This is a genomic window from Photobacterium minamisatsumaniensis, assembly GCF_050336695.1.
Classification (GTDB): domain Bacteria; phylum Pseudomonadota; class Gammaproteobacteria; order Enterobacterales; family Vibrionaceae; genus Photobacterium; species Photobacterium minamisatsumaniensis.
The window spans coordinates 115,344-173,014 of the sequence record NZ_JAKJSI010000016.1 but is presented as its reverse complement, the minus strand read 5'-3'; the positions used below and the strand labels follow the sequence as shown (position 1 = coordinate 173,014).

Annotated in this window: 49 protein-coding genes and 2 tRNA genes (3 of these 51 running past the window's edge); 27 read left to right on the top strand and 24 right to left on the bottom strand. The window is 41.9% G+C overall.

All coding sequences use genetic code 11. The annotated features are described in order from the left end of the window. A protein-coding gene (locus L4D78_RS08705; RefSeq protein WP_428466542.1) for an oligosaccharide flippase family protein crosses the window boundary here: on the top strand, positions 1-2 show a 2-nt sliver of it. Its footprint begins 1,465 nt before the window's first position; a 2-nt sliver of its 1,467-nt coding sequence is all that appears in the window; the start codon falls outside the window, past its left edge; its stop codon straddles the left edge of the window (only 2 of its three bases are visible, at positions 1-2). Here L4D78_RS08705 and L4D78_RS08700 read toward each other — a convergent pair. Further along, positions 1-916 carry the 5' portion of a polysaccharide pyruvyl transferase family protein gene (locus L4D78_RS08700; RefSeq protein WP_428466541.1) on the bottom strand. It extends 2 nt beyond the left edge of the window, so the window shows 916 of its 918 coding nt (coding positions 1-916); the start codon lies at positions 914-916; only part of the stop codon is in view: it crosses the left edge, with 1 base visible at position 1. The two genes, L4D78_RS08705 and L4D78_RS08700, sit on opposite strands and share 4 nt — an antisense overlap. Positions 917-1,010: 94 nt before the next feature. Here L4D78_RS08700 and L4D78_RS08695 point away from each other — a divergent pair, with 94 nt between their 5' ends. From L4D78_RS08695 to L4D78_RS08680, 4 genes are all read left to right on the top strand, one after another. Next, positions 1,011-2,114 (top strand): glycosyltransferase, encoded by a 1,104-nt coding sequence (locus L4D78_RS08695; RefSeq protein ID WP_428466540.1) that lies wholly within the window; start codon positions 1,011-1,013, stop codon positions 2,112-2,114. A gap of 101 nt (positions 2,115-2,215) precedes the next feature. Next, positions 2,216-3,553 (top strand): putative O-glycosylation ligase, exosortase A system-associated, encoded by a 1,338-nt coding sequence (locus tag L4D78_RS08690; RefSeq protein WP_428466539.1) that lies wholly within the window; start codon positions 2,216-2,218, stop codon positions 3,551-3,553. A gap of 15 nt (positions 3,554-3,568) precedes the next feature. Continuing rightward, entirely contained in the window at positions 3,569-4,993 is a 1,425-nt protein-coding gene (locus L4D78_RS08685; RefSeq protein WP_428466538.1) for a mannose-1-phosphate guanylyltransferase/mannose-6-phosphate isomerase, read from the top strand. Continuing rightward, on the top strand, positions 4,986-6,365 hold the full coding sequence (locus tag L4D78_RS08680) for a phosphohexomutase domain-containing protein (RefSeq protein ID WP_428466537.1): 1,380 nt from the start codon (positions 4,986-4,988) through the stop codon (positions 6,363-6,365). Before L4D78_RS08685 ends, L4D78_RS08680 begins: the two co-directional genes overlap by 8 nt. Before the next feature lie 57 nt (positions 6,366-6,422). Here L4D78_RS08680 and L4D78_RS08675 read toward each other — a convergent pair whose 3' ends face one another. Genes L4D78_RS08675 through L4D78_RS08640 form a run of 8 tightly spaced genes read right to left on the bottom strand, consistent with a single transcriptional unit; the run spans position 6,423 to position 16,737 of the window. After that, positions 6,423-7,637 (bottom strand): glycosyltransferase family 4 protein, encoded by a 1,215-nt coding sequence (locus L4D78_RS08675; protein ID WP_428466536.1) that lies wholly within the window; start codon positions 7,635-7,637, stop codon positions 6,423-6,425. After that, complete coding sequence (locus tag L4D78_RS08670) at positions 7,634-8,866, bottom strand: glycosyltransferase (RefSeq protein ID WP_428466535.1); 1,233 nt, start codon at positions 8,864-8,866, stop codon at positions 7,634-7,636. The genes L4D78_RS08675 and L4D78_RS08670 overlap by 4 nt, the downstream gene beginning before the upstream one ends. Positions 8,867-8,868: 2 nt before the next feature. Then, positions 8,869-10,749, bottom strand: a complete 1,881-nt coding sequence (locus L4D78_RS08665) for an XrtA/PEP-CTERM system amidotransferase (RefSeq protein WP_428466534.1) — start codon at positions 10,747-10,749, stop codon at positions 8,869-8,871. A 22-nt stretch (positions 10,750-10,771) separates the two neighbouring features. Further along, positions 10,772-12,199, bottom strand: coding sequence for an exosortase A (gene xrtA / locus L4D78_RS08660; protein WP_428466533.1), 1,428 nt, complete (start codon positions 12,197-12,199; stop codon positions 10,772-10,774). After that, a complete protein-coding gene (locus L4D78_RS08655; RefSeq protein ID WP_428466532.1) occupies positions 12,186-13,406 on the bottom strand; it encodes a TIGR03087 family PEP-CTERM/XrtA system glycosyltransferase in 1,221 nt (406 codons plus the stop codon). The genes xrtA and L4D78_RS08655 overlap by 14 nt, the downstream gene beginning before the upstream one ends. 4 nt (positions 13,407-13,410) lie before the next feature. Continuing rightward, positions 13,411-14,451, bottom strand: a complete 1,041-nt coding sequence (locus L4D78_RS08650; RefSeq protein ID WP_428466531.1) for a FemAB family XrtA/PEP-CTERM system-associated protein — start codon at positions 14,449-14,451, stop codon at positions 13,411-13,413. Then, entirely contained in the window at positions 14,387-15,334 is a 948-nt protein-coding gene (locus L4D78_RS08645) for an XrtA system polysaccharide deacetylase (RefSeq protein ID WP_428466530.1), read from the bottom strand. Before L4D78_RS08645 ends, L4D78_RS08650 begins: the two co-directional genes overlap by 65 nt. Before the next feature lie 2 nt (positions 15,335-15,336). Then, positions 15,337-16,737 (bottom strand): TIGR03013 family XrtA/PEP-CTERM system glycosyltransferase, encoded by a 1,401-nt coding sequence (locus tag L4D78_RS08640; RefSeq protein ID WP_428466529.1) that lies wholly within the window; start codon positions 16,735-16,737, stop codon positions 15,337-15,339. 333 nt (positions 16,738-17,070) lie between these two features. On the opposite strand from L4D78_RS08640, the gene L4D78_RS08635 reads away from it, so the two are divergent. The 5 genes from L4D78_RS08635 to L4D78_RS08615 are packed head-to-tail and all read left to right on the top strand — an operon-like array spanning position 17,071 to position 22,754. Next, a complete protein-coding gene (locus tag L4D78_RS08635) occupies positions 17,071-17,718 on the top strand; it encodes an XrtA/PEP-CTERM system exopolysaccharide export protein (RefSeq protein WP_428466528.1) in 648 nt (215 codons plus the stop codon). A gap of 12 nt (positions 17,719-17,730) precedes the next feature. Continuing rightward, on the top strand, positions 17,731-19,269 hold the full coding sequence (locus L4D78_RS08630; RefSeq protein ID WP_428466527.1) for an XrtA system polysaccharide chain length determinant: 1,539 nt from the start codon (positions 17,731-17,733) through the stop codon (positions 19,267-19,269). 1 nt (position 19,270) lies between these two features. Then, on the top strand, positions 19,271-20,179 hold the full coding sequence (locus tag L4D78_RS08625) for an XrtA-associated tyrosine autokinase (protein ID WP_428466526.1): 909 nt from the start codon (positions 19,271-19,273) through the stop codon (positions 20,177-20,179). Continuing rightward, positions 20,148-21,605 carry a TIGR03016 family PEP-CTERM system-associated outer membrane protein gene (locus L4D78_RS08620; RefSeq protein ID WP_428466525.1) on the top strand — a complete coding sequence of 486 codons (1,458 nt, stop codon included), beginning with the start codon at positions 20,148-20,150 and terminating at the stop codon, positions 21,603-21,605. Before L4D78_RS08625 ends, L4D78_RS08620 begins: the two co-directional genes overlap by 32 nt. A 3-nt stretch (positions 21,606-21,608) precedes the next feature. Then, entirely contained in the window at positions 21,609-22,754 is a 1,146-nt protein-coding gene (locus L4D78_RS08615) for an XrtA/PEP-CTERM system-associated ATPase (protein ID WP_428466524.1), read from the top strand. Between the two features lie 111 nt (positions 22,755-22,865). On the opposite strand, the gene prsR is transcribed toward L4D78_RS08615, so the two are convergent. From prsR to bioA, 5 genes are all read right to left on the bottom strand, one after another. After that, entirely contained in the window at positions 22,866-24,224 is a 1,359-nt protein-coding gene (gene prsR, locus L4D78_RS08610) for a PEP-CTERM-box response regulator transcription factor (protein ID WP_428466523.1), read from the bottom strand. 23 nt (positions 24,225-24,247) lie between these two features. After that, positions 24,248-26,317, bottom strand: coding sequence for an XrtA/PEP-CTERM system histidine kinase PrsK (gene prsK, locus L4D78_RS08605; RefSeq protein ID WP_428466522.1), 2,070 nt, complete (start codon positions 26,315-26,317; stop codon positions 24,248-24,250). Positions 26,318-26,415: 98 nt separating this feature from the next. Continuing rightward, entirely contained in the window at positions 26,416-26,577 is a 162-nt protein-coding gene (locus L4D78_RS08600) for a hypothetical protein (protein WP_428466521.1), read from the bottom strand. Between the two features lie 234 nt (positions 26,578-26,811). Next, positions 26,812-27,378, bottom strand: coding sequence for an LON peptidase substrate-binding domain-containing protein (locus L4D78_RS08595; protein WP_428466520.1), 567 nt, complete (start codon positions 27,376-27,378; stop codon positions 26,812-26,814). Positions 27,379-27,506: 128 nt separating this feature from the next. After that, positions 27,507-28,766, bottom strand: a complete 1,260-nt coding sequence (bioA, locus tag L4D78_RS08590) for an adenosylmethionine--8-amino-7-oxononanoate transaminase (RefSeq protein WP_428466547.1) — start codon at positions 28,764-28,766, stop codon at positions 27,507-27,509. A gap of 140 nt (positions 28,767-28,906) precedes the next feature. On the opposite strand from bioA, the gene bioB reads away from it, so the two are divergent. The 4 genes from bioB to bioD are packed head-to-tail and all read left to right on the top strand — an operon-like array spanning position 28,907 to position 32,611. After that, a complete protein-coding gene (gene bioB / locus L4D78_RS08585; protein WP_428466519.1) occupies positions 28,907-29,959 on the top strand; it encodes a biotin synthase BioB in 1,053 nt (350 codons plus the stop codon). Continuing rightward, positions 29,946-31,124, top strand: a complete 1,179-nt coding sequence (gene bioF / locus L4D78_RS08580) for an 8-amino-7-oxononanoate synthase (protein WP_428466518.1) — start codon at positions 29,946-29,948, stop codon at positions 31,122-31,124. Before bioB ends, bioF begins: the two co-directional genes overlap by 14 nt. Continuing rightward, entirely contained in the window at positions 31,114-31,938 is an 825-nt protein-coding gene (gene bioC / locus L4D78_RS08575; protein WP_428466517.1) for a malonyl-ACP O-methyltransferase BioC, read from the top strand. The genes bioF and bioC overlap by 11 nt, the downstream gene beginning before the upstream one ends. After that, positions 31,931-32,611 (top strand): dethiobiotin synthase, encoded by a 681-nt coding sequence (gene bioD / locus L4D78_RS08570; protein WP_428466516.1) that lies wholly within the window; start codon positions 31,931-31,933, stop codon positions 32,609-32,611. The genes bioC and bioD overlap by 8 nt, the downstream gene beginning before the upstream one ends. 77 nt (positions 32,612-32,688) lie before the next feature. Here the strand turns inward: bioD and L4D78_RS08565 are convergent, their stop codons facing one another. Then, positions 32,689-32,898, bottom strand: coding sequence for a hypothetical protein (locus L4D78_RS08565; RefSeq protein ID WP_428466515.1), 210 nt, complete (start codon positions 32,896-32,898; stop codon positions 32,689-32,691). Positions 32,899-33,211: 313 nt separating this feature from the next. On the opposite strand from L4D78_RS08565, the gene htpX reads away from it, so the two are divergent. Next, positions 33,212-34,090: a protease HtpX gene (htpX, locus tag L4D78_RS08560; protein ID WP_428466514.1), complete on the top strand. Its 879-nt coding sequence runs from the start codon at positions 33,212-33,214 to the stop codon at positions 34,088-34,090. Positions 34,091-34,219: 129 nt separating this feature from the next. On the opposite strand, the gene L4D78_RS08555 is transcribed toward htpX, so the two are convergent. The 4 genes from L4D78_RS08555 to L4D78_RS08540 all read right to left on the bottom strand — a co-directional run bounded on the left by L4D78_RS08555 (position 34,220) and on the right by L4D78_RS08540 (position 38,354). Further along, positions 34,220-35,425 carry an MFS transporter gene (locus L4D78_RS08555; RefSeq protein ID WP_428466513.1) on the bottom strand — a complete coding sequence of 402 codons (1,206 nt, stop codon included), beginning with the start codon at positions 35,423-35,425 and terminating at the stop codon, positions 34,220-34,222. A 3-nt stretch (positions 35,426-35,428) separates the two neighbouring features. Then, on the bottom strand, positions 35,429-35,599 hold the full coding sequence (locus tag L4D78_RS08550; RefSeq protein WP_428457678.1) for a hypothetical protein: 171 nt from the start codon (positions 35,597-35,599) through the stop codon (positions 35,429-35,431). Positions 35,600-35,741: 142 nt separating this feature from the next. Continuing rightward, positions 35,742-36,854 carry a PQQ-dependent sugar dehydrogenase gene (locus tag L4D78_RS08545; RefSeq protein WP_428466512.1) on the bottom strand — a complete coding sequence of 371 codons (1,113 nt, stop codon included), beginning with the start codon at positions 36,852-36,854 and terminating at the stop codon, positions 35,742-35,744. Positions 36,855-36,890: 36 nt separating this feature from the next. Then, positions 36,891-38,354 (bottom strand): aminotransferase-like domain-containing protein, encoded by a 1,464-nt coding sequence (locus L4D78_RS08540; RefSeq protein WP_428466511.1) that lies wholly within the window; start codon positions 38,352-38,354, stop codon positions 36,891-36,893. 98 nt (positions 38,355-38,452) lie between these two features. On the opposite strand from L4D78_RS08540, the gene L4D78_RS08535 reads away from it, so the two are divergent. The 6 genes from L4D78_RS08535 (at position 38,453) to L4D78_RS08510 (ending at position 47,294) form a co-directional block, all read left to right on the top strand. Continuing rightward, positions 38,453-39,352, top strand: a complete 900-nt coding sequence (locus L4D78_RS08535) for a DMT family transporter (protein WP_428466510.1) — start codon at positions 38,453-38,455, stop codon at positions 39,350-39,352. 91 nt (positions 39,353-39,443) lie between these two features. Then, positions 39,444-40,820, top strand: a complete 1,377-nt coding sequence (locus tag L4D78_RS08530) for a TolC family protein (protein WP_428466509.1) — start codon at positions 39,444-39,446, stop codon at positions 40,818-40,820. A gap of 8 nt (positions 40,821-40,828) precedes the next feature. Beyond that, positions 40,829-42,076 (top strand): efflux RND transporter periplasmic adaptor subunit, encoded by a 1,248-nt coding sequence (locus tag L4D78_RS08525; RefSeq protein ID WP_428466546.1) that lies wholly within the window; start codon positions 40,829-40,831, stop codon positions 42,074-42,076. A 1-nt stretch (position 42,077) separates the two neighbouring features. Further along, entirely contained in the window at positions 42,078-45,245 is a 3,168-nt protein-coding gene (locus tag L4D78_RS08520; protein ID WP_428466508.1) for an efflux RND transporter permease subunit, read from the top strand. Positions 45,246-45,315: 70 nt separating this feature from the next. Continuing rightward, complete coding sequence (locus tag L4D78_RS08515; RefSeq protein WP_428466507.1) at positions 45,316-46,026, top strand: response regulator transcription factor; 711 nt, start codon at positions 45,316-45,318, stop codon at positions 46,024-46,026. After that, positions 46,023-47,294, top strand: coding sequence for a sensor histidine kinase (locus L4D78_RS08510; protein WP_428466506.1), 1,272 nt, complete (start codon positions 46,023-46,025; stop codon positions 47,292-47,294). The genes L4D78_RS08515 and L4D78_RS08510 overlap by 4 nt, the downstream gene beginning before the upstream one ends. 138 nt (positions 47,295-47,432) lie before the next feature. Here the strand turns inward: L4D78_RS08510 and L4D78_RS08505 are convergent, their stop codons facing one another. Continuing rightward, on the bottom strand, positions 47,433-48,326 hold the full coding sequence (locus L4D78_RS08505; RefSeq protein ID WP_428466505.1) for a LysR family transcriptional regulator: 894 nt from the start codon (positions 48,324-48,326) through the stop codon (positions 47,433-47,435). 126 nt (positions 48,327-48,452) lie between these two features. Between L4D78_RS08505 and L4D78_RS08500 the strand changes: the two genes are divergently transcribed. Continuing rightward, complete coding sequence (locus L4D78_RS08500; protein ID WP_428466504.1) at positions 48,453-48,908, top strand: DoxX family protein; 456 nt, start codon at positions 48,453-48,455, stop codon at positions 48,906-48,908. A gap of 210 nt (positions 48,909-49,118) precedes the next feature. Here the strand turns inward: L4D78_RS08500 and L4D78_RS08495 are convergent, their stop codons facing one another. The 3 genes from L4D78_RS08495 to L4D78_RS08485 are packed head-to-tail and all read right to left on the bottom strand — an operon-like array spanning position 49,119 to position 52,207. Further along, positions 49,119-49,958: an energy-coupling factor transporter transmembrane component T family protein gene (locus L4D78_RS08495; protein ID WP_428466503.1), complete on the bottom strand. Its 840-nt coding sequence runs from the start codon at positions 49,956-49,958 to the stop codon at positions 49,119-49,121. Then, complete coding sequence (locus L4D78_RS08490; RefSeq protein WP_428466502.1) at positions 49,958-51,652, bottom strand: ABC transporter ATP-binding protein; 1,695 nt, start codon at positions 51,650-51,652, stop codon at positions 49,958-49,960. Before L4D78_RS08490 ends, L4D78_RS08495 begins: the two co-directional genes overlap by 1 nt. A 3-nt stretch (positions 51,653-51,655) precedes the next feature. Then, positions 51,656-52,207, bottom strand: a complete 552-nt coding sequence (locus L4D78_RS08485; RefSeq protein ID WP_428466501.1) for an ECF-type riboflavin transporter substrate-binding protein — start codon at positions 52,205-52,207, stop codon at positions 51,656-51,658. A gap of 792 nt (positions 52,208-52,999) precedes the next feature. Between L4D78_RS08485 and uvrY the strand changes: the two genes are divergently transcribed. Genes uvrY through pgsA form a run of 3 tightly spaced genes read left to right on the top strand, consistent with a single transcriptional unit; the run spans position 53,000 to position 56,076 of the window. Next, a complete protein-coding gene (uvrY, locus tag L4D78_RS08480) occupies positions 53,000-53,644 on the top strand; it encodes a UvrY/SirA/GacA family response regulator transcription factor (protein WP_428457667.1) in 645 nt (214 codons plus the stop codon). Beyond that, a complete protein-coding gene (uvrC, locus tag L4D78_RS08475) occupies positions 53,644-55,479 on the top strand; it encodes an excinuclease ABC subunit UvrC (RefSeq protein ID WP_428466500.1) in 1,836 nt (611 codons plus the stop codon). The genes uvrY and uvrC overlap by 1 nt, the downstream gene beginning before the upstream one ends. Positions 55,480-55,518: 39 nt before the next feature. Next, on the top strand, positions 55,519-56,076 hold the full coding sequence (pgsA, locus tag L4D78_RS08470; protein WP_428457665.1) for a CDP-diacylglycerol--glycerol-3-phosphate 3-phosphatidyltransferase: 558 nt from the start codon (positions 55,519-55,521) through the stop codon (positions 56,074-56,076). A gap of 36 nt (positions 56,077-56,112) precedes the next feature. Here the strand turns inward: pgsA and L4D78_RS08465 are convergent, their stop codons facing one another. Then, positions 56,113-57,261: a family 16 glycosylhydrolase gene (locus L4D78_RS08465; RefSeq protein ID WP_428466499.1), complete on the bottom strand. Its 1,149-nt coding sequence runs from the start codon at positions 57,259-57,261 to the stop codon at positions 56,113-56,115. 258 nt (positions 57,262-57,519) lie between these two features. Between L4D78_RS08465 and L4D78_RS08460 the strand changes: the two genes are divergently transcribed. Further along, positions 57,520-57,593, top strand: a tRNA-Cys gene (locus tag L4D78_RS08460). Positions 57,594-57,614: 21 nt separating this feature from the next. Beyond that, a tRNA-Gly gene (locus L4D78_RS08455) sits at positions 57,615-57,671 on the top strand; it runs 19 nt beyond the window's last position.

Sequence of the window (57,671 nt, the reverse complement as noted above, 5' to 3'; positions counted from 1 at the left end):
AATTATACCAAGTTATGTTGCTGAATTTATCTTTCAATGTATATTCATATACGGCTTTACACTTGAAATAATTACAACCGTGAAAATGTACTTCTTTATTAAGTAATGCAGCTCCAATACATACATGTAAACGGTTTGTATGAATAACATCGAAGTTATCAATGAATTTAAGGAATATCTTACTATTGTATTGGGTGATTCTTTTTTCACTAGAGCTTATTGTTAACTCTTCTGATATGTCTATATTATCATTTGGTATTTCAATGTTTGTTTTTTCGCCATCTTTTCTGTATGCAAATAATGTTTTTGATTTGTTATTGCTTTTTAATAGCTGTTTGATTTTGCTATTTATAAGCCACATCTTAAATATTCCATCTTTTGTAGGAACTTGTGATTTAGATATATTGAGCTTGTTAGCCAAATAACTTGCCGAAATGTTTATTTTATCAATCAAAGTAAAATCTTTACTGTTAATAGAAGTGATGTCTAAATTTATAGCCATATCATCACAAAGGAATACATTGGCATTAACAGCTACTTGTTTTACATATTCATAGGATTTTCTTTCTCTACATATAATATCAACATTACTTCCAAACGTTGTAAGCAACTCATCGATATCTTTTATAGTGTGAGGTAATATAGTTATATGCTTAGCTTCTTTATTTAATTTTTTTAAAATCCTAGCAGAATCATTTTTCATATGACCTAGGTTACCGCCGCCTCCATAAATAACTACTTTGTCATTATAGTTAAATTTTTCCCTATCTTTTATATGGTATTGTAAACCAATAGAGTCAAATACTTGGAATGTTCCAGAGGCGATTAGACAATCTCCTGCATTTCCATAGTTTATAATATAATTAAATGGCACTCCTTTAAACTTTTCTAAATAACTATTGATGTCAATTTCCATATAAACCTCAAAAAATGTTGGTTGAACGACAAATAAGTTCTATATTCATTATAGGGTGTTTTTTTAGAACTACATAAAAATAAGGTGTTTTCATATGGATATGAAAAAGAACATATGCCATATCGTTAATGGTTTTCATGTTGGTGGGCTTGAGAAGGTAATTGTTAATTCAATCAACTCGTTAGGTGACAACTATTGTCACACAATTATTTCTTTAACCACGTCGGGTAGTATTGTTAAGCAGTTAAATGGTACTGTTGAGGTTATCAATTTAGACTGCAAAAAACTTTCTTCTATAAAAAAGCACACTTTAATGTATAAGGTTCTAAAAAACTTATCCCCAGATGTACTTCATACTTATAATCTTGGCACAGTTGAATTTCAAATCGTTGGATGGATCTTAGGTATAAATACTAGGCTTCATGCCGAACATGGTAGAGATATCAATGATCCAACTGGTAGTAATTATAAATATAAATTTATTCGTAAATTTTGTAGTCTATTTACTCATAAAGTTGTCGCGGTTTCTCATGACCTTTATGATTGGCTATCATCTGATGTTGGCATTTCCCCTTCAAAAGTAATAAAAATCGTTAATGGTATAGATGTAACTAACTTTTCCAGTAACGAGAAAAATACAGACCTAATTGAGACCAATGAATTTGTTATTGGTCATGTCGCCAGGCTCGATAAAATCAAAAATCAAAAAATGTTAATAAATGGCTTTTTTATTGCTTGTAGCATGGATGATGATTTTATGGCTAATAGTAAGTTGATCATTGTTGGTGATGGGTCGGAAAAGAATAATTTATTGGAAATTTCTCGAAGTAACAAAGCCCTATCTGAAAAGGTTTCGTTTGTTGGTGAAATAGAAAATGTAAAAAAAGTATATATGGATTTTGATGTATTTTCACTAACGTCACTTGCAGAGGGTATTCCCATGACGTTACTTGAATCTATGTCTATGGGGATTCCGCATGTTGTTACACAAGTAGGAGGTATTAATGAGGTAACTATTTCTGGTGTTACCGGATTAAATATACCTAGTGAAGATGAAGATAATTTAGCTGCTGCTTTTATCTCTTTATTCAGGGATAAAAACAAATGCTATAGCATGGGAGAGGCGGCACGTAATCGTATTTGTGAGTCATTCAGTCAGGAAATAATGATTGAAGAATATAAAAAACTATACAATTGAAGGTGACTCATGGAAGCTGGTTTATTGATAGTTGCACTTTCACTTTTTGTATATATTTGTTATCGGTCATTGAACGAAGACAAGACGAAAGGCGATAAAAAATGAGAGATGGCATATTTATGCTAGCATTTCTTTGTCTGGTCTTTATTGGAATACAAAGGCCATTTATAGCGGTTACTCTATGGCTTTGGTCTGGTTTGATTGTTCCAAAGCACTGGGTTTATGGCTTTGCTTCAAGTTTTAGTTTTAATTCAGCATGTGCAATGTTGACTTTTGTTTCGTATATTGTATTTAAAGTTAAGCCGAGAGTTTATTTTAGCGGTTTGGCTACACTCTCTATATTATTTTTTTTAATGACAACGTTAACAACTGCAATGAGCATTACTATTCCAAGCTTAGTATGGGCGGAGTGGGAGAAGTTTTTTAAAGCTTTTTTATTATGCTTAATGATCGTTTTAATAATTAGGAAAGATCTTCATTTTGTCATGATTTTGTGGGGTATTCTTTTATCTACAGGCTTATTGGCTGGTACAGAAGCGTTGAAATTTCTTGCAAGTGGTGGTGGGCATAATATTACAGGGCCATCAAATCATATCCTTAACGATAACAACCATTTTGCTCTTGTTACTTGCATGTTGATTCCGGTTATTATCTTCCTGTTTCAGCAGGAGAAAGAGAAGTGGCTTAGGTTCGTCCTTTTAGGGGCTGGGTTAGTTTGTATCATCGCTATCCTAGGGACAAATTCACGTGGTGGACTCATTGGCCTTATTAGTATTTCTGGTTTCTTTTGGTTGAAAAGCAAAAGAAAAATATTAATGTTATTTGTTTTTTTTATTCTTGCCCTCGGAGCCGGCTCAATACTTTCAGATAGCTGGTTCAATAGAATGAATACTATCCAGAATGCGGAAGAAGATAGCTCATTTATGACACGCGTTAAAGCCTGGAAAATGTACACGTTAATGGCGATGGAAAGGCCGTTACTGGGTGGGGGCTTTAAAGCATTGGAAAACCCTGTTATTTGGGGTGAGATTGCAAGTGATTTTGACAAGCTGGATTTTATTGAAACACCACAACCTACCATAGGAAAAGGGTGGGCTGCTCACAGCATATATTTTCAGGTTATTGGTGATCATGGTTTTTTAACGTTTTCTATTTTTTTAATGGTCCTCTTAAAGAGTTTTTTGACTTTAAATTCACTAATAAAAAAAGTTAAAGATAATAAAGCTCTACTTTGGCACTCTCAGTTGGCCCAATCCCTAAAAATATCATTGATTGCTTTTTGTTTGTCTGGTGCATCTCTTTCCCTTCCTTATGTGGAAATATTCTGGGCATATATTTCATTGATTATTGCACTGCAATTTTCTGTTATTGAATATGAAAGACGAATGAATGAAGAGGAGAGTGCAGACATTGCCTCTCATCGAGCGATATCTACTTAGAATGGAGTGGTATATATGTCTAGTGATTATATTATCCCAGTTATTATGGCCGGTGGTTCAGGATCCCGACTATGGCCTTTGTCTAGAACTCACTACCCTAAGCAATTTTTACCCTTAGCCAGTGAATCTTCTTTATTACAAGAAACGTTATTTAGGTGTGAGGCGCTTAATTGCTTACCTTCAATTGTCATTTCAAATGAGAATCATCGTTTCATTATTGCAGAGCAGCTAAGGCAAGCAGACTGTCAACATCAAGGGATAATCCTTGAACCTGAAGGGCGAAATACCGCACCGGCGATTGCTTTAGCAGCGTTGCAAGCCCTGCAGCAAGGTACAGATCCTTTGTTGCTTGTTTTAGCCGCAGATCATGTGATTAAGCAGCCTGAAATGTTCCACGACTCAGTTCTAAAAGCCGTTCCAATGGCACTTCAAGGGAAGTTGGTGACATTTGGCATTGTTCCGGATCACCCTGAAACAGGTTATGGCTATATCCGTCAAGGTGATGCGTTGAATGCCGATCACTCGATAGCATTGGTTGATGCCTTTATTGAAAAACCGGAACGCCAAGCTGCTGAGGAATACGTCGATGCTGGTTACTTATGGAATAGTGGTATGTTCCTATTTCGTGCATCTTCATTTCTTAATGAATTAGAGCTTTTTTACCCTGAAATATTAAAAGCCTGTCAAAAAGCATTTGACGGTAGGCACAATGATCTGGATTTCATTCGTCTGAATAATGACGCTTTCTTAACGAGTCCTTCTGAATCGATTGATTATGCGGTGATGGAAAAAACAGAGAAAGCGGCTGTGGTTGCTATGGATGCTGGATGGAGTGATGTTGGCTCATGGGATGCGCTCTGGGATGTTACTGACAAAGACGGACATGGTAATGCTACTCGTGGGGATGTAATTACAGAAAGCAGTCGTAATTGTTATGTTTATTCCCAACATCGTTTGGTTTCAATGGTTGGGACAGAAAACCTCATTGTTGTCGAAACGAAAGATGCGGTGCTCGTTGCGCAGAAGGACAGTGTTCAAGACATTAAAAAAGTGGTCGCTTATCTGCACGACAATGATCGTAAAGAGCATTTGCAACACCGAGAAATTTATCGCCCTTGGGGTTCTCACGACGCGATTACAGAGGGTGATCGTTATCATGTCAAAAAAGTAAAAGTGAAGCCCGGTGAAAAAACAGCTGTTCAAGTTCACTTTAACCGAGCTGAACATTGGATTGTTGTTGTGGGCACTGCACGTGTTCGTAATGGCGATCGTACTTACCTTGTGAGTGAAAACGAGTCTACTTATATTCCAATTGGTGCTGAACACGCGTTTGAGAACCCCGGTAAGTCGATGCTTGAATTGATCGAAGTGAGAACTGGTCGTTACTTGGGTGAAGATGACATTGTTAGAATCGACTCGCAAGGAGAAGGCTATGAGTAAGGACCCTATTGATAATTGGTCGTGCTTTAAAGCTTATGATATCCGTGGTCGGGTCGGTGCTGAGTTTAACGAAGAGAAAGCGTATGCGATTGGTTGTGCTTATGCTGATTATATTAAGCCCAAAAGAGTCGCGGTTGGGGCTGATATGCGTTTATCATCAAACTCAATTAAAGAAGCTGTGTGCCAAGGTTTGCAAGACCAAGGGGTTGATGTGATCGACCTTGGGATGACAGGGACCGAAGAGGTGTATTTTGCTGTCCAGCACTGGCAGCTTGATGGTGGTATTGAGATAACGGCCAGTCATAATCCTGCTGACTATAATGGGATGAAATTAGTTGGTTATCATGCCCAGCCTATAGGTATAGACAGCGGTTTAAGTGAGATTAAATTATTAGCCCAAAAAGGCGTATTTACTGCTGCTAAAAACAGAGGTGAGCGTAAATCGCAATCTTGTTTAAAGGCATATACTGACTATTTAATGTCATTTGTAAATGTTAAAAACTTAACGCCTTTACGCATTGTGACTAACGTGGGGAATGGTGCTGCTGGTCATGTAATTGATGAAATAGAAAAACAATTTATTCGGCAACAAGTACCTATCGAATTTATTAAAATATTGCATGAAGCCGATGGCAGTTTTCCATTTGGTGTCCCAAACCCAATGTTGGTTGAAAAGCGGGAAATGACAGAACAAGCGGTAATTACCCATCAAGCTGATATGGGGATTGCCTGGGATGGCGATTTTGATCGATGTTTCTTCTTTGACGAGAAAGGACAGTTTATCGAGGGGTATTACATTGTAGGTTTGCTCGCAGAGGCTTTTGCTTTACGTCAGCCTGGTGCGAAAGTCATTCATGACCCGCGTTTGTATTGGAACACGAAAGATATATTGCATGCGGTAGGCGGACACCCTGTGCAATCAAAAGCCGGTCATACCTTCATTAAGCAAAAAATGCGCGAGCAAGGAGCCGTCTATGGTGGAGAGATGAGCGCGCATCATTATTTTAAAGAATTTGCTTATTGTGACAGTGGAATGATCCCTTGGTTGTTGGTAACCGAATTATTAAGTTCGAAGGCATTAACATTATCAGAGTCCGTAAGTCGCCGTATATCTGCATTCCCTTCATCGGGTGAGATCAATAAGCAAATTGATGATCCGCATCGTGCATTGCAACGCATTAAAACCCACTATGGTCATAATGCTATTTTGTTAGATGAAACCGATGGAATTACTGCTGAGTTTCAAGATTGGCGCTTTAATTTGCGAACATCAAATACCGAGCCTTTGGTTAGACTTAATGTTGAGGCGCGTAACAACAGAGAATTAATGGAAAATAAAACGGCTGAAATTTTAAGTATATTGATGCGTTAGAATATTTTTGTCTGGAAGCCCATGATAAATCATGGGCTTTTATTATGTGTTTTACCTTTAAAGTGAGCGTTTAGCCTGAGGTGTTGCACTACTCGAGTTTTCGGTGTTATTTTCGATAATGGTTGTTTTATTTTTTGTTAATTCTTGTTCAAACTGTTGAATGATTTTTTCAGCATTTTGATGCCAAGTTAATTGTTGGTGATCTATGGTTTTTGCAGCATGATTTTTTAGCGACTTGGTGAGTGATGGATCATCAACAAGTCGTCGTAAATGTATTGGCATTTCTTGGATATCATCGTGTTTAAAGAGGAGGGCGTTGTGACCATCAACCAGTAACTCTTTAATATTAGTGGCATCAGGCGCCACAATAGCTTTGCCTGTTGCTAAATACTCAATCAATTTTAATGGTGAGCACCAAGGCGTTACGGCGGGCTGAATCGCTATATCTATTTGAGCAAGCCAGTGTGGCATATCTTCACGGCTGACTAACCCTGTAAGGTGTATTTGCTCACTCATGTTAAGTTGTTTTGCTTTCTCTTTTAGGCTCTCTAGCACGGGACCATCACCAACAATGAGTAGAACCGTCTCTCGGTTATTACTCTGTGCAATCATTTCCAGTACTTTATCTAGTTGATGCCATTCACGGCAAAACCCAACAAAACCGACAACCGTTTTGTCTTTAAATTTAGTTAAGCGAGGGTGAGAGTTTGTTGTGTTAAATAAAGTTTTGTCGATACCGTTAGGAACGACTGTGACTTTGTTTCTATTGACACCAGTATCATAGATATAGTCAGCCATGACATGACTAACAGGCAGTAAGTGGTCGGCATTACGCCATGTGTAGTATTCGGACCATTTAGCCAACATTGGAAAGTGGATGCCAGTATAGTCTTTTCTTTCTTTGTATAGTGGTGAGTTAACTTCTAACAGCAGTGGAAGCTTAAACAGCTGTTTAGCCCAAATTCCGGAAGGAAGTAAAATATTATAACGTTCATAAATAACATCGGGCTTGTGCTTTCGAATTGCTTGGGCAAGCTTGATAAGATCATAGAAACAGTAGCCAAATTCTAATATTTCAGCAATGGCACCAGGCAGTGCTCGGCGAAGTTTCGAGACCCAGCCTCCATCATCACCAAAGTTTGTTGATTGGCTCACCGTTGGTGAAACAATAATCACCTCATGTCCCAATGCTCTAAGCGAATCTACAATGGCATCAATATGAACAAATTGACCATCGCGTGATGCAACTCGATGGTGATAAAGGATTTTCATGAGGTTTCTTCCTTGTGAGTTGCTGTATGTTTGTGTGCATAGGCTGATGGTGAGAGGATCGTGTTGAAGAGCGTATACAATTGGGTTGAGGTCTCATCCCATGAAAACTGCTCTGCGTATTGGCGAGTCTTTGTTCTGTTCGGTGGTGAGCATAAAATTTGTTCCATCGCGGCTGATATAGCTTGGCTATGGCGGTTAATTAAAATTCCCGCTTCAGGTGATTTCACTACTTCGGGTGTTCCCCATATTTTCGTTGCAATTACAGGTGTACCGCATGCCATCGATTCAAGTAGTACATTAGCCCAGCCCTCTCTATTTGAGGCGAGTATCGAGGCATCACTTGCACCGAAATAGTCAGCGAGAACAGACTGGTCTACTCCCCCAAGAAAGCGGACTTGAGTACTCAGGCCATTAGCTTGCACTTGGCTTTCAAGTGCTTTTTTGTCTGGTCCAGTACCAGCGATAAGTAGAGTCGCGTCAGGGTGGCTTTTCATGGCATCAATGATCAGGTGATGCCCTTTACGTTCGGTTAATAACCCGACTGAGATAAAAATAGGCTTATCGACAGGAAGCTGCATTTTCTTACGCAAGTCGAACTGTGCATGCTTCGGCGTGAATGGAAATAAGGTTAAATCAACACCGTTTCTTGATGCAGTGACTTTTGCAGGGTCGGCACCGTTTAAAATCATCTCTTGCCGGAGAGCTTCACATACCGCTAGGTTATGGTTACTTTTATGGAATACGTCTTGGATTTTTTTTAGTGGTTTATGAAATTGAGGGATCAAATTAATATCAGTTCCTCGTGCTGTAACGGTAAAGGGTTTTTTCCATTTGTTTGCGATTGCTGCAATAGCAACGCCATCGGGATAAAAATAATGTCCATCAATTAAATCGAAATTGAAACCATGCCGAACTAAAAGAGAAAGTTGTCGGTCAATGCAGGCCTGTAAGGTAATCGGTGTCATATTCATCCCCACTTTTGGAATGACGATATAACGAGGGTGATAGATGGATATACCATGTCGTTGTTCAAAATAAGGCACAGATGCAAATTTAGCGTATTGACCAAAGCGTTGATGTTTAAAGGGAAACCAAGGTACAGGCGCTATCACTGTGACTTTTACATCGGGATATTTCTCTCGTAAATGACGTAAGCGGGTTTCAACAAAAATACCGTGTTTTGGGTCGCTGGCATTTGGGTACAACGTTGAGATAGTCAGTAGTTTCATGTTTACTGCCTCATCATGAATTGAGAGAACATCAGAATGCACCACAGAGAAGCACCGTGATCACGGTAGCCCTGCTGATGGTCATCGATCATTTTGGTTAGATGGTCGACATTGAAAAAGCCGCTGTCTTTCATATTTTCAGACAAGACATGTTCTCGAAGGTGTGAGTTTAGGCTAGTCCGAAACCATTCGGAGATCGGAATACTGAATCCCATTTTGGGGCGATAGAGAATATTGTCATCGACATAAGGGGATAGTGCTTTTTTAAACGCATATTTGCCGTCTACGCCTTTAATGTTGTGCTTACTATTAATGTTATATGCCCACTCAATAAACTTGTGGTCTAATAGCGGTGAACGGACTTCTAGCGAGTGTGCCATACTTGCTCGGTCAACTTTTGTCAGGATATCTCCAGGTAACCATGTTTTAATATCGAGATATTGGATCTGTTTAAGTGGATCATTAGACGGGAAGTGACTGGCGTGACCCTTTAGTATTTCTATGCCCCTGTAGCCATTAAGCTCTGATAGGTAGCGATCACTAAATAGCTGGCGGCGCTCATTTTCTCTAAGTTTTGATATTGAGTTTGCGTAGCCTTCAACAGTATCTAGGGCTAATGATTGAAACGTCGTTTTTGCTCTAAACGGTTTAGGCGCCCAGTCGGCTTTTGGGTATAAATGCCCTAATGCACCAAACAATGGCTTACGTATTGGATCTGGAATGGCATTCCTCAATTGTTGCTCAGCCAAATGCATACGATGCCGGCGGTAGCCACCAAAAATTTCATCGCCACCATCTCCTGATAGTGCGACTTTGACATGCTGACGGGCTAACTGACAAACTTTTAATGTGGGTAACGCTGAGCTATCAGCATAGGGCTCATCGTACACATCGGTTAATTGGTCGATTAGCTGAAAATCGTCGGGATTCACAATGTGGTGGCGGTGGTTGGTTTGATAACGTTGGGCAACTTGTTGGGCATATTCACTTTCGTCAAACGCTTTTTCGTCAAAACCAATAGCACAAGTGTTGACGGGGGACTGTTGCAATTGCGCCATAAGGGCAACGATTGCACTGGAGTCTACCCCTCCAGATAAAAAGGCACCCAGCGGTACCTCGGAAACTAAACGTATCTTGACGGCTTCAGTGAGCTTGGCAATCAATTCTTCTTGGGTTTGCTCCCAACTCATTTCTTCATTAGGGGCTGACAAATCCCAGTATTTTATGGGTGAAATATCACTACCGGGGCTGAGTGTCAGGCAATGGCCAGGGTTTAGTTTTAGGATTTCTTTATAGGCGCTGTAAGGTTCTGGAATGTAGCCATACATGAAAAACTCTTCAGCCATCTCCGGTCGTAGCGTTTTGTTCACATCTGGATGGCCTAGTAATACTTTCAGCTCAGAGCCAAATAAGAACTGCCCTTGTGCGGTCACCGTGTAGAAAAGAGGCTTTTTACCGAGCCTGTCACGGCCTAGAAATAACTTTCTTTTATTGCTATCCCATAATGCAAAAGCAAACATACCTTGGAAGCGGGTAATACAATCTTCTCCCCAAGACTCCCAAGCATGAACAATCACTTCAGTATCACTGAGCGTATTGAATTGATGGCCCAGTGCGATTAATTCATCGGCTAATTCCTGAAAATTATAAATCTCACCGTTAAATACAACAGAGATAGTTTTATCTTCATTAAAGATGGGCTGGTGGCCGCCTGATAGGTCAATAATCGATAATCGACGATGCGCTAACCCAACAAATTCATCAAAATAATAGCCTTCATCGTCAGGACCGCGGTGGCTTTGCAGGCGATTAATTTTCTCTAGCGTTGCTTTGTCTATTGGGTAAGGTTGTCTTAAATTGAAAATTCCTGAAATACCACACATAATTCATCCTCCTTGAATAGCGTTATTCTGGTTTCTGACGAAAAGAGGCTTGCCAACGCTGAGCATATTGTATTGCGCGTTGCTCACCTTTACTGGCGATAGCGTAAATATCTGCATACCCCTCTTCGCCACGGAGTAACTGACTCGCTTTGGTTAGCTTAATTGAAAGAGGATCACTCGAGCAGTAATGGCTAACACAGTACCAATACACCACTTTCATTGAGCTACCACCTTGGCTTATTAATGAGAGTGTTGTTGCATTGGCATTATTAGAGATGGTGACGTTTTCTTGCTGTTGGATTGACCAAATATCTTTGTCGAATAATGTATTTCTACTGCTTATAAGCTCACCGGTTGGTTGCCAAAGTGCATAGCGAGCGGTGTAAAAATAAGTATCTCCCGCATTATTTACGGCTAGTGTTGCGGCAGAGGCATCTGGGAAATTAATGCCCCAAGTTGAGTTATCTATTGCTTTTGCATCAGCCAGTAATTGTGGGGGAGTGGTAACCGTTTTATTGTTATGAGTAATGCTTTGCCCCCAAAGCGCAAACGAAAAGAAAATAAGAGTAATCGTACCTGCTGCTTTCGTGGATGATTGCTTCGTGAGTTGCGATGCTAATGGAAAATGTTGATGCACTTGTTCGTTTGGTTTATCAGCAAACAAACTGGCAGTAAAGAAAATACATAAGATAACAATGCTGAAGAAAAACCAGCCATACACTAGATGATCAGCACCTGTTGCGTATTTCATATCCGAGAGATAACCAATCAGAATAATACCGTAAGCCCTGATACCATTGGCGATAATTGGGAATATGAACGAGAAACCCACAAAGGCGACTCGTTTCCAGATTTTGGTGAATTGTAAATAGGCAAACAGTGTTCCTAAGGCGAGGCTGGAAATCAGAAAGCGGATGCCAGAGCATGCTTCTGCAACAAAGAACTGCCCATTAGGAATGGTGAGGTAAAGGCCGTCTCGATAGACTGGAATATTACTCAGTTGTAAAAAAACAATCGAGAGATCAGCGGTTATGATCTGTAGCCTTGGGATCAGCTCTTCACCGAAGGGAATACAAAAAACCAAAAAAGCGATAGGGAACCAAGCGACTTTAGCTTTAGCATTGCCAAGCATAGCCCAAAGTAAAAGTTGTAAACTGAAAATAGCAGCGGCATGCTCAAAAACATTTGCCTTTGCGGCTAAGCCTAATAGCCACAAGATGGCAGGGAAAAACAGAAGAATGATTGGTAACCAAGCAACACCGCTAGGTGCAGCATTGAATTCTTTTTTATGCTGCCACAGTACCCATAAGCTGATTGGGATAATTAGGAAACAGTGTTCGTAGGTTTTGGATGTTCCCCATACATTTACCATATCGGCGATGGAGCTATAAAACATCAATAGCCACGCAATAAAAGGGAGTAGGAATAAATAAGGCTTACTGATTGGCATGTACTTCTCCTAAATAATTTAAAAGAGGAGAGAGTTTTGCATCCCAACTATAAGTATCTTTAATCCAAACCCTAGAATCTATGGCGATAGACGGTTGTTTAGACAGTTTCTCAATCGCCCAGTTAATAGATGTGGAAGCATCATCAGAAACATATAGCTGAGAGGTCGGATAATTATCAATCCCTTCAATGCCAAGTGATGACACCAAAATAGGCTTCGCCATGGCCATTGCTTCGAGCACTTTATTTTGTACCCCGCGTGCAATTTGCATTGGAGCAACAGCGGCTTTCGCATGAACTAAGTAAGGGCGAACATCTTCAACTCGCCCTGTTACGGTGATCCCGTCGATATCAGCTAAGGCATTGACTTCAGGTGTAGGTGAGCTACCAACGATATAAAATTTTGCATCCGGTATTACTTTCGTGACTTCAGGCCAAACATGGTCGGTAAACCATTTTACGGCATCTGCATTTGCCCAGTAGTCCATGGCGCCTGTAAAGACTAAGTAATTTTCATTCGCCAGATCATAAGGTTCAGCTAATTTATGTTTTGCATCCGGCGAGAAAAATTGGCTATCAAGCCCGTTTTCTAACGGGTGGATTTTTTGCCTTATCGCTGAGGGTATCATGGATTTAAAGGCTTCGGTTTCTGCTGGTGTGACAAAGCAACTAACGGAAAATGCATTGGCAATTCTTTTTTCATACTGGGCGAGGGTTTGATGTTCTCGATGGTAAATAGCCTTCATTACTCCCTGACTTTTCTGGGCATATTGCAACCATTTGTCAGAATCTATATCGACGAAATGCATAACGGTATGTAAGTCGCTTGAATAGTGGTGTACGTATTGCGCCATACAGGAGGAGAAAACAAAGGCTTTTTGAATCTGATGTGTTTCTACAGTATCGTCAACCCACCGTTGCATGCTTTTACGTGAATAAAATGGCAAGGTTATAGGGCTTCCATCGAGTAAGGCCGTTAAGCTTTTTAGTTTGCTATAGCTTCTTGATATAGTAATGAATTTACAATCTACGCAGAAAGCACGTACATCGTCTTCAAACTGAATATCAAAGTTGTCATCAATGAAGCAGCCTAAATAAATATCGTAGCGTTTGCTAAGAAATTTTAATATGTTGTAACTCGCAATTTTATCGCCTTTATTGGGCGGAAATGGAATCCGATGGCAAAGATATAGCAACGGCTCTTTCATAGCATTACCCCAGATATTTTGAGAGAAGAGGGCCAACTTTTTGACTAAGGCCAAGCGGCAACTTTTGCCATGCTTTGATGAAGTACTTGTATTTAGGATTATTGGGTGACAAGTTCGGCAAGGCTTTGCTTTTGACTAGAGCAACTCGGTAATGCAAAGGTTGCTCTTCCATTCCCCAATGCTTTTTGTATTTATACGAGCCTGAATTATTTTTACTTCGCCCGAAGTCAAAGTGTGTTATACCTTTTTGATGTGCAAGCTGCATGAGTTGAAAATACATGAAATCATTACTTTTCAGTTCTCTTGCTTCAAATTTCCCGCCACCATAATAAGGGAGTACTTGGCCCTTATAATAAAAGCTTAATACACCAGAAACTGGCTGATTATTTTTGTCATGAACTAGGAGAGTTTCACATTGTTCACCAAAGGTCCCTTTTAATTGGCTGAATAATTTTTTTGAGAACACAGGGGTACCTAGGTTACGTACACTTTCAGCATAAATATCAAAGCAAGCTTCAGGATCATTGGTGTTATCCCAACTTAATTCGTTTTTCTGTGAGTGACGAATAACCGCGCGTTGTTTGCGCTTTATTGTGGTAAGAATATCGTCGGCTTTTTCAGGAAGCGGACATTGAAAAGAAGTGTGATGGCTATGTGAAAGCCATGGTCCATTACTGTCTATTGGGTTTTTATCACGCAATTCTATATAGTCAACATTTAAGTCGCAGCCTAATTCATAAGCTGCAGACTCTAGCTTCTCTCGAATAATTGAACTGTTTGCAACAACACCTCCATATACACAAAAAGGTGTTGAAATAAGAGCGTGACCAAAAAGCAAACTCTTTTGCTCGAATAATGGCAAGATGCCAACGAGTTGCTGATTTTCTTCTGCTAATAAGTAGTGGTGCTTGTGACCAAAAACAGAATGAATAACCTCTAGCCAGCCTGATAAATGGAAAAAGCTACCGTCGGGGTGATTATCAACGTAGTTGTCCCATAATGAATGCTCTTTCTCTGTTAACTTCCGTATTGATAGATTTTGCATTGTCTTCGTGCCTACTTAGTTGATAAACATGACTCATTGAATTCCATTTGAAATCTTGCAAGAGCCGTTCCAATCGGCTTTCCATTTTGTTTAGATTTAGGTAATGCCTGAATTGTGATTTACGTGTAATTCCTGCCACTCTTGGTTGGTGTGGGTCAATCTCCCAAGGGTGAAAATAAAAACTATATGGTTGACCAGTTTCTTTAATAAAAGATTGAATAAGGTAGCGACTTAATCGATAAGGGTAAAACCGGAAATAACCGCCACCACCAATGGGAATGTTATTACCCCATTTATTCAGGGTTGGGATTGGTATTTCACAGATCCCTTCTGGACGTCTGTGTTTAAATCTAGGCCAATCTGGCACACCATAGAGGTCATGTTTTACAGGGTAGGTACTGCTTGTATACAGAAAACCAAGCTCTTTAAGTACATCAAAAGCCCAAGTATTTGAGGTGTCGATTGAAAAGCTAGGCGCGCGGTAGCCTACCACGGGCTTACCAGTGAGAGACTCTATTAATGCTTTGCTTTTTGCAACATCATCGCGAAATACAGCAGGACTTTGTTTATTGGCTTGCTGGTGGGCAAAGCCATGGCTTGCCACTTCATGACCATGTGATGCTATTTCTTTGATAAGAGATGGGCATGCTTCAGCAATCCAACCGAGAATAAAGAAAGTCGCTTTGGTTTGATGGTTATCGAGTAATTCAAGAATCCGCTGTGTACTTTTCTCGACGCGAAGAGGGTACTTTTTACCCCATTCGTTAGGCTTTATGACTTCAGCTAACGCTGAGACATGGAAATAATCCTCAACATCAATGGTCATAGCGTTAACTATTGTATCTACGTTTAAATTTGGAGCGGGTGTGTTTAAGCTTTCCATGTCTATCGTCCTTTTCCAAATAAGACAATTTCAGATGTCCTTATCAAGATTAGAATATCTAATAGTAGACTACGATGTTTGATATAGTAGAGGTCAAACTTTAGTTTTTCTATGGCATCTTCTATGCCATCACCATAAGGGTATTTTAGCTGCGCCCAACCAGTAAGACCGGGCTTAACATCTAAACGGTGCGCATAATAGGGAATGTCGCTTTCAAACTGTGATGAAAACTGAGGGCGTTCAGGGCGAGGGCCAACAAAACACATATCACCAAGAAAAACATTTAATAATTGAGGAAGTTCGTCTATACGGTATTTACGTAATATATTTCCAACTCGAGTTATTCTGCTGTCAGATTTCGACGCCATTTGAACGCCATTCTTCTCAGCATCGGTTGTCATACTACGGAATTTATAGATAGAAAAAACCTTCCCTTTTAAGCCAACACGTTGTTGAGAGTAAAATACCGGTGCCTTTATTCCATCTTCTAGTTTAATTGCTATTATCGCAGCAATGATTAAAGGCCAAGTTACGATAAGAATCATAATTGCAATAAAGCTATTGAATGACCAATGAAATACCGAAGGAAGCCAGTGATTCTTTGCTTGGTTATTGTACATAACAAAGGATGGATAAATGTGGTTGACCGCAATTTGGCCAGTTTCTCTTTCGATAAAATCAATAATGTCAGTAATGGATATACCGTTAACCTTACAATTAAATAAACTGTTAGTCGGCAAGTTTCCACGCCTTTCATCTGCAGCAATTACAATTTCGTCAATTTCATTGTTTATAGCAAATTCATCGAGTGATTCAGTCGAGTTTAGCTGAGGTGCAGATAGCGTTTGGTCGTTATTGTCACCTGTTAGTGTGATAAAACCAACAAGGTCGAAATGTACTCTATCCGACTTTCTTCGCATGCTAGTATCAATTAATTTCGCTCGTTCTCCTGCACCAAGAACAACGACTTTACGACGTCCAATGTGTTCATAGTTGTTTTTTATTGCGATGTAGCGAGAGAAAACTAACCYTATCAATACAAAACCATAGAGAATTTCCTTACTAGCTCCCGTAAGCTGTAAGAATGGTATGAAAAATGAAAGTGAGGAAGACAAGATATAAGCAAGAATAACAGCCACGGTAATACGGACAGTGATACCTCGAAAGTTTTCTCTCAGCTTTTCATTATATAAACCGACAGAAAGTAATGTTATYTGTATCGGTAGACTAAAGAAGAATAAATTAGCTACAAAAGCAATGCTGCCATAAATCGGCATTATATTAGGATATATGCCTTTCAGGTAATGAATTCCAAATGAAAAAATACTGAATAAAAGGATAATATCCGTAATTATCAATGTTGCATTGCTGAGGTTTAAGTCATGAAACTTAGACGTTGCCATAATATTTTATTCCTTATGGTACATAGCTTTCTTACTTGTTTTTAAAGCATTATCTATGCCACATATTAAGCTTGCACTATCAGGGGGTGTTAGGAATTATATGCACCTTTTTTTTTAAATTGCATATCAAATCGAGATTTCATGAAAATATAGAGGTGTAAATGTTAAGTATCTCACCTGAAATGTTCAATTTTAACTAGAAAAAAGCTTTAAAATAAAAAAAACATATATAGTTAAATCAGTGCAACTGATGAAATTTTAGTTATACGCCTTTGTGAGGCGATAAAGGGAAACCTTACTTAGTCAAGGTGGTAATGCAGGGTGGATGCGTTTATGAGTAAACATGGCTTCAATGTTAGGTGTTCATTGTTGGCTTTTGGACTGCTGATGGGCAGTACTGTTGGCTGTAGCTCTACAGGCTTACCGCTACTGCCGTCAGCCACGCCTCAGGCATCACTAACCAAAGATATCAGTGAATATAAGTACCTTATTGGCCCCGGTGATAGCCTGTCTATTTTTGTTTGGGGCAATCCTGAAATATCCGGTAGTTTTATTGTTCGCCCTGACGGTATGATTTCGACATCTTTAGTCGACGACTTACCAGCATCTGGCCGAACACCAACAGATTTAGCGCGTAGCTTGGAAGCTCAATTGTCTGAATATGTTCGAGACCCAATTGTGACTGTGATGGTATCTGGCTTTGTTGGGCCATATAGCGAGCAAGTTCGCGTAATTGGTGAAGCCTCTGATCCTCAAGCGATTAATTATCGAGAAAATATGACGCTGCTTGATGTCATGGTTGCAGTCGGGGGGTTAACAGAGTTTGCTGATGGCAACGATGCCCGGTTAATCAGAGTTGTAAATGGTCAACAGAAACAGTTTGCTCTCAACATGAGCGATCTTGTTCGGGATGGCGACATAGAAGCAAATGTCGATATATTACCTGGCGATATTATTATTATTCCTGAAGCATGGTTTTAAGGAACGATCTTTATGAAGGAACAGTTAGATCTCCTATTGCATTACCTTCGGGGAGTATGGCTATACCGTCGATGGGCAATCATTACATTATGGATAATCTGCCCTATTGGCTGGGTTGCAGTAACCTTTTTGCCGAATCAATATACTTCTGAAGCTCGGGTATATGCTGATACCCGATCGATCCTTCAGCCATTATTACGTGGTTTAGCGATTGATAACGACCCAACTCAAGAATTGCGATTGATGGTTAAAACGTTACTGAGTCGACGTAACCTAGAAACCATCGCACGATATACAGATGCTGATGTGACGGTAACAACGAATGATGAATATGATGAGTTATTAGAAGATTTAAAAGATAACATTAAAATTCGTTCAGCAGGTAAAGAGAACTTATTTACAATCAGCTATTCAGGCAAAGACCCAGAGTACGTGCAAGGCGTTGTACAGGCTTCACTTGATGTTTTTGTTGAAAATGCGGTAGGACAAAAGCGGCAAGATACGAGTAAAGCGAACGAGTTTATTGAATCTCAACTTAATGAATATGAAGCTCGGTTACTTGAAGCTGAATCAAAATTAGCCGAATTTAAACGTGCCAATGCTGGTTTTATGCCAGGAGCGGAAAAGCGTTATTTTCAGAAACTCGAGGGTTTAAAAGTTGCACTTGAATCAACTCGTTTAGAGCTTAAAGAGTCTCAAACACAGCTAAAAAGTGCCCAAGGGCAGTTAAATAAAGAGCTCTCTTTAATATCGAAGCAGTCATCAAGTTATCGAACAGAGTATGACCTTCGTCTTGAATCATTAGAGTCACGGTTAGACTCTTTATTATTTAGGTTTACTGAAAAACACCCAGATGTCATAGAAACGCGGCGTCAAATTACAGAACTTAAAAAACTGCAACAATCATCGCTTGATCAATCTTCGCCTTCGGCAGCGGAGAACCCCGTACTTCAAGAAATTAAGCTGTATATTACCCAGTTAGAAAATGCGATTGCTTCTTTAACGGTAAGGGAGGCGAGCCAAGTTGAAAAGCTGTCGGTGCTAGCAGAGGAGATGACGCAAATTCCCAACGTTGAGGCCGAGCTGACGAGTATGATGCGGAATTATGATGTGACGAGAGCGCAATATGAGCAGTTACTCGCCCGTCGTGAATCGGCATTGATTTCACAGAGCGTTGGTGCATCGTCTGACGAAATTACTTTTAGGGTCATCGATGCACCATTATTGCCAAAAGAGCCTTCTGGCCCAATGCGTCCATTGTTCTTGATTGTGGTGCTGTTTTTGGCTACCGGTGCTGGGGTTGCATTAGCGTTTTTGAATAGCCAAATACGACCCGTTGTTATTTCTGCGAATCAACTTTTTACTCAAACTAAGCTACCTGTATTTGGTGTGGTATCAGCAACAAATACATCAGGTATAAAAGCGATTGAGCAACGGAAAGTTTGGCGATTTTCTATTTTAAGTGTGCTGTTACTTGTCTGTTTTACATGCTTTATGGTTATCAATATCGTGCCCTCTATTCAGAATGCTATTACTCAGGAGTTAAGTTGATATGAGTATTATAGAAAAGGCGCTTAAAAAACGAAGGGTTGGCGAACAAAGTGAGGGTACTGAAAATTCGGGTAGTATTGCAAAAGCAATGACACGGAAGGTGAAGCCTGAGACAGCAGCGAATAACCATGTAGCGAGCGATAATGATAATAAGGTCGCGGTAACGACTTTGCACATTGATACCGAAAGGTTAAAAAAAGAGGGGATGGTGGCGTACGATGATGATAACGCCAATGCACAAATTAACAATGAGTATCGTTCGATAAAGCATAAAATTCTCTACAATGCTTTTGGTCCAGTGTCGAGTACATTGAAACAAAGTAATATGGTGATGATAACAAGCGCTCAGCCAATCGAAGGAAAAACGTTTACTGCAATTAACTTGGCATTAAGTGTTGCCACCGAGAAAGATAAAACAATATTATTGGTCGATGCAGATGTATTGCGACCAAATATTTCACGAACTTTAGGGGTTGAAGAAACCCCCGGCCTTATTGACTACCTTCTTGGTGATGTTTCTAATCTTTCTGATGTCATTTATCCAACGAATATACCTAACCTAAGGATCCTACCTGCAGGCTCTGCGCACCATTTAAGCAATGAACTTCTAGCCAGTGATCGAATGAAATCACTGACAACCGAATTAGAGAACCGCTACCCAGATCGGCTGGTGTTGTTTGATTGCCCACCAATGCTTGGTGTTGTTGAAACTGTCACGGTTTCGCAATTGATGGGGCAAGCTATTATTGTTGTTTCGCATACAACAACCCAAATGTCAGACGTAGAGCAGACTATCGCCGATTTAAATAGGGATCTAGCCATTGGTTTTGTAATTAATAAAGCGTTGTATGGAACGCATAGTCAATATGGATATGGTTATGACTATGGAACGAAGCCCAAAAAAGTATAAGCATTTATTATGTTCTCTATCGCTTATTACTACAGGTAGCTTTGCTGCGGATGTTACGTTTTCTCCAGTTGTAGGAGGAGGGCTTACTTTCACGGATAATGTGGATTTGGTCGAATCAGGAAGCGGCAGTAGTTTAATCTCGTCCATTGATGTGGGGGTGGCAGCCAGTGTTATTGGTAACGATGGACAGTTAAACCTTGCTTATACCATGAGCCAATTATTTTACAGCCATGATTCGAGTGAAAATACAGCTTATCAACAATTGAATTTTTTGACTAGAAAGGGGCTGTATAACACAGGGTTTAGTGTGGATGCATCCGCATCCATTGAAAACATAGCGGAAGCGATTGATGAAAATGCCAGTGTTGATGTGTTTACTGGCAACACAATTGAAAGTAAAAATGCGCAGGTGGGTGTTAGTTATCATTCTAATCCATTAAGTAAGGTTGATTTACGGACTAGAACCTATGCACAAATTACCAATAATGAAGATGATATTGGTAATTATGATGGCTATGGTGCCGAAATCACCTATGCAAATGGACGAAGTGTTAAAGACTTTTTCTGGTTAATTGAAGCCTCTTATGATTATAAGAACGGTAAAAATGGTGATGAAGACACGTCTTTTACCTTATTGCGTGAAGAGTTTGGTTTGCAAACCATTCATGGTTGGTCGCCACTTATACGCTTAAATTATGAAAATTATGAAGGTCGAGCAGAGTCAGACAGTGCCGATTCCTTTAGCTGGGGGCCGGGACTTCGATATTATTGGACAAAGCAGTCATATATCGAGGTAAGTTATAATTTTTCTGACGATGATAACAATTCAGATTTTTGGGCTGGCGCGATCAATGTCGAACCTAATGCACGCACTAAGTTATTCTTTTCTTATGATAAGCGCTTCTTTGGTGATGCATATCGATTTGAGTTATCACATCGCTCTCGTAAACTGACAAATACCATCTCATATTTTGAAGAAGCGGTGAGCTTTGACCGCGATTTCTTTACCTCAGGCTCTAATGTCTCTGAAGTATCTCTAAGCCGGCGCTTAGAGTGGTCTTCGGTAGTAAAATCTAGGCGTACAAGCTATGAGYTGTCTATTTTTCATGATGAACAGCAAGTGCTAAATGCTAATGCGGATGTGCAAGATGAAGAGGGCAATGGGATTGGATTAGATATATCTCACCGCTTATCTCGTCGCTTAAGCATGCGCTTAGGTGCTGAATATAAGTATTATGATTTCGAACGACTTTCAGAGGCTGACCAGAGTGATCATTATCGAGACTATTCATTAGGTGCAAGCTATCAGCTGAATGAGGATATATCCACGTCATTTAACTTGTCTCATATGAATAAATCGTCTTCTAAGTTAAATGAAAGCTATGATGAAAATAGAGTGTTTATTAATGTAAGGATGCAATTATAACCCATGTATGAATCACACTTCGGACTTACTGATAAACCTTTTAAATTAAGCCCTGAGCCTCGGTTTTTCTTCTCGAGCCCCCATCATGAAAAAGCGTTGTCTTATCTACAGTATGGCCTGTCTCAAGGTGAAGGGTTTATTGTGGTTACAGGCCCTGTGGGAACCGGTAAAACAACGTTGGCGAGAAGCTTATTAGCATCTTTGGATGACTCTTTTGTGGCTATCCAAATCGCTACCACGAGGCTAAACCCTGAAGAGTTGGTTCGTTTGGTGGCTGCAAAATTTGGTATTCCAGTTGATGGGGGAGATAAAGCTGCGATATTGCAACGAATGGAGCAGTATTTATTAACGCTGTCTCAGCAAGGAAAGCGCGCGCTACTGATTGTTGATGAAGCTCAAAATTTGCCGGTTGAAACAGTCGAAGAGCTGAGAATGTTATCAAATTTTCAGTTAGACGATACGCCCTTGATTCAGAGTTTTTTCCTGGGGCAAGAAGAGCTGAAAGGTATCATTGCAATACCGGAGATGGAGCAATTTCGTCAACGCATTATCGCATCTTGCCATTTACAGGCTTTTGATAGTAAACAAACAAAAGACTATATATTACACCGTCTGGCGCAAGTAAATTGGCAGGGTAGCCCTGAATTTGAGCATGATGTTTTTGAGTTAGTCATGAAAAAGTCGTCGGGCATTCCCCGTAAGATTAATATTCTAATGGATAGGGTGTTATTGTTCGCATTTCTAGAAGATTTGTCGGTTATTACGACATCAGATGTGGATAAAGTGCTAGAAGAAATGGGAGCAGAATTTTCTGGGTCCTTAGCGAAGCAACCATTCATGCAAGATTTTCAACATGGTTCGCCCATGAGTACGGCTGAGCGTGATGTGCTTACTCCGTTTTCAGATCATGATATCGAAAAAATGCATAAGACCCTGCATTCAGTAACTGAAGTGCTTGATACTGTTATTGAGCGAAAAGTTGCAACCATTCGTTATTTAGATAAGTTATTAGCAAAAAAGAAGCGCCAAGTTAATATTAAAGCAAGCGATGAAGGAGATGCCCAAGATAATATATTAGATGAAGAGTTGGGGTCTTTAGGGAGTAAGTTTTGGGTGAAAAAGCTGATGAAATTGAGTACCACTGAATAAAGTCATAGTCTCGATTACCCTGTTAATGGCGACTAAAAAGGAGAAGCATTATGGCATCTCCTTTTAGGTCGTATTTTCGTCAACGTTACCCTGTTTGTTAGCACTTTAGCATTACTTTACATCGATGGCTAAAGTGTACTTTTCTAGTAAGTTATAGAGTGTTGGTCGGGTTATGCCCAGTAAATTTGCGGCTTTCGATATATTATTATTGCAGAGTGATAATGCTTGAGTGATCGCTTGTTTTTCTGCTCTTTCACGAATGTGGCGAAGATTAATCGCCATTTTTTTATCATCATCAGGGCTATCTTGTAGCACTAAGGCAAGATCAAACTCAGTAATGACTTTTCCTTCAGCCATAATCGTTGCCGATTTTATTTTGTTCTGTAACTCTCGAATATTACCAGGCCAGTGATGTTGAGCCATCGCAGTGATTGCCTCTTCGGTAAACCCTGTGATTTGGCGTTGCGTTTGTTGGTTAGCAATATGCAGGAAGTACCTTGCTAATAGCACGACATCTTGCCCACGTTCACGGAGTGGTGGATTAACGATGGTAATTTCGCTAATTCGATAATACAGATCTTCTCGGAACGTTTTTTCTGCCATCATTGCTTCAAGGTTCTGGTGGGTAGCGCATATAATTTTTATATCTACTGCTATTTCTTGTCTGCCTCCGACACGTTCAATCACTTTTTCTTGAAGAAAACGTAAAATTTTAGCTTGTAAAGGGTAGGGCATATCACCAATTTCATCGAGGAAAAGTGTTCCTCCATGAGCATGTTCAATTTTACCTATTGTGGTTTTATGTGCACCAGTAAAGGCACCTTTTTCAAAGCCAAACAATTCACTTTCAAGCAATTGTTCCGGAATAGAAGCACAATTTATGGCAACAAATGGTTTACCTCTTCTTTCACTCTTATTATGGATAGCGCGAGCAAGCACCTCTTTACCGGTCCCACTTTCACCTAATATGAGGGTTGAAATTTCGCTGGTCGCAATTCTATCAACCATTCGGCATACATGTTGTATTTGAGGACTATTGCCAATAAACCCGTTGTCTTCTAGTGATGACTGTTTAAGTCGAAGGTTTTCTGATTCTAAATTGGCAATGATATATGCACGCTCGATAATGATTGACAAAATATCATTATCAATTGGTTTCTGATAAAAATCATGAGCGCCAAGTTCAATGGCTTTTAACGCATTTTCTTTATCATCATTACCCGTTATGACAATGACTTTACAATAGGGATTGAGTTCGAGAATATCTTGTAATGTTTGTAATCCCTCTGATGCATTAGCTTCATCAGGCGGAAGCCCTAAATCCAGTGTCACGACTTTAGGTTCGAAACGTCGTATTGCAGTAATTGCTTCTTGACGATGACCTGCTAACACCACATTGTAATCAGAAAGGCACCATTTTAATTGTTTTTGAATGCCGGGATCATCTTCAATGATGAGCAACGTTTCCATAGACTATTCCCTGTTTGTGGTCGTTATTTAAGTATAGTGAAACTTTTTTGTGCTAAAGCGGTTTGTTTAGGGATTTTCAATGTAAAGCAGCTGCCCTCATTAACAGTAGAGTCAACATAAATGAAGCCCCCGAGTTGCTCAACCATGACTTTCGCATCATATGCGCCTACACCCATCCCTATATTGCCTTTCGTCGTGTCAAAAGGCTTGAAAAGGCGGTGTTTAATAAATGCTTCTGACATACCGTGGCCACTATCTTTAATGATGATTTGAATACTTTTGGGTGTATCGACTAAGGAAACGGTTACGCTGCCATTATCATTGGTGGCATCTTGCGCATTTTGAATTAGGTGGTTTAGGCTATTTTGGAATCGTTCTTTTAGTGTTGTTAACGCTAGTTGATGACGGGAGAAATTATGAAATATGGGGATTGGGTGTTGAACAGCCCGCTCTTCACAAATACGCGCGATAGTTTGCTCAATATTAATGACTTGCTCGGTGTCAGCTTCAATTCGTTTTTTACCGAGTTGTGTTAATACTTTATTGAGGCGTATTACTGCGGAGTCTACTGTTTCAAAAGCATCATCAATGAATTCAGGGTTATCACGGTGTTTTTTAGCATTATTACTTAATAATTGTAGTTGCGCCACCACATTTTTTAGGTCATGAACGAGGAACGCAGACATTCGGTTAAAGGTATCAAATTGCTGGCTTTCAGCTAGTCTTTGATTGGTTTCATACATGGTGAGGTAAACTGAAAGTTGTAGGCTAATCGCGTTCATTAAGTCTCTATCCTCCCAATTTAAGTCGTCGGTAGATGTTGGCGTAGATAGAATAAAGATTCCTTGGGTTCCGGATGAGGAAATGAGAGGCGCAACAATAGTAAAGTGTTGTATTTTGTTGAGTTGTTGAATATCAATATCAAATGGTGCTTTTTCATGTCCGCTGGACAATTTCGGGATATCTATAATCCACTGGTGCTCAATAACTTTGCTCCCAAGAAGTTTTAATAAGGCTAATGCTTCAGGGTGATCCAAAGAGCAGTGAAGGTTTGTTTCGGGTAGCAGTAAGCCATTCTTTTGAATGGCAAGAATGCCATATTCGCAACCCAAAGGACGCATCATCGCAGAGAGAGCATTGTCGTAGGGTGTACGTGCTTGATCTTCAATCTCAGAGCAAAAGTGCATCCACTCTTCGCGGTATTCATATTTGTTGGCGAAAAAGTGCTTGGCAATGAAGACCTTTACTCTTTGTCGTAAAACGTCGGATAAAAATAAGCTGGCAAGCACTAGGCTTCCTAGTGAAAAAAAGAGTGTTTGCGCGGTTTCAGACCAAGAGTTGCCCATTGCTTTAATGTAATAGCCAGCCAGTGACATTAAAAGTAGGTATAACCCAGCCACTAAAATCAATGTGCTGTGATAAATAATGTTACGAGAGACATAAACACGGCTTTCCCAGTTTTTTAGCCGTCGAGTTGTGACCGCAATGAGCGGTAAAGCTGCAGCAATTACCCAGCCTCTTCCTTGCCAAAACGAAGGAGAGATCGTGTTTGTTAACAGTGCGTCGGCATACAAGGCAAAGTTGTAACCACTGATCAAGCCAACACCAATACAGAGTGGCTTTATTGATTGCAGCTCTAGGCGATTGCTACGCCGGTACAGTTGTTCGACGAGCCAAAGGCAAATAATGGCTTGCGAAAGGTGGAATAAAAAGAATATTTTTTGATGAAATACCGGAGTAAAAAGCCGTATCACTTCGCTGATAGCAATGAATGACATGACGCTAATAATGGCACTATGGGGTTTGAGACTCAATAACGCTCTTATATTCTTTTTTACTGTTAAGGTACTAATAAGTAATAAAGAAAGATTTAAGTTAAATAGGGTTTCACTGATGAGGGGGGGTAAAACTGACGTGCCATTGATGAGTTGTTGTACTGTGCTTGCTGTCCAAATAGTACCAATCGCACACATACTAAGTAGAAGCTTCTTCTGTATGCTTTGCTTCTTGTATGTTGTTAATAATAATAAAAATAAGATGGCAAAGCCGATAGATGCAGCGATATAACCGATAAAGCCTAAAAATGATTCCACTTTGACATCCTTGTTCTCAAAAAGCGGTGCTATTTTGAGGTTAGACGAAAAAAGAGGATTTATTCAATTTAGCTGATCACCTGTCGGTTTAATGTTTTTTATGGCTTTGATGTGATGGCCTGACATAGGCTCTCTAGGGGAAGTAATTGCTGCAGGGTTTGTTGATCGCTAGCCAGTAAACTGCCGTTATATAATAGGGTTGCAGTGAGTAAAATGAATGGGATGCAATTAAGACTCAATATTAGTAATAGTTTTTTCATCGTGATGATCCTGCATCGTCATGGTGTTCATTTTCCCTCCCCATAAATCTTCCTGCGTCAAAATTTATGCTTTTTGCATAATGATTAGCAAATTGCTCATTCTGACATAATGTAAATGTAGTAAAAAAGCGGGTGGCTTTTGACTTATTCATGAGAAATGCAGTGTATTGTTTGATGGTCGAATCATGTCTTTGTTAAAGCTAACATCCACAGACATGACCGCTTTTATTAGTATTATTGGTCTTTTTTTAGTTGCTCATCAATAACATTATGTAAAAAAGAGAGTGCAGCACGATGGTCATTTCGACTCATAAACCATTGTTTTTGATTGGTTTCAAGAGGAAGTAACTCTAACCATCGTTGACACACCCAAGTCATGTCATTGTAATCTGGCAAAGGGTAGTGCACGGCATGTTCAGGGTATTCGTCAAACAGAGCCTTGAGGCTGCTGGAGATATCTCTATCAACAAACTTGATTTCGGTGGGTGACCAGTTAGTCATAGGGGTTATATCACCAAAACGTAGCTCGTCTTCTTCTTTCCAGTGGCGATTGATTAAGAATTTTTCTACACCTTTTACGGTTATGCCAAGTAGACCATCAGGAAGCTGCTCAAAATCAGTGATAATTGCACGAGTGCCAAAGTGACACAGTGAATCTCCGTCTTTCATGCAGAGTCCAAATCCATCACCCGCAGCCATTGCGAGTTTAACTAGCCGTGTGTAGCGCGGTTCGAATATTCTTAACTTACTTATCCCACCGGGTAGCAAGTATATCTGTAACGGAAATAGGGGTAATTGCATAGTATTAGCCTTTCTGACGTTATTGACTTTAGATTTGTCTATATACGTTCCAACCATGAGTTGGTTTTGCTATAACGTTCAGGAAAAGTATAAGCAGACAATTATTAGAAATTGTCTGCTTTTCGATATTACTGAAGGGTTAGTTTTATTACCGAAGTTAACTTGCTAAGTTCTTGTGGCTTAATAATAAATGGAGGCATAATGTAGACAAGTGTGCCAAAAGGGCGAATCCAGACACCACTGTCGACAAATGCTTTTTGTATTGAAGCCATATCAACGGGCTCATAGAGTTCAACAACACCTATAGCACCGAGCCAACGAACGGCTTTTACACGCTCTAATTTACCGATTTCAGGCAAGCTGTTAGATAATTGATTTTCAATGCTTTTTACTTGTTTTTGCCATGAGCCTTGCGCAAGAATACTGAGGCTAGCATTCGCCACGGCACAAGCCAAGGGATTGCCCATAAATGTCGGGCCATGCATGAAGCAGCCAGCCTCTCCACCACATACCGTATTTGCGACATGTTTAGTCGTTAAGGTTGCTGACAGAGTCATGTAGCCGCCAGTCAGTGCCTTTCCGACACACATAATATCAGGATTGATACCAGCGTGTTCACAAGCAAATAATTTTCCAGTTCGGCCAAATCCAGTGGCAATTTCATCTGCAATTAACAAAATCCCATATTCGTCGCACAGTTCGCGAACCCGAGACAGGAAGGTTGGGTGGTAGATCTTCATACCGCCAGCGCCTTGTACTATTGGCTCGAGAATGACTGCGGCAATGTCTTGGTGGTTCGTGGCCAATTTTTGTTTGAAGTCATCGACATCAGATTCTTGCCATTCATCATAGAAGCCGCAAGTTGGCGATTGAGCAAAGATATGCTCCGGTAAAAAGCCTTTATAAAGGCTATGCATGGAGTTATTTGGGTCAGTAACTGACATGGCCGCAAAGGTATCGCCATGATAACCATCTTTAACGGTGAGAAACTTAGGACGACGTTCGCCTTTTGCATGCCAATATTGTAATGCCATCTTTAAGGCTACTTCTACCGCGACTGAGCCTGAGTCAGCTAAGAATACATGCTGTAAAGGCTCGGGCGTCATTTTGACGAGTTTACGGCAAAGCTCAACGGCGGGCTCATGAGTGATGCCACCAAACATAACATGCGACATCTTATCGAGTTGTGATTTAGCTGCAGCGTTAAGTTCCGGATGGTTATAACCATGAATAGTTGACCACCATGAAGACATACCATCGATGATCTCTCGACCATCTTCTAGTTTAAGGTAAACCCCGCTGGCACTTTCTACTGGGTAACAAGGTAACGGGTTTAGCGTTGATGTATAAGGATGCCAAACATGTTGTTGGTCAAAAGCTAAGTCGATCTTATTGGTTGTTTTTTGCACAGATGTAAACCCCGGTCCTTTTTGATGGTTGACAGTCTACTGAGTCTCAGTAGACTAGCCAAGTATCAATAAGCATATTTTGCCGTTAGAGCTGAAATAAAAATAAGAGGTTATTACACGTGGAAGTACGTCACGACTGGACAGTTGAGGAAGTTCAAGCCTTGTTCGACAAGCCGTTCATGGATCTGGTTTTTAATGCGCAACAAGTGCACCGCCAGTATCACGAGCCGAATAAAGTACAAGTAAGCACCTTATTATCGATTAAAACGGGTGCATGCCCTGAAGATTGCAAATATTGCCCACAAAGTGCCCATTATCGTACCGATGTAGATCGTGAGCGTTTACTGGAAGTTGAGCGTGTACTTGATGCTGCAGAAAAGGCGAAAACGTCTGGTGCGACGCGTTTTTGTATGGGCGCAGCTTGGAAAAACCCGAAAGAACGTGACATGCCATATTTGCTAGACATGGTGCGTGGCGTGAAAGAGATGGGCCTTGAAACCTGTATGACTCTTGGCATGATCACGGGTGATCAAGCTGGCGAGTTGGCCGGGGCTGGTCTCGATTACTACAATCACAACTTAGATACTTCACCAGAGTTTTACGGCAATATTATTACTACGCGGACTTATCAAGATCGCTTAGATACCTTAAGCCATGTGCGTGATGCTGGTATGAAAATTTGTTCTGGCGGTATCATTGGTATGGGCGAGAGTTCACGTGACCGTGCGGGCTTACTGGTCGAGTTGGCGAATTTACCCATTCACCCTGAGAGCGTGCCGATTAACATGCTGGTTAAAGTGAAGGGGACACCGCTAGAGTCCGTTGATGATGTCGACCCATTCGATTTCATTCGTATCATTGCTGTTGCGCGTATCATTATGCCAGCTTCTGCTGTACGCCTTTCTGCTGGGCGAGAGGACATGAACGAGCAAATGCAAACACTGTGCTTCATGGCAGGTGCTAACTCGGTATTCTATGGCTGTAAACTGCTAACAACGCCAAACCCGGGTGAAGATAAAGACATGCAGCTATTTGCCAAATTAGGTATTAATAGCCAAGAACAGAGTGCCAAGCCTGATGAAATTCAAGCACAAGAATTGTTAGGACAGGTTGCTCAGCGTGTTGCTGCTCGTCCGAGCAAGGATGATTTGTTCTACGATGCATCGGTTTAATCAACGTATAGTCAAAGCCCTTGAAGAAAGATCTGTTCAAGGGCTTTATCGCCAGCGTACTTGCCTTGAACGACACAATGAGCAGGTTATATCTGGCGGTAGCGCTTTATTAAATTTCTCAAGTAATGACTATCTTGGTTTGGCGCAATCGCCAGATCTGATAGCAGCTTGGCAGGATGGGCTGGCGAAATTTGGAGCCGGAAGTGGTGCATCGCCGTTAGTAACGGGCTACCAACAACCCCACCAATACCTTGAAGCACAGCTTGCTGAATGGTTAGGTTTTGAACGAGCCTTACTTTTTAGTAGTGGTTTTAGCGCGAATCAGGCAGTTCTTTTTTCGTTATTGCAGCAAGGCGATCACCTTATTCAAGATAAGCTGAATCATGCCTCATTAATTGAAGCTGGAATGTTGTCTGAAGCCAATATGCGACGTTTTGCTCATAATGATCTGACTGCACTGTCGCGAACCTTATCTCGCCTAGAATTGGCAGATCGCTCTGAACAATCTCCGATGGCGACATTTGTTGTGACGGAAGGTGTATTCAGTATGGATGGGGATTTATCCCCGCTGGCTGATATTCAGACAATATGCAGTGAAACAAGCAGTGTCTTAATGGTGGATGATGCACATGGCTGCGGTGTGTTGGGTGAGAATGGTAAAGGAAGTTGTGATTTAGCGGGTGTCACTCCCGATGTTTTGGTCATTACTTTTGGTAAAGCATTCGGAATGCAGGGCGCTGCGGTACTTTGTAACCATGATATCGCTGAATATTTGACACAGTTTGCACGTCATTTTGTTTATTCAACCGCAATGCCCCCGGCACAAGCCTACGCTCTAAGTAAAGCTTGTAACATGATCCAAGCCGATGAATGGCGAAGGGAAAAGTTGGCGGAACTCAGTCAGGTGCTAGAGGATGGTTTAGATGACGACATTGTGTTTAAAAATACAGTGTCGCCGATAAAGCCTTTATTGATTGGTCAAAGTGATGAAGCCATGCGTATTTCATCTGCATTAAGAGAGCAAGGTCTTTGGGTGAGTGCTATTCGCCCGCCAACGGTGCCTGCTAATAGCGCAAGACTTCGAATTACTCTCACAGCCTCGCATCAGAAGGGTGATGTGAGACGGTTGGTAACGGCTATTAATGAGGTGTTTCATGGTGGATAAATTGAATACTGCCATCGAGCTTAGTATGGCAAATAATCAACAAGAAAAGCAGGCGATTGCTGATGCTTTTGGCCGCGCAGCGAAACATTATGATAAAGCTGCAGCTTTTCAACGAGAGGTGGGGCATTTATTGCTAGACAAGTTACCCGCGGTAGCACCTGTCGGTAGCCAGTGTCTTGATTTAGGTTGTGGTACGGGTTATTTCAGTGAGCAGCTTGTACAGCGTGGACTGAATGTTGCGGCCGCCGATCTATCGATAGCAATGTTGCAGCAAGCGAAAAATCGCTGCGGCGAAGACGTTTCTTATTTTGAAGCTGATGCTGAAAACCTGCCTTTTGACGATAATACCTTTGATTTTGCCTTTAGTAGCTTGGCCCTACAGTGGTGTGCTGATCTATCCATTCCGCTAAAAGAGTTGAAACGTGTCGTTAAGCCTGGTGGTAATATTGTGTTTACCACTTTAGTAGAGGGCTCATTATTTGAGCTTTCTAATGCATGGCGTCAGGTTGATCAATATCAACATGTGAACGATTTTCTTTCGCAAAAGGCCATAAAACTTGCGCTGGCGCAAGCAGGTAGCCATAACATTGACCTAGACTTCAAGCCGATCACCATGTTTTACAGCTCGGCAGTTGAACTCATGAAAGATCTGAAAGGGATTGGAGCGACACATCTGCAGCAGGGGCGTAAGGCAGGCTTGGCCGGTCGTAAAACGATTCAGGCATTAGAGAGCGCTTATGAAGAGTATCGAGATGAGAACCAACAACTGCCAGCTACTTACCAAGTCTGTTTTGGAGTAATTATTAATGACTAACGCTTTCTTTGTAACAGGAACAGATACCGAAGTCGGTAAAACTGTTGCCTCTCGCGCCATTCTTCATGCTGCAGCTAGCGCGAACATCAAGATGGCGGGTTATAAGCCAGTAGCATCAGGAAGTGTGCCGACTCAAGAGGGGATGCGCAATTCTGATGCGCTATATATTCAGGATGCTTCAGTTGTTGACCTTGGATACGATGAGGTTAACCCTTATGCGTTCGAGGCAGCAGTGTCACCACACCTTGCCGCAGAGCAAGAAAATCGTGTGATTGATTTCGATGTGTTGTCTGAAGGTTTATCGAAGTTAAAAGAAAAATCAGAAGTCGTACTGGTTGAAGGTGCGGGTGGATGGCGTGTACCTGTGACACGAACTGACTTCCTATCGACGTGGGTGAAGCGCGAAAAGCTACCGGTAATTTTGGTTGTTGGCGTAAAGCTTGGCTGTATGAGTCATGCGATATTAACGGCTGAAGCCATTCAACATGACGGCCTTGAGGTTGTGGGTTGGGTTGCTAACCGTATTAATCCGGGCACTGAAAATTATGCTGAAATTATTCGAATGATGGAAGCGAATTTACCAGGCAAAAAATTAGGCGAAATTCCTTATATGCCAGGTATTAAAAAGCGTGATTTATCTAAGTATATTGACTTATCACCACTCGCTCTTTAATGAAAAGATAAATTAAAACCTGCCAATTGGCAGGTTTTTTGTTTTAAAAAAGGGTTATAGCAGTATGCTACAGAGTATTAGCCTTCGCTGGTTAAACCAATAAGAGCTTCTTGTGTATCAGTTAGTGCAGATACACCATTTTCAATGCCAAGCTCTTTGCGTGCTTCTTCTGCAGACATACCAAGATGACAGCGCAAAATATCAATCGCCACCTGGTAATTCTCGTTATCAGCCATCATTCCTCCTTGATAATTCGACTTAGTGAATTCATCATGCCTTTCTGACATAAGACAATATTCGAATTGGTTCACAGTTTCAATAAGACTAAAGTCTAAAATATAACTTATATGCACCTAGTCACACTGGTTTGGCTTGAAATCTCGAAAACAAACACGAGAAAGTATAATAAATAGTCACCTCTATAAGGTGATGAGCTTTAACAAATAATTATTTGTTTTAAGCTGATTACGAAACGTAACAATTTATCACTTTCACTTGTAATTCGTTTGAACGACCATACTATAAATAACAAAGATAGCTGTAGAGCCTTTTCACAGCGCTATCTATGAAAGATGCCTTTATTTGGAGAATGGAAATAATATGAAGCGTATTGCTTTATTTCTGGCAACCAACCTAGCAGTGATGCTGGTTTTCAGTGTTGTCTTGAACGTTATCTATGCGTTTACTGGCCTTCAGCCAGGTAGTTTATCTGGACTACTGGTTATGGCTGCGCTATTTGGTTTCGGTGGTTCATTAATTTCACTGTTTATGTCGAAGTCAATGGCACTACGCTCTGTTGGCGGTTCAGTGATTGAGCACCCTCGTAACGAAACAGAGCATTGGCTTATGGAGACAGTGTCACGTCAAGCTCAGCAGTCTGGTATCGGCATGCCAACGGTTGCTATCTATGATTCCGCGGATATTAACGCTTTTGCTACGGGTGCAAAACGTGATGATTCACTGGTAGCGGTATCGACTGGTTTACTCCATAGCATGACACGCGATGAAGCCGAAGCTGTACTTGCTCACGAAGTTAGTCATATTGCTAATGGCGATATGGTTACCATGACATTGATGCAAGGTGTGGTGAATACCTTTGTTATCTTCGTTTCTCGATTGGTTGCAGGCGCAATTAGTGGTATTAACAATAGCGATGAAGAGGGAGGGAGCGGTAGCTACATGACGTACTTTATCGTTTCTTCAATCATGGAAGTATTGTTTGGCTTCTTAGCGAGCATTCTAACCATGTGGTACAGCCGTCATCGTGAGTTTAAAGCGGATGCAGGCTCTGCTCACCTTGTAGGTAAAGAGAAGATGATTGCAGCCCTTGAGCGCTTGAAAATGAGTCATGAACCACAGCTTGAAGGCTCTATGATGGCATTTGGTATCAATGGTAAAAAGTCACTGTCTGAATTATTTATGACACACCCACCATTAGACAAGCGTATCGATGCACTGCGTCGTGGCGAACATCTATAATTCATTATTGAACAATAGATAAATAGAAAGCCCCGTTTACACTTCTGTTTCTTATGAAAAGAACATAAGTGTAAACGGGGCTTTTTTTATTTAATATAGAAACAGTGAACCATCGTTTCTTATTATACGTTATGCCATTGCTGGTTGGCGTATGATCGGCTTATCATCAATCGGAAAGTGAATTAATGCAGCCAAAAATGCGAGTACAACGGTTGACCACCAAATAGGTTCGTAGCTGCCATAGTAATCGTAGATACGGCCACCCGCCCACGCCCCTAGGAAGCTCCCAACCTGATGAGTCAAAAAGACTAATCCGTAGAGTGTCGACATATAACGAGCCCCGAAGATTTGGCGTACTAGACCCGATGTTAGCGGTACGGTACCTAACCAACAAAAGCCAATTGCACCACCAAAGAGAGCGGCTGTTTCAGTGGTTATTGGTAGCATCACGAAACCTGCTATAACAACCGTACGGGTTAGGTATAGCGCTGACATGACATAACGCTTATTAAACTTATCGCCCATCACGCCCCAGAAGTAACTACCAAAGATATTAAATATCCCGACATATGCCAGTGCCATTGCAGCTGTTGCGGCAGGCAAGCCTTTGTCGGCGAGATAGCTTGGTAAATGGGTTGCGATAAACATAACGTGAAAACCACAAACAAAAAATCCGAGGTGGATTAACCAGTAACCACGGTGTTGAAAGGCTTCCTTTAATGCTTCTCGAAGGGTTTGGTTATCATCTGCTGAGACTGTCTGATTATTCTGTGGTTTACTTTTTATGAAGCATGAAAAGGCCAAGATTAAACCGCAAAGCATAGCAAAAACTTGTAGTGCGGTTTGCCAGCCAAAATCGCTAAGCATGTACTGTGCGCCAGGAATAACGGCAAACATGCCAAATGAACCTGCGGCTGTTGTTAATCCGAAGGCTTTAGCCGTGTGTTCGGCAGGAACAACGCGAGCAACAGCACCTAATATAATCACGTAACTGGTTGCGCTTAAACCAAGACCGACAAGGCCACCGAGCGTGAGGTATAGCCAACCTGGTTCTAGGGCTATCGAGGTAAGGTAAAGTCCGAGTGCATAAGCAATGGCACCGGTCCAAATTACTTTTTGTGGTCCCCATCTATCTGCCGCCATGCCGACAAAGGGTTGGAATAAGCCAAAAAGTAGATTTTGCAAAGCAATGGTCAGACTGAAAAACTCACGACCGGTGTCGAAGTGAGTAGAAATAGGCATCATAAAGATACCGAAAGATTGCCTGATCCCTAGGCTAATAATTAGTGTTCCAATTCCCATCCATACAAGAAGGGGGAAACGAAAAATACTCATGGTTTAAAGTCCAGAAAAGTTGGGTTCGATAGCGTTTTGTTGATGACATCCGCCACTCATCGCTTGTTCGGCTAGCACATCTAACAATGGTTGGCAGTTATGTACTGCCACAAGCGTGATTGCAAGTAATAGCCCCATTCGCAGGAGCTGAGCAAGAAGGGATTGTGAGAACATTCTCACCTCATGACGACAAATGAGCGGGGATAATAGTGCAATATAAATCATGACTCAAATGAGTATTTAGCAGTTTATATATGCATATTATGCATGTTATGGCTCGAGAGGATATCTAAGCTGAGTGGCGAATGATGAATGCTTAGTGTGGTGTCAGACGATAAATATCACCGCTGTCTGTTGATAGATACAAAAAGCCTTTCGGATCTAGTGTGAGAGCACGTATCCGCTCATCGAGGCTTTCAAGTAACCTTTCTTCACTAACGATACTTCCTTCTGTATTCATAGTGGTACGGTTAAGGTGACGTAACTTCAGTGCACCACTGAATAAGCTCCCCTTCCAAACTGGAAAGGCGTCACCGTTATAGAGTAATAGGCTGCCGGGGGCGATTGATGGAATATAGACTTTTTTAGGCGATACAATCCCTTCCTTTTCTTTGGCTTCACCCACAGTGATAGGCCCCCAGTACTCTTTACCGTGCGAAGTAATTGGCCAGCCATAATTACTGCCTTTGGTGATCAGGTTTATCTCGTCTCCGCCGCGTGGCCCATGCTCGTTTGACCATAAACGATTGGTGTGGCTATCGTAGAGTAGCCCTTGAGGGTTACGGTGGCCGTAGCTCCAGATCTCAGGTAAGGCCTTACTCTGCTTCACAAACGGGTTATCGGCAGGCACTTTTCCGTTAAGGGTCAAGCGTATAATACTACCGGCATGGGTCGTGAGATCTTGACCGTTAGGGCGGTGCCCTCGGTCACCGACAGAGAAGAAAACAAACTCACCCTTAAAAGCAATACGGCTACCAAAATGGCGGGCTGTATCACTGGTCGACTTAGTAACCAGAAGATCTTCCCATTCTTTTAACTCGGTATTGACGAGCTTGGCACGAGCTAGGGTGGTTGCAGCTTTTGAACCAACAGGTTTGCTGTAGGTGAAATAGAGCCAGCCCGATGGATGGTAATTAACGTCTAACAACCCGCCTTGACCACTGGCGAAAACGTTCGGTAATCCTGAAATAGCTTGAACTTGGGTGCTCTTTGTATTGAGCGTTACAGCCCGTCCATCGCGGAGGGTAATAAACAGGGTATTATCCGAGATGAATGTCATGCCCCATGGTGTTCCTGACAGGGTGGAGATCTGATCTACTTGAAAGGGCATGCCTTGGCTGCTGCCTTGATAAACGCTTTTCGCGTTGGCAGTGACATTTAGGCAAATAACGCAAATGAATACGAGTTGCCGTAATGCTCTGGGTATCATAGTGAAGTCCTTTCGTTATGATAAAAGTTAACTTGGTTAATTGTCGTGCCTAGCAATAACTTCTGCCAGTGTTTCCAATGCATTTTTCCATTTTTGTGTTGGCTCAAATGTCGCAAAACTTAATCGTAGGCAGTTGCGATGATGCTTATCGGAACTGAACATCTCGCCGGGTAATATGCTAATACCTTTTTCTAATGCACTGCGATACAGCGCTAACCCGTCAACTGAATTGGGTAGGGTTAGCCAGCATAGAAACCCTCCTTGTGGCTGTGAGAGGTGATAATGGTTATATAGGTTTGGGTACTGGTCTAAAGCTTGCGTTAGTTGTTGGTAAAACATTTTTTGTTTTTTTGCATAGCTTCGCCTGATTTTTCCCAGATGCTGGCGGTATTTTCCGGTTGATAAAAACTGCCCAACGGCAGAGTGCATCAGATTAGGGCTACCCATGTTATCGGTCATCAGCCGCTTTTCGATGGTTGTTTGATATTTTCCTGCAATGACCCAGCCAATGCGTAATCGAGAGTCCAAGGTTTTCGACAGTGAGTTGCAATAGATGATCCGGTTCTCTGTATCGAGAGTCTTGAGAGGAAGCGGCCGTGACTGATAGGCAAGACCACCAAATACATCATCTTCAATGATTGGGATCCCCGAAGTGATAGCGAGAAACTCAAGTCGTTTGTTGGTTGGCATTAAGAAACCCGTTGGATTATTGAAACTTGGGTTCGTGATAATCGCCCTAACTGGCCAACGAGCAAGTACCTGCTGGAGTGCGTTGAGATCCATACCTTCATGATTTAAGGCGGGAACTTCTATGGCCTTCAGTCCAAGTGATTCCAATAATAGCAAGTTACCAAAGTAGCTCGGGGATTCGACCAAAACAATGTCACCGGGCTGGGTGATTGCTTGCAAGCTTAGGCTAATGGCTTGCTGGGCACCATTAGTGATCAGGAGTTCATTCACTGAAGTATTGATGCCTAGCTCCCGATTAACGGCCACCAGTTGTTTGAGTAAATCTTCATTGCCCGGAGGAAGTTGATAATGGCTTGGAATGTGGTGTTGATAGCGACTGTGGCGACCAATTTCAGCATAGAGTGAGCGGATAGCAGGAAAGTCGGTATCAGGGTGGGCTGAGCCAAATGATACGATATTATCTTCAGCCGGCAGTTTCATTATCGTTTTGCTCAACGCCATTAAATCAACATATTTGGGAGTGGTTGTAATCTTTTTAACGGGAAGGGTAATGGCTGATACGATAAACCCTGAGCGAGAGCATGCTGTGATTTTCCCACTGGCCTCTAGTTGTTGATAGGCGCGGATAATCGTATTTTTGCTCAGTGAAAGCTCTGCACTAAGCTCACGAATTGAGGGTAATTTATCACCAGCTTGGTAGCTCCTTTTATCGATACGTTCGCCAATTAAAGTGACGACCTGTTGGTACTTGGCTTGCTGGTGGCTGCTTTGATGATGTTTGGCACGGGCTATGATGTTCTCTTTTAGCATTATCTGTACCCTAATAAATGATTAAAACTGTCCCTATTAACTTTTTTGTACCCCTATAAAGTAATAGGTATCACTTAGAATAAAAAGAGATACCTGCCATGTTAACTCGCTTAATTCCGTTTATTTTCGTCGTGTTGTGGAGCTCCGGTTTTATTGGTGCCCGATTAGGTTTGCCGTATGCCGAACCTGCAACTTTTCTTTTGCTTCGTATGGCAGCGAATATTTGTGTCTTTTTACTTTTAGTTGCAGTACTGCGCGCTTCATTGCCCAAAGGGAAGGCAATGCTACATTGTTTGGTTGCCGGTTTGCTGATCCACGGCTTCTACTTGGGAGGGACCTACATCGCAATTGGGCAGGGCATGCCAGCAGGACTATGTTCACTGCTAGTTGGTTTACAGCCGATTTTGACCGCGGTGGTTATGTTTGCGTCAGTGGGTGAGAGAATGCGAATGTCACAGTGGCTAGGTTTAGGGATTGGTTTTATCGGCATCATGCTGGTACTGCAGGGCAATATGGCTTGGCATCAAGATGGCAGTAAGCAAGCGGCTTATATCTTTACCATTGCAGCTTTACTCGGCATCACATTAGGTACGTTGTATCAAAAACGTTTTTGCCAAGGTATCGATATGGTCGGCAGTGCGGTGTGGCAATACACTGCGGCAGCATTACTGTTTTTGCCTGTTGCTCTTACGACAGAAACCATGGTGGTCACATGGTCGGGTGAGTTTATTTTTGCACTTGTATGGCTAGTACTTGTTTTGTCGGTGGTTGCGATTTTGCTTCTGCTTTATATGGTGAAACATGGCGAGTCATCAAAAGTGGCATCAACCTTTTATCTTGTACCTCCAATGACGGCTTTTCAGGCTTGGCTGATTTTTGGTGAAACGTTCGATGAGCTAGGTGCACTCGGTTTTATGCTGGCGGCTCTTGCTGTTTACCTTGTCACTCGCAAACCCAAAGCTAAGCCTACATTGGTGAGTCAGTCAACAGAAGCATAATATATACATTCTCTCAGCTAAAATTCGCCCTTAACCCCTTCTTAACCTCTGGTTCGCTATCTTGCCCGCATCTTAGTGGGAGACAGCATCAATGACGTTTCGATATTCACTGGTTGCCCTTATGTTATTCGGCCTAATGGGTTGTGCAACAACGGGCGACACCGATTTTGTAACTCGTGCAAACAACAAACAAATAGATTCCATCCAGCAGCTTATAGAGAGAGTCGATCAAACAGCAATACAGCAGAATCAAAAGACAAACGTAATTACCGATTTAGTCAATCTTCCAGAGTTAGAGCATTACTTAGATTTGGCGTTTCAAAGTAACCCTAATCTTCAACAGAGCATAGTGGCATTGAAAATTGCTTATGCGCAAGAAGGGATAAGTTTTGCAGACCAGTTGCCTACAGTAAATGCTGGCTTTACTGGTGAAAAAGCTGAAAGTAGTGATGAAAGCTATAGTGCAGATCTTACTGTCAGCTGGGAAGTCGATATTTGGCAGCGCCTTTCTGATATTACGGCGGCATCCCAAAAAGATGTTGCAGCGAACCAAGCAAGCTTACAAAACGCGACGAACCTGCTAGCGGCAAACATTATGCGCGGCTGGCTCAATATTAGTGTCAATCAACAGCTGTTGGATATTGAACTGCGTCGATTGATGATTTTAGAAAATAACGAAACATTAATATTAGAACGCTATCAAGTCGGTTTAGGCACTTTAGAAGAGTTGGATAATGCAAAAACCAGTACAGCTTCAACCCGTGCAACTGTCGCGCTATATCAAGAAAACCTAGAACAAAGTAAACGTAGCTTGCTTCTACTTACTGGCGAGTTGAACTCTGAACTCACCGTCATGAATGTTGCGAGTGACTTCCCGCAAGTGCTTAACCCATTAGAGTCAATGTCGGTACAGGACTTATCTGGTCGCCCAGACCTACAGCAGGCCTTTTTCAATATTGAAGCAGAAAGTCTGAAAACCGATGCTGCATATAAAGCGATGCTACCTTCTTTTAGTTTGTCGGCAAGCCTAAAAGATATGGCAGAGACACCAAACGAAGCGTTGTTTGCTAACCCGCTATGGAGTGCTCTTGGCCAGATATCTGCGCCATTATTCCAAGGCGGTAAGCTCAAAGCGACTGCTGAGATTGCGGAGCTGACAACAGAGCAAAGTTACTGGGCATATCAAGAAACCCTCCTCACTGCGGTGAATGAAGTTGAGAATGCGATTGGGCAAGAAAGCGCTTTGGCGCAGCAGCAAGTGCATTTGAATAGCTCTTTAACCAGTGCACAACGAAGCGTTGTGAGCTACGAAGAGAAGTACCGCCAAGGTCTTGTTGATATTTTCGACTTGCTGACCGTACAGCAGCAAGCCTATGACGTTGAAGCTCAATTAACGAATACCACTTACCAACGATTAATAAACCGAATTGATTTAGGCCTAGCGCTTGGACTGGGAGTCATAGTATGAAAAATACATTGAAAAAGAATGCCATCACTTTTGCCATCACCATCGCGGCCGCAGGTTCAATCTTTGCAGTAGTAAGTTATAACGGCAGTCAAATGGCGCAAGCAGCACAAGCAAAGCTTGTACAAAGCGTTGAAGTTATTACTGAGGGGGAAATAGTTGTACAAGCACTCCCACAAGTGGGAGTTCAGCTAACTCACACTGCAAGCTATCGTGCACAGGTTGTGGGCTATGGAGAAACGAAGCCTCGCTATGAACTTGCATTTGCAAGTGAAGTGAGCGGTCGTGTCGAATGGTTATCCGATGCTTTTGAAGCGGGATCGACCGTAAAACAAGGTGATTTACTGGCAAAGCTAGATCCAAAGGCATACGAGCAAGCTGTTGCTCAAGCGGAGTCAGATATAGCGTCGGCGACATTAGAGCTACTGGAAGAGCAGCGTCAAGGAGAGCAAGCCCGATCAGAATGGCAGCGCTCAGGGCTGACTGGTGAACCAAGTTCTCCACTAGTACTTCGTCAGCCACAGCTTGCAAGTGCGCAGGCAAAGCTTGATTACGCACAAAAAGCATTGATAAAAGCCAAAGAAGATCTAGCCAATACAGAGATTCGTGCACCATTCGATAGCGTAGTTGTAAACCGTGACGTTCAGCCTGGCAGCTACTTAGATGCCGGCAGCAGTGTCGCAACCCTTTACAGTACCGATCGTATTGAAATTGAAATTCCTCTTTCCGAACAGCAGTGGGCAAACTTACCAAAGCAAAGCAACATTGAGTGGACTGCCACTTTGACTGACAGCACTGGCGATGTTGAATGGTATGCAAAGGTTGAACGTAGCTATCAATATGTGGCTCAAGAGACACGTCAACGCTCAATTGTGCTGGTGGTAGAAAACCCACTTGAGCAAGAACATCCACTTTTTCCTGGCACGTTTGTGACTGCGAAAATCGCAGGTGCAGATGTTGATAACCTCTGGCAGCTTCCTGCTTCTGCGCTTTCACAGCAAGGGGAAGTTTGGATTGTTGATGAGCAAGGCTTGTTATCTAAAACGGCTACAACCACCGTGTTTGAATATCAAAAATATATCTATATTGAACCGACTCATTCTGGCGACGCTGTACAGGTTGTAATGCGTCCACTTAGTAACTTCAAAGTAGGAATGAAAGTCGCGCCTCAACTAACAAAAAGCCCAGAGAACACTCAATGGGCTGAAAATTCAGCAGAAACAACAGCATCATCAGTCATAGCGTCTGTAGAGGGTTAAAATGAGTCAATCAAACTCAAACGAAACGAGTTACCAGCCGAAAGGCATTATTGCTTGGTTTGCTCAAAACTCGGTAGCTGCCAACTTGCTGATGCTTGGTGTCATTGTTGTTGGTTTGTTTTCTATCGATAGCTTGAGGAAAGAAGCGTTCCCAAGCTTAGAGCCTGATATTGTTACCGTATCCGTCACTTATGATAGTGGAGACCCTGTGCAGGCGGAAGAGGGGATTGCAATGAAGATCGAAGAGGTGCTTGAAACCGTCTCTGGTATCAAGCATATCACCTCGACGTCAGATTCAAACGGCAGTCATGTCTCTATTGAAAAAGAAACTAACTACAGCTTGGACACGCTGCTTGATGATGTAAAAACCAAGGTTGATGCGATTAACAACTTGCCGGCTGATGCGGATAAGCCCGTGATTGATAAAGCGCGCATGCAAGAGCATGCTCTCTGGATTCAATTATATGGTGATACGGACCGTGGCACGCTACAAGACTTAGCTGAACAGTTAAAAGCAGACTTGCTGAGCCAAAATAAGATCCGTGATCTAGAGGTTAAAGCCAAAGTCGATCCTATGATTTCGGTCGAGGTTAATGAAGGGATACTTCAGGCGTATAACTTGACGCTGACAGATGTTTCAAATGCCATCAACGCAGAGTCTTCAACTAGCATTGCAACGAGCCTTCGTAATGGTGATAAAACTGTTCGCTTAAAGGTTTCTGAGCAGGCATACGAAATTGAAGATTTTAATGCGATTCCGGTTGTTACCACTGCTAACGGAAGTCAAATTTTACTGGGTGATGTAGCAACAGTAACCGATACTTTTGAAGAAGATACTTTCAGTCTATCGCGCTACAACCAGCAGAGTTCAATGGGCATCCAAATAGTAATGGATGAGTACAGCGATGTTGTAAGCATCGTTAATCAAGCTGAGCAAGTGGTTGAAACGTGGAAGGCAAGCAACCTGCTTCCAGAAAATGTAGAAATTGATAGTTGGTACGACAAAAGCACCCTCATTAAAGAACGTCTATCGTTGCTGGCGAAAAATGCGTTAACGGGCATCGCTCTGGTTTTTATTGTTTTAGCGTTATTTCTAAATATCCGAGTTGCTTTCTGGGTTGCTGCCAGCTTGCCATTCGTATTTTGCGGCACTCTGTTCTTTATGACTGACTCCTTTATGGGGCTAACCATCAATGAAATGACGACCTTTGGCTTTATTATGGCTCTGGGTATCGTCGTTGATGATGCGGTCGTGGTAGGAGAGAGTATCTACTCAACTCGTCGTAGCGAGGGAGATTCACTTAAAAGTACGATTGTAGGGACGCATAAGGTTGCCGCTCCCACTATCTTTGGTGTGCTTACCACCGTAGTAGCCTTTGTTTCGATTGCAATGGTTGATGGAAAGATGGGGCAGATCTATGCGCAATTCGCAACCGTCGTTGCTATCTGTTTGATGCTATCTTTGGTGGAGTCAAAGTTGATTTTGCCATCACACCTAGCACATGTGAACACGCAGCGAAGTGATAAGAAAGGTATCTGGAATCGAATTCAACAGGGCGCTGATAATAGTCTAGAGTGGTTTAATCGAAAGATTTACACGCGTGTAATTAAGCAGGTGTTAAATTTCCGCTATGCCGTTGTTTTAGCATTTATCTCACTGTTTATTTTAGTAGTTGGTATGCCATTTACTGGCTCTGTTCGTGTTGCTTTTTTCCCAGAAATTGCCGGTGATACTGTGACTGCCGAAATCAGCATGTATAACGACACCAGCTTTGGTCAAACGCAAACTAATCTCCTTATCTTAGAAGATAATGCACGAAAGGTAGACGAGCAGCTTCGGGCGGTAAACGGTGGTGATGCGTCAGCAATATCAAGCGTGCAGGTCATTGCTGAAGAGGATAAGTCAGGTAAAGTTACGATTGAACTAAGTGGCGATTTGACGTATGGCTCTGATGAGTTTGCGGATGCTTGGTTAGCGATGTCGGGTCAAATGGAAGGAGTAAAAAAACTGAAAGTGTTATCAATGATGGAGATGGTTGATGCATTTAAAGTTGAACTAAAAGCGAATGATGAAGAACTGTTAAAAGAGGCGGCAAACAAGCTTAAAGATCAGCTACAAAATATCGAAGGCGTGAGTGGTATTGATGATAATTTAGACCTTGGTGAACCTCAGTATCGTTTCGAGTTAAACGACCAAGGCCGTGCCTTAGGAATGGATACATCGACATTGGCGCAGCAAGTTCTGCAATCATTTGGTGGGGATATTGTTCAGCGTTTCCAACGAGGAAAAGATGAAGTAAAGGTTCGCGTTCGTTACCCAGAAGAAGACCGTCAAACGTTAGCTGACATTACCTCTTCAAGTGTACGTATATCAGATGGCACTGTCGTTCCTTTAACAACCGTTGCGAATGTATTCTCTGATTACCAGCAATCTGAAATCACCCGCATCGACAACCAACGTGCGGTATATATTACAGCGGTAGTGAATAAAGATGTGATTGCATCAAACGAGTTAGTAAAACAGCTACAGAACAGTATCGTGAAAGATCTAAATACGGATTACCCAACCGTTAAAATTGACTTCACGGGAGAGGCGGAGCAGCAAAAGGAGTCGACAGACTCAATGCAGTCTACTTTTGTGCTGGCATTGATTATGATCTTTGCACTATTGGCGATTCCGCTAAAATCGTATGTTCAGCCATTGATCATTATGGTTGCCATCCCATTTGGTATTGTGGGGGCGATTTTTGGCCATTGGCTCAATGATCTAACACTCAGCATCTTATCGCTAAACGGTATCTTGGCACTAAGTGGTGTGGTGGTGAATGACAGTCTGCTACTGGTTTCGCGCTTTAACGAGTTAGCGAAAGATAAGAACGTGATGATACAAGAGGCGATTCAGCAAGCGTGTACTGGCCGATTACGAGCGGTGTTGCTAACTTCAATCACAACTTTTGCAGGTCTTGCTCCATTGTTAAGTGAAACCTCGGTGCAGGCACAGTTCCTCATTCCAGCTGCAGCAGCATTGGGCTACGGTATTTTGTTCGCGACGGTGATTACACTCGTATTGACTCCATCATTGTTAATGATTCAAAGTGATTTGAAACAATTTATTAGCACCGTAAAGTATCGGCTTTCGCCACGCAACACCCAGCTAGAAACGGCTTAAGCATGTTGCCTTTTGAGCCTCACAGCTAAGTCTGTGGGGCATTACCACAGTATTTACAGGGGAGTCTAATATGGCTGATAGTTTGCAAATCCTACTGGTCGAAGATGATATCGACTTGGCAACAGCCATCATTGAGTATCTTGAACTAGTAGGCATTCAGTGTGACTACGCTGCAAATGGTCTTTCGGGCTATAACCTTATTGGCTCTAATAACTATGATGTCGCTGTATTGGATATCAACCTACCAAAGATGAACGGTCTTGAAGTATGCGAACGCATTCGCGCCCAAGGCATTGATGTTCCAATTCTGATGCTTACCGCTCGTGATACCTTGGATGACAAACTCGTAGGCTTTTCAAAAGGGGCAGATGATTATTTAGTAAAGCCTTTTGCGATGGAGGAGCTCATTGTTCGCGCGCAAGTACTTTCTCGTCGTCGCAGTGGGCAAGTTAGTAAGCTTGTGGTGGATGACTTAGAGCTTAACCTTCAGGATAAAAGTGCAACTAGAGCAGGGGAGCCGATTAAGTTGTCACCAACGGGCATCAAGTTGCTTGAATGTTTAATGCGAGAAAGTCCAACCCCAGTCTCGCGTGATAAATTAATGCAAAGTGTTTGGGGGGATGAGCAACCCGACAGCAATAGCCTAAAAGTGCATATATTCAACTTACGAAAAGCGGTAGATAGCAAGGTAGATGACAAGTTGATTCACACAATTCCCGGTCATGGGTTTGCGCTTAAAAAGGATAAAAATGAAAGCGCAGAAAGTGAGTCTAGCCGATGAAAATAAGACCAAGTATCCGCATCTACTTTTTGGCCGCTATGCTGTTTACAGGCACGGCAACGATAGGTGTACTAACCGTAACGGCGGTGAACTACTTTTTCTCAGGGATGGATATGGCGATGACTGAGTTTCTGCGTTTGCAAGCTACAGGACTCCCTTTGGGTGAGAACAATGCTCCTTTACAGTTGGATGATGTAACGATAGCTGAAAAATGGGAAGACTTGCCGCGACAGATTCAAGAGAACTTAAATCCAGATGAGTTAATGTCGAACGAGTTGTTGAAAAAGATCGATGGCGTTCCGGTCATATCTAAACCGAAGGCAGGTTATTTTGCAATGAAGGTGGAGGCTGATGGGAAAGTTCGTTATATCTCGCTACTGTTACTTCACATGGACTCTGATGAGTATTTTAAAGATGAGCTTCCACCGTTTTTTTACATCATTATTACAGGGTTTGCTGCAATAGTTTTTTTTGCCGTAGTACTGATGGCGGTACAAAGGAAAATTTCATCACCAGTTGAGCGTTTAAGAGATTGGGCTAAGTCATTAGATAAAGAGCAACTTACTCAGCCAGTACCTAATTTCCATTACAGTGAACTTAACTCACTTGCAGAGCTAATAAAGTCAAGCCTTAGCTCTGTTCAAGAAAGCCTTGAGCGAGAGCAGCGCTTTCTCGGCTATGCAAGTCACGAGCTTAGAACACCAATTGCTGTTACCCGCACAAATGCTGAACTACTGCGTAAGATGATCACTGAAGAAATCGCGCCAGAGAAGCAACTAGCGGTACTGGACCGAATTGAACGTGCAGGCTTTACCATGACCTACCTTACAGAAACGTTATTGTGGTTAAATCGCCAAGAAGGTAAGTCACTTCCAAGTCATAGTTTTGTGGTTGGTGAATTGGTGCAGCAAATTGAATCTGATCTTCATTATCTTCTTCAGAGTAAAGAGGTCGAAGTGCATGTAAGTGTTGATGAGTCTGAGCTGGTATTGCCTGAGGGCTTATGTCGCATTGTTATGGCTAACCTTATTCGTAATGCTTTCCAACATACACAGCAAGGTAAGGTGGAAATAGAGCAGTTAGGCAATCGCTTTTCAATCGTTAACCACAGTTATAACTCACCACATGAGCAAGATGATTTAGGCTTCGGCTTGGGGCTAGAGTTAACCCAGCGCCTTATCACGCAATATGGTTGGCAGTATCAAACTATCAAATCTAATGATGGGTGGCGGGTTGACGTTGTATTAGAGATATCAACAGATTTATAACGCTAGTAATGTTACCGAGTAACTCACTCGCTTCTATTCTACTCAATGTCGTGAGTGTTAGTATTCTAGATATTCGCCCTTTTGAGACTTTGCTAAAACTATTCTGATTGCTGATAGGCTTTTCTTTCAATAGCACAGCTACCAATTCACATTATCCTTAAACCTCTCAACCATAAAGTCGAGCAATACCCTCAATGACGCAGGCATATGTTTACGGGAAAGGTATATCCCCCATACCGCCATCGAGTTCACTTGCCATTGGGGTAGCACTTCAATTAACTCACCACTCGCAAGATCATGATCCACTAAATAGCGAGGCAAACGTGCAATGCCTGCCCCTTTCTTGGCTGCTTGATAAAGAACCATCACATCGTTAGATCTTAAGTCACCGTTGACAGCAATTCGCTCTAATATTGCCCCTTGCCTGAGTTGCCACTGGTGAGTGTCAAAATGTGAAAACAGCAAACATTGATGTTGAGATAAATGATAAATATCTGAAGGCATACCTGCTTTTTCTAAGTAATGGGGTGAGGCACAAAGAACAGAATTACAAGGGGCCAGTTTTCTAGCAATTAGCCCCGGATCCAGTTCATCGGCAATACGAATCGCAAGATCAACCTGCTCATCAACAAGATTTACTTTGTAATCTTGAATATTCATATCAATAGAAACATCTGGGTATTGCTGTTGAAAATCAACAATAGCCTCTGTGAGATGGCTTATGGCAAATGCCGAAGTCGAGGTAATTCTGAGTTTCCCACTAGGCACAACACTAGCATCCGAGAGTGTGTGCTCTATAGTTTTAGTCAGATCCAATACATCCAAGCACTGACTATGGAACTGCTTGCCTGCAGGCGTCAATGCCAAACTACGCGTGGTACGCTGCAATAGCCGAGCACCGAGCCAAGATTCTAGCTCGGCAACATAACGAGTGACTTTAACTCGACTGAGATCTAAATGTTTGGCCGCAGCAGTAAAACTTCCTCTATCTACCACTACAGCAAAGACTTGCATTGCCGTTAATCTGTCCATGATATGCTCAATTTATGAAACAAAGCTGTTCACATTAGAGCATATATCTGACCGAATAATAATCTTATATTGGTATTGAAATTAACCATAATAAATATGTGGCTTTAGCCACTAAGAGAGCCAATAATGAAGTCTGTATTTGCCCTTATGACCGGACAGCAGAAGTTACCCGTTATCGAAGACCTTGCTTTGCTTATCACCCGCATTGGCATAGGATTGGCGATGTTGACCCATGCTTTCCCTAAACTGATGAACTTTGCAGCCCTATCGCAAACCTTTTTTGACCCCTTTGGCCTCGGTTCCCAACTCAGTTTAATCATGGCACTATTTGCCGAACTAGTTTGCTCTATTGCTTTGATCCTCGGTGTATTTACCCGATTAGCGTCAGCTATGCTGCTTTTCACCATGCTGATTGCGGTCTACATGGTCGGTATGCTCAAAGGTTGGGCTGGCAACGAATTAGCGACCATTTACTGTTTTGTCTATGGCTTACTCATTGCATTTGGAGGTGGCAAATATTCATTAGAAAACTCACTTCCAATCTTTAGTAAGTTCTCTGCTTCACAGCAAAAATATGCCTAATTTGTTTTGTATGTGCCACTCATACTGCCATGAGCGGCATATACAGCCTGATCAAAATAATCAACGCCTTACAAAAATCGTCGACATGACAAAATAAGTCCACTAATTTATTCATCGCTGCCTCCATGTGTAATTAGCCTTTCTAGACAAAATAGCGTTTAGTTCCCTTATTTTTTAACCCGTGTTCAGGTTAATTACTCGAGTCAAGAATTAGAAGGGATACCAAAAGAGCTGTTCAGACTGGTAACGGTTTAGTACACCAAGAGTAAGGATTGCACCAATGGTAAGGAGAGTAAGATAGTCAGCCTTACGCATGGGCTTTAAACTATACCAAGTACGTTTATTGTTACGTCCAAAGCCACGTAAGGTCATTGCGTTAGCAATGACATCGGCACGATCAAGGCTAGAGAAAATTAAAGGGCCTAATATCTTTGCCACGTTCTTTATACGCGTGAAAACGGGAGCATTCTTCGAAATATCCACACCACGAGCCTGTTGCGCATGCATGATATTGATAAAGTCTTTCGTGACTTCAGGTAGGTAACGTAATGTTAAACTTACGGCATAAGCAATGCGGTAAGGTACCCCAAGCCGGTTCAAACTTGCAGAAAACTCTGTTGGATGGGTCGTAAAAACGAAGACCAATGCGATAGGGAACATACTGAAATACTTCAGTGTCACTGTCACGAGGTAGAACAATGTCTCGCTAGTGATTGAGTAGTTACCGGGCAGAGAGAAGAGCACCGTTTGCGAGCCCATATATTCCATGCCTTGTTGAGGGGCAATTAAGAACATAAAAAGTGCATTCAGCAGCAACACGGTTGATGTACCAATCAGAAGTGGCTTGTAGGCTGAAAAAGGCACACGCGATAATCGTAATAGGTACAGCCCTACCATGATTAATAGACTGATCACCCTGATATCAAAAGTGATCAAGACCATAGTGACCCAAGCCATGAATAATATGAACTTAGTAATACCGTTGAGGGCATGAAGGGGAGAGCCCGTGTTGGCATAACTGATGCCGAATTTAATTTTATTTGTTTTCATTATTTTGCATTTGCCTCATGTTGAATGAAGCAACGGATAAAGTTATCGATACGCTTAATGCCTAACTTATCGGCAAGCGTATATAAACTTGTCACGGTTAAATTAGCTTGTTCAAGCAGTACAGGTTGGCTAAATATTGTATTGACTGCATCATCTGCAATTAACTTGCTGTCGGCGATCACTATGGCTCGATCGGTGTACTCAAGTACAAGGTGCATATCGTGTGAAATAATGATGATGGTAATGCCGAGTTTAGCGTTTAAATCACGAATGAAATTCATCATTGTGGTGTAGTGATAATAGTCTTGACCAGCGGTTGGCTCATCAAGGATCAGTAGCTCAGGCTCTAATACTAGGATCGTTGCGATCGTAACACGTTTCTTTTGCCCGTAGCTTAATGCATCTATAGGCCAGTGACGATAACGACTAAGGCCACAAAGCTCTAGCGTTGCAAGTACTTTTGCTTCAACGTCAGACTCTTTCATGCCACGGTTACGTAACCCAGAAGCGACTTCATCAAAAATCATATGATGAGAAATCATATGGTTAGGGTTTTGTAATACAATACCAATTTTTTGACTGCGCTCGAATATGGAGCTTTGCGCAAGATCTTTGCCGTTAAATACAATGCTTCCATTATCAGGTTCTAGTACACCCATAATAAGGCGAGTGATCGTCGACTTTCCTGAACCATTTTTGCCAAGGATAGAAACGAACTCTCCCTTATTGACGGTGAAAGAAACATCATCAAGTGTTGTTCTTTGCCCATCGTATGAATAACAAAGGTCTTTGATCTCTAATAAGGGAGTATTGGCTTTACACTGGCGTAGTTCAGCATCTTGGCTGAACCATGAGACTAACGCGGGCTTAAACCGGTCAAGGTTGAGTGTTTCTAAATAAGCGGGTTGGTCATTTGACGTGATACTACAGCCTGCTGCCTTTAGTGCTGTAAGGTATAAAGGTTCACGAATGCCATGCTGCGCCAAATAGGGGCTAGCCAGTAATTCATTTGGCGTCATGTTTGCTACGATCTCACCGCGCTCCATTAATATAATGCGATCTGCTGGGCAGTGCAGGACATCTTCAAGGCGGTGTTCAATGATAACGACCGTTTTATTGGTATCTTTGTGTAGTTTATCAATGATCTCTATGGTTGACTTACCCGTTTTAGGATCAAGGCTTGCCAAAGGTTCATCGAAAAGCAGGATGTCGACATCATCAACCATAACACCGGCAAGTGAAACACGCTGCTTCTGGCCACCACTTAGGTCAAATGGCGATAGATGTAGCATGTCATCCAGCTCTAACATCGTTGCTGTTTGTTCGACGATACTATGCATAGAGCCGAGTTCAATCATTTGGTTTTCAAGTGCAAAAGCAATATCTTCACCAATGCTTAAGCCAACGAATTGACCATCGGTATCTTGAAGGACCGTACCGACCAAACTGGTACACTTGTGCAAATCCATGTCTTTAGTGTTACGACCATTGATACTCAGTGAACCGCTAGTCTCTCCTTTTATAGCAAAAGGAATTAAGCCATTTAGGCACTGCCCTAAGGTTGACTTGCCGCTGCCACTTGGACCGACGATGATGACCTTCTCGCCTTTCTCAATGGTTAAATTAATGTTCTTTAAGGTTGGTTGTTCTAGCGCCCAGTATTTGAACGAGAAATTTGAAAACTCAATTGCCATGTCTTAGCAAGCCTCTTTCAGGTTGTAGCTTTGTTTTTTGCGCTTTGCGACAGAGCTAAGAATAAAATGGCCAACAATAGCGATAAGGACGGTATTGCCGGCGGCAATAATCGTGAGCTGGGCAATGACCTTCGTAAATGGTTCAGCATAAAGCACGGCATCTAGGTAGGCAGAGCAACCATAGCCAATGACATTGCCGATAAAGGCTAAAAGGACAAACAGTGAAAAGTCTAGCTTCGAAAATAAACCTTTTTCGATTCGTTCTTTCGTTATTTTTGGGTATAGGCCAATAATTAAGCCCACAATGCCAGAGCCGAGAACCCAAGTTACCCATACTCCCCAACCAGCGAAGAGGTCGGTGACCCAGTGGCCAATAAAGCCGACTAAAAACCCAACTAATGGGCCAAAAAGAACACCAAATAGAGCCAATACAGCCATTGCTGGTTTTAGCGTGGTGTTTGCGAAGACAGGAATTCCAAACATTGGCAGTCCGCCAATGCCATATAAGGCTGCACCGATAGCAATGAGTACAACTGTCTTAGCTGAGAGATTCATGACATAACCTTTTATTACTTTTTGGATACTTGCACTTTAAAATCCACTCACAAGGATTTAGAGCCCCGATGAAATAGCTACTTTGCAATATCATCGTCAATGATGAACGCTGCGCGTGTTGCAAATCCCTTTCTTAGCAAAAACAGTTATGTCAGTAGATTTAAGAGGGCGCAATCTTACAGCAAGCATTAGAAGAAAGAAAATTGTAACTTCTGGGTGTTTAATTATTTATCAAATAGGCAAAAGGATGATGATTAACAGTCAGTTTCAGTACGATTAATCGTTGTAAAAGCCGACACGTGCTTTAAATACAATGAAGTGAGAATTTGTTCCTCGCCGATAACAAACTTTTACAGTTATGATGCCTTTAAATTTAGGTGATCATGAATAATAATGTACGTTAGAGTAGACAGTGTTGATGGCTTAGCAGCTTGGTGTGAAAATTGCTTATCGCGATTAAGATGTTGATTTATATTTTTCATCAATGTTTTTTGAGAAATTAATCGACATTGCAAATTTTGCTGTATTATCCCTAACTTGCTGGATATGTTGAATTATCTACTTTATTTTTTTATTTACTTAGTAAATACTGCTGTTCGGATTTTATATTTCGAAGCATGAAATATGTAACGAGCCCTTTTTGTCAAGCTCTAACTTTAAGTGAAAATTTGCGCTGAAACACAGAAACTGCATGGGTTCTCATTACAACTTAGGGTAAAATTGGGTACTATTAGTAACAGCTATCCCGCCATATCGGCTGGGTGCAGAGCCAAATCATATTGGAGATACAGCTTGATTAATGTATTCCTTGTAGATGATCACGAACTGGTTCGCACAGGGATCCGACGTCTTCTTGAAGATGTCCGTGGTATTAAAGTGGTAGGGGAAGCCGACAGTGGTGAAGAAGCCGTAAAATGGTGCCGTAGTGAACACGCGGATATCATTCTTATGGATATGAATATGCCCGGAATCGGTGGCCTTGAAGCCACCCGAAAGATTTTACGTTTCAGTCCAGATGTTAAAATTATCGTTCTAACAATTCATACTGAGAACCCTTTCCCAACGAAAGTAATGCAAGCAGGTGCTGCTGGTTACTTAACGAAGGGAGCAGGGCCAGATGAAATGGTCAATGCCATCCGAATGGTAAACAGTGGTCAGCGTTATATCTCACCAGAAATTGCACAGCAAATGGCATTAAGTCAATTTGCGCCAGACTCAGAAAATCCATTTAAGGAGCTTTCAGAGCGTGAGCTGCAAATCATGATGATGATCACGAAGGGTCAAAAGGTTACTGACATTTCAGAGCAGCTCAACCTTAGCCCTAAAACGGTGAACAGTTACCGTTATCGACTATTCAATAAGTTAGATATCAGTGGTGATGTAGAATTAACTCACCTTGCTATTCGACATGGAATGTTAGATACAGAGACGTTGTAGTGTCAGAACCGTTTGACTCAAAAAGCTTTTTGAAAACCGTTACTCACCAGCCTGGCGTATACAGAATGTATGACGTCGCTGGTGAGGTTATCTATGTCGGTAAAGCAAAAGATCTTAAAAAACGCCTTGCCAGTTACTTTCGTACAACGGTAGCTGGTGAAAAGACAAGGGCTTTAGTTAAAAACATTGCTAAAGTCGATGTCACTGTAACGCATACCGAAACCGAAGCACTTATTCTTGAGCATAATTACATTAAATTGTATTTACCTAAATACAATGTACTGCTTCGAGATGATAAGTCTTATCCTTACATTTTCCTAAGTTCAACGACTCATCCAAGACTCACTATCCACCGTGGTGCTAAAAAACGCAAAGGCGAATATTTTGGCCCTTACCCCGATGGTGGAGCGGTACGAGAGAGCTTGCACTTACTGCAAAAAATCTTTCCAGTTCGTCAATGCGAAGACTCCGTTTATGCAAACAGGAGCCGCCCGTGTTTGATGTATCAAATTGGTCGTTGCTCAGGACCATGTGTTAAAGGCCTTGTTAGTGACGACGATTATCAAGAACAGGTGAACTATGTTCGTTTGTTCCTGAAAGGAAAAGATAAGCAAGTTATTACCTCGCTTGTGGAAAAAATGGAGCAATCTAGTCAGCAGTTAGCGTTTGAGAAAGCGGCGCTGTACCGGGATCAGATCCAAGCTTTACGCCGCGTTCAAGAGCAGCAATTCGTTAGCAACGATAGTGATGACGACCTCGATGTCATTGGCATTGCACACGATAACGGTATGGCTTGTATTCACGCGCTATATATTCGCCAAGGTAAAATCTTGGGTAGTCGTAGTTATTTCCCGCGTATGCCTTCTGATGCGAGTGTGACTGAAGTTCTCTCTAGTTTTGTGACGCAGTTTTATCTCAATCAAGCAGAGGGTCGAGTGATCCCTGCCGAAATTTTGCTTGGTCTCGACTTAGGTGAAGAAAAAAGTGTTATAGCTGATACCCTAACAGAGCTTGCTGGACGCAAAATTACGTTGAAGGTACGTAGCCGAGGTAACAAAGAAAAATTTCAGCGTTTAGCCCAAACAAATGCAGAAACAGCGTTAATCAGTAAGCTCAATCATAAAATGACGATTCAACAACGCTTTATGGCATTGCGTGAAGCGCTGAATCTCAATATATTAGAACGAATGGAGTGCTTTGATATAAGCCATACGATGGGAGAGAAAACGGTTGCTTCCTGTGTGGTATTTAATCGAGAAGGGCCTTCAAAGCAAGAATATCGCCGTTATAACATTTCGGGCATCACTGGTGGAGATGACTACGCTGCTATGGCGCAAGCTTTAGAAAAACGCTACAGCGGACAAACTGAACCTGAGAAAATTCCTGACATTATTTTTATCGATGGGGGTAGAGGTCAGCTGTCAAGAGCGTATGATGTAGTTAACCCATTGATGTCGACGTGGCCAAAGCGCGCGTTATTAGTCGGTGTAGCAAAAGGAACAACGCGAAAGCCGGGGCTTGAAACCCTACTTTTGACAACCGGCGAAGAATTTTCAATGCCTTCAGACTCACCGGCGCTGCATTTAATTCAGCATATCCGGGATGAAAGCCATAATCATGCTATAAGTGGTCACCGTGCCCAGCGTGCAAAAGTGAGAAGGCGTAGTGCATTAGAATATGTGGAAGGGATCGGTCCTAAGCGTCGTCAGGCATTACTTAAGTATATGGGTGGATTACAAGAACTGAAAAAAGCAAGTAGAGAAGACATCGCTAAGGTTCCAGGAATCAGCAAAGCCTTAGCAGAAAAAATATATGACGCACTGCAACATGGCTAACAGTGCTGCAATTTAAATCCACAATAAGAACTAAGAATTATGCGTTTAACAATTCCGAATATCTTAAGCTTCATACGACTGTTTCTGATCCCATGCTTTGTTATCACTTTTTACCTTCCCTATAGCTGGGCACCTTTTGCAACGGCGCTGATTTTCTTAATCGCAGCTATTACAGATTGGTTTGATGGCTATTTGGCGAGAAAACTTAACCAAACGACACGTTTTGGTGCATTTATCGATCCTGTTGCAGATAAAGTGATGGTCGCTGCCGCAATGGTATTGGTCGTTGAACATTACCACTCTGTGTGGGTAACTATTCCAGCTATCACTATGATTGGTCGAGAAATTATTATTTCAGCATTACGTGAGTGGATGGCTGAACTTGGCAAGCGCTCTAGCGTCGCGGTTTCTTGGGTCGGAAAAGTAAAAACAGGCTCGCAGATGTTTGCTTTGTGCGTTTTGCTATGGCACCCAACTGATTGGGTTGTATGGATTGGATACATCTCACTATACGTAGCAATGATTTTAACTTACTGGTCTATGTATATTTACTTACGTGCAGCCAAGCATGATTTGCTGAACTCAGAAGATATATAAAAAGAAGAAGCGGCTTGATAGCCGCTTTTTTTATACCTACGGGATGGATATGCTACTGCATACAGTTTCCCCGTTGTCGGGCTGCCATGTGTAACCACTTTTTAGTAAGTCAGTTATACAAAATTGATAAGAGCCCGATGCCGCACGGCTTCGACGGGAATAAAAAAGCGCATCTCCATTTAGGTCTGTTATTTTCTCTTGATCACCATCGTTCACAAGGCCTGACCATGCTCCTAGAACAGTAACACCTTCAACAATCTCACCATTATTGTTGGTTATATGAACAGTCGCATTGGCTTGCGTCGATTTATTATTTAACGACATCGATAGGCTGTGAACTTGAATATCCTGCCCATTTGCTGGTGGGCTTACAGAGCTGAACTCACAATCGCTTCCTGCATTAAAAGAAACGTTTTTAAATTGACCAACGATAGGCAGCATTGGGTAAGTGAAACTACCAGCCCAGCCTGCGGCACTATTATCAACAGGCCAGAGGTTAAGCATTATTTTGTGGGCTGCGTCATCTGTTGACGGGGTAGGGTCATTGGCAGAGTTCAATACGGTATAAACAAGGTTATTATTGATATACCAACGAATGCCTTCTTCTGTCCACTTAAAGGCATAGTGATTAAACGACTCTGAGGCATCAAACCCGAGTTCATAAATTGATTCATGGCCATTGATGTATTGGTCATCATTTGTCCAAAAATTGAATTGAACAATATTTGTATTATTTCCGAGAAACTCTATATCAATTTCATTATGTTGCCCATTACCACCAGCTGAACGATCGAAAGGCCCCGCAAAAGTGAAAAAAGCGGTAACAACACCGCTGACGGCGGATGGTTTTATTTCAGCCTCATAACAACCGTAGCCATAAAATTGAGATGTTCTGAGTTCCCCAGATGTATAGTCGTAGCCTAAAGACGGAATGTCAGACAGGGTAATTGCTAAGCCGTCTCCTGAAAATGTTAACGCATTTGCTGACCATGCATTTAGGAATGGAGAACCGTTAGCCCATCCATCTGCGGCTTGCCAACGTTCAGTATCAAAAGAGCTTAATGTATCGTCAAAGCTAGTGTTTGCGTCTTCGGTCTTACCCTTACCCTTGCCGTCGGGTGGGGCGGTGTAACATAAACACGGGAATGTCATCAGAAGTACAGCAGCAATCTTCATATGGTGCATATGTAGCCTCAGCGCTTTGTTTAGTTCCATCGAGGCATAATATAGGTGAACAAATTGGTCGCAGAGTTAGGAACAGTATTAAGATTGATAATCGAGGTAGGGTAAGGTGTTTGGAATCTATACGCTTGGTTGGTATTTTACCTCTGTTGGTTGAAAATAAAGCGAACGATTTTGTTTTCTTCACTTTCCGCGTGACAGCCTACAATGGTTGTGTAGAATGGCTGCCATACCAACGAGGGGACACCCTTGAAAGGTTACGGCGCGTTGGCAGAGTGGCTATGCAGCGGATTGCAAATCCGTGGACCTCGGTTCGACTCCGGGACGCGCCTCCATTCTCTTATTGAGAATATAAAGCGACACTAGCTCAGTTGGTAGAGCGCAACCTTGCCAAGGTTGAGGTCATCGGTTCG

What these genes read in the sequence shown, in the direction of transcription:
- L4D78_RS08600 (WP_428466521.1), bottom strand. Translation starts at nt 26,577, where the DNA reads ATGAAAAAACTATTACTAATATTGAGTCTTAATTGCATCCCATTCATT.
- L4D78_RS08465 (WP_428466499.1), bottom strand. Translation starts at nt 57,261, where the DNA reads ATGCACCATATGAAGATTGCTGCTGTACTTCTGATGACATTCCCGTGT.
- L4D78_RS08565 (WP_428466515.1), bottom strand. Translation starts at nt 32,898, where the DNA reads ATGTCAGAAAGGCATGATGAATTCACTAAGTCGAATTATCAAGGAGGA.
- L4D78_RS08645 (WP_428466530.1), bottom strand. Translation starts at nt 15,334, where the DNA reads ATGGAAAGCTTAAACACACCCGCTCCAAATTTAAACGTAGATACAATA.
- L4D78_RS08655 (WP_428466532.1), bottom strand. Translation starts at nt 13,406, where the DNA reads ATGAAAGAGCCGTTGCTATATCTTTGCCATCGGATTCCATTTCCGCCC.
- L4D78_RS08515 (WP_428466507.1), top strand. Translation starts at nt 45,316, where the DNA reads ATGGCTGATAGTTTGCAAATCCTACTGGTCGAAGATGATATCGACTTG.
- L4D78_RS08665 (WP_428466534.1), bottom strand. Translation starts at nt 10,749, where the DNA reads ATGTGTGGTATTTCAGGAATTTTCAATTTAAGACAACCTTACCCAATA.
- L4D78_RS08510 (WP_428466506.1), top strand. Translation starts at nt 46,023, where the DNA reads ATGAAAATAAGACCAAGTATCCGCATCTACTTTTTGGCCGCTATGCTG.
- L4D78_RS08550 (WP_428457678.1), bottom strand. Translation starts at nt 35,599, where the DNA reads ATGTTCTCACAATCCCTTCTTGCTCAGCTCCTGCGAATGGGGCTATTA.
- L4D78_RS08675 (WP_428466536.1), bottom strand. Translation starts at nt 7,637, where the DNA reads ATGAAAATCCTTTATCACCATCGAGTTGCATCACGCGATGGTCAATTT.
- L4D78_RS08650 (WP_428466531.1), bottom strand. Translation starts at nt 14,451, where the DNA reads ATGCAAAATCTATCAATACGGAAGTTAACAGAGAAAGAGCATTCATTA.
- L4D78_RS08535 (WP_428466510.1), top strand. Translation starts at nt 38,453, where the DNA reads ATGTTAACTCGCTTAATTCCGTTTATTTTCGTCGTGTTGTGGAGCTCC.
- pgsA (WP_428457665.1), top strand. Translation starts at nt 55,519, where the DNA reads ATGCGTTTAACAATTCCGAATATCTTAAGCTTCATACGACTGTTTCTG.
- prsR (WP_428466523.1), bottom strand. Translation starts at nt 24,224, where the DNA reads ATGGAAACGTTGCTCATCATTGAAGATGATCCCGGCATTCAAAAACAA.
- L4D78_RS08545 (WP_428466512.1), bottom strand. Translation starts at nt 36,854, where the DNA reads ATGATACCCAGAGCATTACGGCAACTCGTATTCATTTGCGTTATTTGC.
- L4D78_RS08630 (WP_428466527.1), top strand. Translation starts at nt 17,731, where the DNA reads ATGAAGGAACAGTTAGATCTCCTATTGCATTACCTTCGGGGAGTATGG.
- bioC (WP_428466517.1), top strand. Translation starts at nt 31,114, where the DNA reads ATGGTGGATAAATTGAATACTGCCATCGAGCTTAGTATGGCAAATAAT.
- L4D78_RS08635 (WP_428466528.1), top strand. Translation starts at nt 17,071, where the DNA reads ATGAGTAAACATGGCTTCAATGTTAGGTGTTCATTGTTGGCTTTTGGA.
- L4D78_RS08540 (WP_428466511.1), bottom strand. Translation starts at nt 38,354, where the DNA reads ATGCTAAAAGAGAACATCATAGCCCGTGCCAAACATCATCAAAGCAGC.
- bioF (WP_428466518.1), top strand. Translation starts at nt 29,946, where the DNA reads ATGCATCGGTTTAATCAACGTATAGTCAAAGCCCTTGAAGAAAGATCT.
- L4D78_RS08490 (WP_428466502.1), bottom strand. Translation starts at nt 51,652, where the DNA reads ATGGCAATTGAGTTTTCAAATTTCTCGTTCAAATACTGGGCGCTAGAA.
- L4D78_RS08530 (WP_428466509.1), top strand. Translation starts at nt 39,444, where the DNA reads ATGACGTTTCGATATTCACTGGTTGCCCTTATGTTATTCGGCCTAATG.
- L4D78_RS08495 (WP_428466503.1), bottom strand. Translation starts at nt 49,958, where the DNA reads ATGAAAACAAATAAAATTAAATTCGGCATCAGTTATGCCAACACGGGC.
- xrtA (WP_428466533.1), bottom strand. Translation starts at nt 12,199, where the DNA reads ATGCCAATCAGTAAGCCTTATTTATTCCTACTCCCTTTTATTGCGTGG.
- L4D78_RS08685 (WP_428466538.1), top strand. Translation starts at nt 3,569, where the DNA reads ATGTCTAGTGATTATATTATCCCAGTTATTATGGCCGGTGGTTCAGGA.
- L4D78_RS08615 (WP_428466524.1), top strand. Translation starts at nt 21,609, where the DNA reads ATGTATGAATCACACTTCGGACTTACTGATAAACCTTTTAAATTAAGC.
- L4D78_RS08680 (WP_428466537.1), top strand. Translation starts at nt 4,986, where the DNA reads ATGAGTAAGGACCCTATTGATAATTGGTCGTGCTTTAAAGCTTATGAT.
- L4D78_RS08690 (WP_428466539.1), top strand. Translation starts at nt 2,216, where the DNA reads ATGAGAGATGGCATATTTATGCTAGCATTTCTTTGTCTGGTCTTTATT.
- bioD (WP_428466516.1), top strand. Translation starts at nt 31,931, where the DNA reads ATGACTAACGCTTTCTTTGTAACAGGAACAGATACCGAAGTCGGTAAA.
- L4D78_RS08500 (WP_428466504.1), top strand. Translation starts at nt 48,453, where the DNA reads ATGAAGTCTGTATTTGCCCTTATGACCGGACAGCAGAAGTTACCCGTT.
- L4D78_RS08625 (WP_428466526.1), top strand. Translation starts at nt 19,271, where the DNA reads ATGAGTATTATAGAAAAGGCGCTTAAAAAACGAAGGGTTGGCGAACAA.
- L4D78_RS08485 (WP_428466501.1), bottom strand. Translation starts at nt 52,207, where the DNA reads ATGAATCTCTCAGCTAAGACAGTTGTACTCATTGCTATCGGTGCAGCC.
- L4D78_RS08505 (WP_428466505.1), bottom strand. Translation starts at nt 48,326, where the DNA reads ATGGACAGATTAACGGCAATGCAAGTCTTTGCTGTAGTGGTAGATAGA.
- L4D78_RS08695 (WP_428466540.1), top strand. Translation starts at nt 1,011, where the DNA reads ATGGATATGAAAAAGAACATATGCCATATCGTTAATGGTTTTCATGTT.
- L4D78_RS08670 (WP_428466535.1), bottom strand. Translation starts at nt 8,866, where the DNA reads ATGAAACTACTGACTATCTCAACGTTGTACCCAAATGCCAGCGACCCA.
- L4D78_RS08520 (WP_428466508.1), top strand. Translation starts at nt 42,078, where the DNA reads ATGAGTCAATCAAACTCAAACGAAACGAGTTACCAGCCGAAAGGCATT.
- L4D78_RS08555 (WP_428466513.1), bottom strand. Translation starts at nt 35,425, where the DNA reads ATGAGTATTTTTCGTTTCCCCCTTCTTGTATGGATGGGAATTGGAACA.
- htpX (WP_428466514.1), top strand. Translation starts at nt 33,212, where the DNA reads ATGAAGCGTATTGCTTTATTTCTGGCAACCAACCTAGCAGTGATGCTG.
- L4D78_RS08595 (WP_428466520.1), bottom strand. Translation starts at nt 27,378, where the DNA reads ATGCAATTACCCCTATTTCCGTTACAGATATACTTGCTACCCGGTGGG.